Genomic DNA, 56,559 nt, shown 5'->3' with positions numbered 1-56,559 from the left:
TTGCCTAGGTGATGGTTTCGATATGGTTAACGAAGGTTAAGAGCTGCGACAAAAGTCGCCTCATGAAAAAAATCGGCCTCGCTGGGCGAGGCCGATTTTCGTCAAAAGCCGCAGATTTCCGGATTGCCTACTGGCGATATTGCTGGATGCGGGTGGTGCGAAGCCCCGCCAGACCGTGCTGGTCGATCGAAAACTGCCAGGAGAGGAATTCGTCAACCGTCAGGGTATAACGGCTACAGGCCTCCTCGAGGGAGAGAAGGCCGCCACGGACGGCGGCGACGACTTCGGCCTTGCGGCGAATGACCCAGCGTTTGGTGCCGGGTGCAGGCAGATCCGCAATCGTCAACGGACTGCCGTCCGGCCCGATGACGTATTTTACCCTCGGGCGATGGGGTTCTGTCATGGCGTACTCACAAACTCTCAACCACTGAACTCACTCAGTAACCCTACGCATGCCGACTTAAAAATCCGCTAAGCCTAAGGCTTCAATACAATTCTCGTTGAAAATGGCTGGAACACAGCCGTCTCGACCGGCGGGACGGTGCGTCCAGGCCGGCCAAGGGGGTCTTTGTAAATACTTTACTAACGAACGAGGCCTGCGGGCGGTGTCGCAGGGCCTCTCAACCCACGCTAATTGCTGGCCGTGGCGATGATGCTCTTGACCTGGCTCAGGGTGTAGCTGGCGCCGTCGATGGTCAGCAGCGGCGGCGACTGGGTCAGGTCGACGGACGACACCGTGCCCTGCACCTGCGCGGCGATGCCGACATTGTTGTTTGCGACATCCTTGCCCGTGGCCGAGATCGTGTACTTGCCGTCGGGCCATTGCGTGCCGTCATTGCCCATTCCGTTCCAGGTGAACGGAACGTCGGTGCCGGCGCCAGCGGTATATTTGCCGGTGAACACGGTCTGGCCGCTGGCATTGGCGACGGTGATGTCGACCGTCGCGTCGCTGGGCACATTGAGATGCCAGGTTGCCGACGACTTCGTCATGGTTGCGGTCGTGCCGTCGACCAGGGCGGTCTTGCCGACGAAGCCGAGCGCCTGGGTCGCCTGCGTGGTCTGTTGCAGGGTGACGAGCTGGGACAGCGAGTCGTTGGTCTTGAGCTGCTGCTCGACGCCGGCGAACTGCACCAGCTGCTGGGTGAACTGGTTGGTGTCGAGCGGATCGAGCGGGTTCTGGTTCTGCAGCTGCGTCGTCAGCAGCGTCAGGAAGGTCTGGAAGTTGCCGGCCAGCGTCGCGCCGGTGGTCGAGCCCAGGCTCGAGCTCGACGTGGAGGATTTCGGCAGGTCGGTCGTGCCGGAGACGACCGAGGGAGCGGTGGCGCCAGTCGTGGTGGTCATGTCTCGATACTCCTCACACTCTGATGTCGACGCCGCTGCTCGATCCGAGCATGCGGCCGTAGCTGCGCCCGACCGGGGCCGCGGCAACTGCGTCCTCGTCGCTGATGATCAGCCGGCGGGCATTGCCGCCATTGTCGTTGTTCTGGCCGGAGTTCTGGCCCGACGAATTCTGGTCGCGCAGGCTGAAGGACAGCCCGTTGCTGCCGGTCTTGAGGCCGGCATCGTCGAGCGCGCGCTGCAATTGCGGTGCGTCCTGCCGCAGCATCTGCAGCGTCTCCGGCTTCTCGACGGTGAGATGCGAGGTGACCTGGCCGTTGCGGTCGACATTGATGCGGACGTCGATGCGGCCGAGGTCGAGCGGATCGAGGCTGATGTCGAACCGGGTCTTGCCGGCGCGCGCGGCGGCCGCGATCTCGATCGGGACGCCGCTGATCGGAATCGCCGTATTGGTGGCCGCGGTCGCGGTCAGCGTCGCGGTCGATGCGGTCGCAGCCGAAGTCGTATTGGTCAGCGGCGCCTGCACGGCCGAGGCCGCCTGCGCGCTGGTGTCGGTTTGCGTTGCGACGGTCTGCGCGCCCGCATGAGCGTGCGTGGCCGGCGCGCCTGGTGCCGCATCCGCCGTGCGGTCGGAGGTAGCGGCCTTGGCGTCGGCGGCGTTCGCGTCGATCGGCGGCTTGTCGGCTTGCGGATGCGCCGCGTTGGCGGACGCTGCCGTCGCCGGAGCCTGCGTGGCGTTGGCCTTGCCGGTGTCCTGGCCGATATTGGAGACGTCGCTCGCGCCTTGCGCGGTGACTGCGGCCTTGAACGAGGTTTTTGGCGTGCCCTGGTCGACGGCGGCGATCAGGCCGCCATTGGTCTTGGCATCGGTTGCGGTCGAATCGGTCGTCCCGGTCGCGGCATCGGCCAGCGTCGCCGAGGTCTCGGCATCGACCTTGGCGCTTGCGGTCCTGGCGCTCTTGTCGCCCGGCGTCGCGGTATCGGTCTTGGTGCCGGCGATCTGCGCCGCGGTGGACGCACTGGCGGCGATGCCGGCGGCGGCGATCGTCAGCGGCGAGGAGGCGGAGCCGGCGGCCTGGTTCGCGGCCGCGTTCGGATCGAGCGGCACGACCGGCGCGGCCACCACGACGCTGGGATCGGGCACGGCGGCAGGCGTCGCGTCGATCTGCGCGGCTGCGGCGGCATCGACGGCGGCGGCCAGGCCGTCGGCCTTGTCCCCCTTGGTCTCGTCGGACTTGTCCGCCGATTTGTCGGCCGATTTGGCGTCGGAGGTCTCGGACTTGTCCTTGATCTTGCTATCGGCCTTGCTATCAGCCTTGGCCGGATCGGCCGTCGCGTCGCTGTTGGTGTCGTTGCTGGTGTCGTTTTTGGCCGGTGCGGAATTGTCGGTGTCGTCGCTGGCCCTGCTCTGCGAGGACGGGTCGGTCGAGGAGGTATCGCGCGAGCTCTTGTCCGAGGCGGAGGAGGAATCGGTCCGGCGTGGGGTGTCCTGCGACGACGCGCTGTTGCTGATGGCCTGGGTGTTGCTGTCGACCAGCGAGCCGAAGGAGTCGTTGGGCGTGTCTTTCGGCGCTTGCGACCGGGCAGGCTTTTGCTGCGCGCCCTGGACTTGCACGCTTGCCGCGACATCTGACGTACGACCGACCACAGGCAACCCCTTGGAAACATCTTCGGCTTAAGGGGTAGCAAGGAGCGGGCCAGCCCCGCGCGGTGGTATTTTATCAAGTAAAATCAATGGCCTGATGATTTTGGCGCCCCACCCCGAGGCCTTTCAAGGCCCCGCCATTTCTGCCTCCCCGGCAAGAATTGCCCTAACCTGGCGGCGTGCGTGATTGCTTCACCGCAAGGCCGCCTATATTAAAGAGACAGCTCTCAGCCGCTTTCGACCGGGCCAGCCGCGCCCTTCGGGAACTCGCAAGTTCCCGGGGATCGCCGGTGTCCCGCCGGAAGCACCCAGCGGATCGCCGCAACGCCGCCGTCACAACGCTTTAAGGCCCATGCTCAACAGTCTGGATCTCGAAGGCCGTCCTGAGGATACCAGGGTCGTCGTTGCCATGTCGGGCGGCGTCGATTCATCGACGACGGCTGCGCTCTTGAAGGCGGAAGGCTACGACGTCGTCGGCATCACGCTGCAGCTCTACGACCATGGTGCTGCGACCCACCGCAAGGGCGCCTGCTGCGCCGGCCAGGACATCCACGACGCCCGCGACGTCGCGGCCAAGCTCGGCATTCCCCATTACGTGCTCGACTACGAGGACCGCTTTCGCGAGTCCGTCATCGACAATTTCGCCGACAGCTACGCGCTCGGCGAGACGCCGGTGCCGTGCATCGAGTGCAACCGCTCGGTCAAGTTCCGCGACCTCTTGAAGACCGCGCGCGAGCTCGGCGCCACCGCGCTCGCCACCGGCCATTACGTCGCCTCGCGCCGCCGCGACGACGGCTCGCGCGCGCTGGTGTGTGCCGCCGATGCCGATCGCGACCAGAGCTACTTTCTGTTCGCGACCACGCAGGAGCAGCTCGATTACTTGCGCTTTCCGCTCGGCGACATGACCAAGCCGGAGACGCGCGAGCTGGCCCGCCGCTTCGGTCTCGCGGTCGCGGACAAGCACGACAGCCAGGACATCTGCTTCGTGCCCACCGGGCGCTACACCGACATCATCACCCGCCTGCGGCCGAACGCGATGGATCCCGGCGAGATCGTCGATCTCGACGGCCGCGTGCTCGGCCGGCACAACGGCATCGCCAATTTCACCATCGGCCAGCGCCGCGGCCTCGGCATCGCAGCCGCCGCGCCGCTGTTCGTGGTGCGGCTGGAGGCGGCCAACCGCCGCGTCATCGTCGGCCCGCGCGAGGCGCTGAAGATGCACCGCATCAGCTTGCGCGACGTCAACTGGATCGGCGATGGCGACATCGACCGCGCCATCGGCAGTGGCCTCGAAATGTTCGTGCGCGTGCGCTCGACCCGCAGCCCGCAGCCGGCGTGGCTGCGCGGCGCCAACGGCCATTACGAGGTCGAGCTCGTCGCCGGCGAAGAGGGCGTCTCGCCGGGCCAGGCCTGCGTGTTCTACGACGCGCCTGGCGGCCAGGCCCGCGTGCTCGGCGGCGGCTTCATCCAAAGCGCCGCCGCCAAGGTCGCGACCAGCACGGCGAGGCCGCTGGTGGAAGCGGTGCGCGGCTAACGCTGAATGAATTTGGGCCTCATCACTCACCGAGAGGAAGGTGCGCGCCCTCTCCCGCATCCGCCTTCGCCAAGGCTTCGGCGGACAAGGGCGGGAGAGGCTCAGACCGCGCGGGGCTGGATTTGATCTCACCGATGTTCATTACACTCCAAGCATTCGCGTAAGGGCAGGGGGCATGGCAGCAGACATCTCGCGGGCCGGGGTCGAGAAGGCCTATGGCCGCTGGGCGCCGGTCTATGATCTCGTGTTCGGCAAGGTGTTTGACGCAGGCCGGCAGTCGACCATCATCGAGGCCGACCGCATCGGCGGCCGCATCCTCGACGTCGGCGTCGGCACCGGGCTCTCGCTCTCGGATTACGCGCGCACCACCAGGATCTGCGGCGTCGACATCTCCGAGCCGATGCTGCGCAAGGCGCAATCGCGCGTGCGCGCGCTGCGCTTGAGCAATGTCGAGGTGCTCTCGGTGATGGATGCGAAGAATCTCGCCTTCCCCGAAAACTTCTTCGACGCGGTGGTCGCGCAATACGTCATCACCGCCGTGCCCGATCCCGAAGGCACGCTCGACGAGTTCGTGCGCGTGCTCAAGCCCGGCGGCGAGTTGATCCTCGTCAACCACATCGGCGCGGAAACGGGTTTTCGCAAACTCTCCGAGCTCGCCTTTGCCCCGCTCGCCCGCCGTCTCGGCTGGCGCCCGGAATTCCCATGGCAGCGCCTCGTCGACTGGGCCGCAAAGCACGGCGGCGTCACGCTGGCCGAGCGCCGCCCGATGCCGCCGATGGGGCATTTTTCGCTGATCCGCTACCTCAAATCGTGATGTGAATTCCTGGCGCGCAGCCAAGCCGGCGGTGCGCCCCCTCTCCCGCTGCTTGCGGGAGAGTGTTGGGGTGAGGGCTTTCTCCACCCGCGATATCTCGCGAGCGGAGAAAGCCCCCACCCGGATCGCATCTCTCGATGCGATCCGACCTCCCCCGCAAGCGGGAGAGGTGCACCGAGTTTGTGGCGGCGATCGAGCCTAAATTCGTGACGATCCCAAACCCCGATCACATCGCGTTTCGGCCGGGAACACCAAGCCTGACCCGCGCGTTTCCCTCCCATGCGCACGACATCGAACATCATTCTGGCCAGCCTCCTGATCGCCGCCTCCGGCAGCGCGATCGCGCAGGCTCCGCCCGCCCCGGCGACGCCGCCGCAGCAAACCGCGCCGCCATCCCCGCAGCACGCCACCAGTTGCACGCCGCAGGATCGCCCGAACCGCTCACCCGACGGCACCACCACCGGCCAGTCCCGGGAACCGCTCGGCGACAAACTGGCAAAGTCCGACGGCGTGCTCTGCCCGCCCTCCGGCGTCGATCCCGAGATGCACGCCCCGGCCCCCGACACCGGCGCCAATACCCCGGTGATCCCGCCCCCCGGCAGCCCCGGCGGCGACCCGACGGTAAGGCCGAAATAGGCCGGTTCCGCCTCCCCAATCTCGTCGTCATGCCCGGGCTCGTCCCGCCTGCGGGGCCGAAGCCCCTTCGGCGCGGCGAAGGCCCGGGCATCGACGTTCTCAGGGCTGCGAATGAAGGCGTGGATGGCCGGGACCCGGCTCCGCCAAGGCTTCCAAGGCTTCGCCGGGCTTTCACTGCCGGGGGGCGGCGGAGCTTTAGCGAAGACGGCAAGCCCGGCCATGACGGATTCGGCGCAAAAAGGGCCAAATTCGACCCCGCCGACTTGTCCGCCGACCCGTCCGCCGAAGCTTTTTAGCGAAGGCGGAAGCCTTGGCGAAGGCGGAAGCTTTAGCAAACTCGGATTGACAGCCCGCCGCCCCCTTCCTTATATGCCGCGCGTTCGCGAGATCGGCCTTGTCAGGCCCTCGCGACCCTGTGGCGGGGTAGCTCAGCTGGTTAGAGCACGGGAATCATAATCCTGGGGTCGGGGGTTCGAGTCCCTCTCCCGCTACCAAAGTGTCTTCCGCTCCGTCCCCGAAGTCATGGCGGATCGATCGATTTCAGTCCGTAAGGCTGGGCGAGGCATTGTCCGGCGAAATTCGCTGCGATAGTTCATTGTGTCAGATCAGGTCGTCGACCGTGAGCTTCAGGACCGCGGCAAGCTTTTTGAGCGTCGCTGCGGTGCCCGGCTTGTTCCCAGCCTCGATCTCGGAAATGAAGCCCTGTGCGACGCCGCTCGCCTTGGACAAGGTGCCCTGCGTCAGGCCGCGCTTCTTCCTCCAGAAAGCAAGCGGGCTCTTGGCGGCCAACAGTTCCTTCGCCTCGGCGGAGGTCAAGGTCTCGATCTCGCCTCGCTCGATGGCCTTCCGGGAGCGATCGGCAATTTCGCTGTCCCTTTGATCCTCGGCTGCCTCCACCAAGCGCTCATAATCGGCGGCCGATAGCACAACCATGTCCTCGCCGCTGGGACTCTTGATGCGCTGTACCTTGTTCATGGTGCTTTCCTTCAGTCGTAAATCCCGCCGCGTGGTCCGACATCGTGAATGGTGATGGTACGTTTCGTTTCCGAGAAGATCACCCGGAAGTCGCCGACCCGCAATCGGTAGTCCGAACGGCCCTTCAGCTTCTTAACGTTGTTCGCCTGCGCCGCCGGATTCCTCGCATAGGCGTCGATCTTCGCCATGATGGCGGCCTTGCGGTTCGAATGCTGCCGCAACGCCCTGACCGCTTCGACGCTGTAAATGACGTCTTTCATGAATGCATCAATCCCATGCCGCAGCAATGCGGTCAATCCCAATGGAGATAATTATCTAATCCCAATAGAGATTGGGTGAGATCCGGGGATAGAAGGCAAGTACGAACTGTGTGATGACGTTCACGTCCGTTTGTCCAAGGCCCGTCTCTTAAGAACAGATGGAGAGGTCCAAATTTGCCGAAGCACTCACGATGATCTTCGGCGGAACAAATTTGCTACAGAAAAGAGCGCGTAGGATGGGTAGAGCACTTGCGAAACCCATCGTGCTCATTGTCGAGCAAGCCTTTGATGGGTTTCGCTTCGCTCTACCCATGCTACGGGCTCCCCTTGAAATCAAGCTGCGCCAACGCAGCGCGAACGCTGCCGCGTACGTCGTTCCAGCGCGCGACGCGGCCGGCTGCATCGAGCGCCAGCGAACCGTCACCCTCCAGCCACAGCAGCAGCCCGGGAAGCGGCGGAGCGCCTGCGTTCGCTGCGGGCGTGGCTCCGAGCGGGAAAGTGACGAGGTGCGGAAGCGTGCATCCCGCAATCGCGATCAGCGCCGCCGCGGTGACGAGCCATGGCGCCACTGTGCTTCGACCGCAACGATGATCGCCAGCGCCCATCGTCAACCCCTGGGCTGACATGCAATGTTAGCGCGTGCTGCGGCGTTCGGGGAGTCTTGAAATGGGGTAGCCGGGATAGGCTCCAGCGATGAATCGATTGGACAGACGCGGAAGGATTGGCACCTACATTTCAGGGTGCTGATCAATCCGCAATACTCTAACGTTGAACCTAGCGAAAAGGTCTTGTCCAGACTCCGTGAATAGAACCTCAACAATCTTATCCGTTATAAAGTCGTAGCGTATTTTCTCGAATTTATCACCCAGTACGTCGTCAGGATTAAGACCGCCGTCGTTCTCGACTATTCTCCCTCCGAGCCATAGGAAATCATTGTTGAAGACCGCAAGTTCGACGCTCGCGTTGATCGGATGAAACTCAGTTCCGTTAGCAATCACGAGTTCTGCATCCTCTCTTCGGTGCCACAGTCGTTGCTCGAACCCTACTACAGGATCGCCATGCTCATTGAGGAACACTCCGCGGGCAAAAAGATCGCCGTAGATCTCCAGAGTGTCTCCTTCACCGGCTGTCCTCGTGCATTTTAAGGCCTCGAGGGTAACGTTAAGTACTTTTGCTTCGCGCGCCATGTTCTTTCCTTTCGGTCCTGTCGGAGAGAAGTTGCACAACTGGTGCCTCGGAAAATCACGTGTCCGTTGAACACAAAAAATTCCATCGCTCGGACCCGTTTCTGTACGAGCAACGTTCGCCGTTCCACCTTTCCCTAAGCGCAACCCAAAATAGCATAAGCTAATGGTGCTGCTTATGTGGCGATCGGTCGCAACGGTCGACTAAGATGACAAATGAAGGTCGCAACCCAAGCTGACACTGCTTGAAGACTTCGTGCGCCGGGAGCCGCGCACTACCAAGCCCGACTAGCGCGCAGATAGACTGCCGTCCCCTGATGGCTCGTTCGATGTCGCGTATTGCCAGCTCGGCCTCCAATTCTTCGCAAACCGACCGGCTGCTTTGCGCGAAATGCGCAGGGTCCTATCTGCAAAGGGCGACTCGCGAAGACGATTCGTCAGCTCGGCGGCGTTGAATAGCAACGTAGAGGCAAGCTTGGCGACCGTTGGGACGGCGATCATCAAATCTGTGAAATAGCAACGGATAGCGGGACAATGGCTGACAAGTCGACAAAGGAGAAAATACCGCGGGCGTTCTGGTTCGGGGTTTTTCTAATGCTGTTGGGGGTAGGTGCTCTAGTCTTTGAGTGGTTCAACAGAGACGCGGTCGCGATCGTCGGAGCGGTGCTGCTAGGCCTCGTTATCGGGATGTTTGTCAGCTTCTTTGCGCAGGAGGCAAAGGAGTGGACGCGGCAGGCGATGACGGCATCCATTGCCGTGATAGCGAGTGCGGGTGTGTTGGCGCTATTGCGTTACCGTGCCCCCGATCCGCGTGACGTCTGGTTCTATCCGGCCGGACTTATTATCGGTTTCGGGTTCGGCACGATTTGGGATGCAATCGATCCGGCTTAGGCGGACGTGGTGGCCGAAAGGAGTGGTGTTCTGAACGCTGATCTGCAGGCGGAATTCACACCGCTCGATATCGAATATGCCCCGAATTTGGCCGCCGCGAAATACTGACTCGGTTTGTAGCAAAATTTGTGCTTGGCAATTCTCTTTCCGAAAAGCGGTTGCCCGTCGGGCAAAACACCCGCCACCCCCGTCAACCCCTCCCCGCAAAAATATTCCTCTTTACCGAAATTCGGTTTTGTCGTATGTGTCGCCCATCCCGGCTCATCCAAGAGGGGCGATCATGTGGTCGTCATTTTCGCGAGCCGGGCTTGCTGTGGACGCGGCAGCGTTCGGGTACGAGAGGCCAAGGGCAGGGCGGATTGCTCTCCGTGAGCCCAAAACTTCGTGCCGACGAGCGGCGCTGTCAGGTTCGTCTCGTCTGTAAGTTTCCGGCTCGGTCGACAGGGCTGGAAAAACTGCGGCGAAATGGCGAGCCGTGCGTACGGCAAAACCGTGTGGTCCTGGCCGTCGTTGCTACGGTCAAGCCTTTGCGGATTCGGCATTCGCGTCAACCGGCGCGATGTCGGTGACTTCTGCGAAGGCGAGGGAGGCCAGAACGAACTCGGCTCCCGGGAGAGCTCGGCATAAGCCGTCCAACCACTGCGCAGGGAAGGCCGAGTGATTGGCTACACCTGTATGCTGCTGTGCGGTTCTCTTGCGCTACATTTTCGCGCAGCGGACCGCGGGTGCCAGCCGGCACCCGGCCTTCCCTGTGCCCTTGTGGCTATGAGGGTGGAGCGACGAAGCAAAGCTCGGGCGAAATACGCCGCGAGAACGCGAAACTGCGTGTTTCGCCGTAACGCATCCCGACAGTCACGCTATGAAACTGCGCAGTCCGATCGGCCGGGACCGTGACGTTGCGCGGTCCCGACCGATGGATGTTATGCGCGCGCGGCTAGCTGCAGCTCAGCGGCAACGGCTGGGCCGGATGCAACTCGTACCAGTCATAACAATCCGGATAGGCGCCGTAGAATCCATCTCCGTGCCGGTAGCGACCGTAGCTGTGAAACGCGTGTTGGCGGAGGCCGCCGGCATGACCGCCGAAGCCGAGATGCTCGCCGCCGAACCGGGCGCCGCCGCCAAAACCTCCCTCATGGCCCATGCCGCCGAAATGCGCGCCGCTGCCAAATCCCGCATGTCCGCCGCCGAAGCCGCCGCCGCCAAAGCCGCCATGGCCGCCGCCACCACCGCCACCGTGCGCGTTGGCCGCGCCGATTGCGAGCGTCGAGGCGAGTGCTGCTGTCGCCAGAATCATGATTGTTCGTGTCATGGAGAACTCCTCTCGTGTTGAGCTGCCCGGCCGTCCCTGAAGCCCGCTTCCGCATCGTGCGCGCGAGGCTGCTGATGGCCGGGCCTGTGATGCTGGAGAGGTAGGAGCGCTGCGCGGCAATCCAACTGAATTCGTAGTCAGACATGAAGCACGCCGTTCGCGAAGATGATCTCGCCGCGCATGGTGGCAACGCGCGAAAGGAGCGGACTCAATGAAACAGCCCGCTCCCCGTCATTCCATGTGCAACGGCCGGCTGGGTCACACGGCCGGCCGCGTTGATGCGATCAGAAGCTGCCGGTGCCCGGCTCGCACGGCACGTTGTTGCCGGTCCACGGCGCGGTCGCGAAGGCGCCGACGCGCGGCGCGGGAATGCAGGCGCGTTCGCCCTGATAGAAGGGGCCGCTCGTTGCGACCGTATCGGCCTCCACCGCAGGCTGCTGCACGACGCGGTGATGCTCGCGGGCCATCACGGGGCCGCCGAGCATCGCGGCTGCAATCAGTCCCATCGACAGCAGTTTGGACGTGGTCATTCGCTCTCTCCTTTGATGACATCAGGCCGAACCAAGCCGGCTCGCCATCGAGGTGTGAACGATCGGGCGCGATTCAAACGCACGATTTGCTCACCGCAATTCAACCGCCTGTGAGTCGATGCGGCGTCGCAACCACGATCGTGCGAATGCATAACATCCGTGGCCCCTGAAACTACAGCGCGTGCGTTGAGAGCATATGTTCGATCCAGCGCAGTTCACAGCGGAGCCCGCAAGATGATCACGACATTGGCAGCACGCATCGTCCTTGCATTGGCGCTGCTCGTGAGGCGAGCCGTCCGCAACATGAACTGGAATTCAATGGCAGCGCCGGCGCCCAAAGCCTATCTCGTACCACAGCGAGTGGCCGGCATCAGGCGGCGTCAAGGCCGCGGGTTCGACGCGCGCGGACGCCGAACATGACACCGCGCGCCGCCGAACCCACGCTTCCCTTCCGCGCGCCAAAACGCCGCGCGGAACGTGGAGCGAAGATCATGAACCGGATTCTCCTGATCGAGGATGACGCCGAGACCGCCGAGGCGATTGTCGCCGAGCTTGCCGATCGCGGCTTCGAGGTGCAATGGGCCGGCGACGGCGTCGACGGTCTCGACCGGGCGCGCGCGTCGAGCCCGGATGCCATGATCATCGATCGCATGCTGCCGGGAATGGACGGGCTCACCGTCATCGAGGCGCTGCGCAAGGACGAGGTCAGGACACCCGTCCTGGTCCTGAGTGCGCTCGGCGCGGTGGACGACCGGGTGCGCGGACTGCGCATGGGCGGAGACGATTATCTCACAAAGCCGTTCGCGCTCGTCGAATTGGTCGCGCGGATCGAGGCGTTGCTGCGCCGTCCGATCGACAGCCGCGAAACGACCTTGCATGTCGGGCCGCTCGAGATCGATCTGATCGAGCGCACCGCGCGACGCGGCGAACGCGAGCTCGAGCTGCTGCCGCGCGAATTCCGTCTGCTCGAATACATGATGCGCCGGAACGATCAGCTGCTGACGCGCGCGATGCTGCTCGAAGAGGTCTGGAACTACAAGTTCGTTCCGGCGACGACGAACCTGATCGACGTGCATATGGGCCGGCTTCGCCACAAGGTCGACGGTCCCGGAGAGCCACAGCTCATCCACAACGTCCGAGGCTCCGGCTTCGTCCTGCGCTCGCGGCAATAGGGGCGGGCGATGCACCAGATCCGGTTGATCCGCTCCAGCACGTTCCTCTGGGCTCTGGCCGTGGCGGCCGCCTTCGCGCTGTTCGTGGTCGGACTGTTCGCGTTCATCTACTGGAAGCTCGACGACTATCTGGTCGCGCGATCCGATCGCATGATCACCATGCAAATCCACTTCATCGCGGACCTGCCGCCGGCCCGCCGCATCAGCGCCATCGCCGATCATCTCGCGCAGGATTCCAGAGGCGTGCAATACGCGGGACTGTTCGATGCCGCCGGCACCAGGCTTGCCGGCAACATCGACCATTTGCCGCGCGAGCTCAGGCTGGCCGGCGCGGTGCAGGGCGTGCGGCTCGATCTGTTCGAAAAGCCGGCAGTCCACGTTCCGGTCGTCAGGGCGGTCGGCACGCGTCTCGACGGCGGCGATGTCCTGGTGATGGGGCGGAACGTCGACGAGACGCGCGAGATATCGAGCGTCGTGGGTCAGGCTTTGGCCCTTGGCCTGCTGCCGGCCTTCAGCCTCTGCCTGCTGGCTGGCGCCTGGCTGAGCGTCCGTGCCGAGAGGCGCGTGGAGCAGGTCAATCAGCGGGTCCAGCGCATCGTGGCCGGCGAACTGCGCGAGCGGCTCCCGGAGGGCAACACGGACGATTCGTTTGCGCGACTGGCGGGAATCGTCAACGGCATGCTCGACGAGATGGAGACGATGATCAATGCGCTTGCCGGCGTCGGCAACGACATCGCTCATGATCTCAGGACCCCGCTCACGCGCGTCCGGCTGGCGCTGGAGCGCGGACGAACCCATGCGGCAACGCTGGAGGAGCTCCAGGAGACCGCGGACAAGGCCATCGCCGGCATCGACCAGTCGCTTGCGATCGTCACCGCCTTGCTGCGCCTGACCGAGCTCGAGAACAACCGCCGCATGGCCGGCTTCGGCGACGTCGCGCTCGACGAGATCGTGCGGGAGGTGTGCGACGTCTACGAACCCATTGCCGAAGACAAGCGCATCGCGCTCGGCGTCGTCATCGATCGCAATGTGCAGGTGTGGGGTGACCGCGACCTGCTGTTCGAGGCCGTCGCCAATCTCGTGGACAATGCCATCAAGTTCACGCCATCAGGCGGACGGGTCGAGCTCGCCTTGGAAGCGGAGGACGACACGGCGCTGGTGCGCGTGAGCGACACTGGGCCCGGCATCGGCGAACAGGAGCGCGAGGCGGTGCTGCGGCGGTTCTATCGCTCCGACAAGATGCGCAATACGCCTGGCGTCGGACTCGGACTGAGCGTGGTGGCCGCCATCGTCAAGCTGCACGGCTTTCGGCTGATCATTGGCCCCGCTCCCGGAGGGCGGATCGAGATCCTTGCCTGGACCGGAAGGGCAGGCAGTCCCATCACGCGCCGGTCGCGGAGATTGATGCACGCAGACGCGAGCCAGATGGGATGAGCCAAATCATGCGCGATGCTTTCGAGATCAACCAGCCGGCCCGGACTATAGGAGTGACAAATGCAGACTAGCCACGAAATTGCGAGGCGCGATCCCGTTGCCGTGCCGGCCGCATCGGTGTCGCCGCCGTTCCTCAGCGCTTATTCGGCGACCATCAGGCGGTTCGACCTGCTTGAGGCGGGGCAGGAGCAGCAGCTGGCACGCCGCTGGCAGGAAACGCGGGACCGGAGCGCGGCGGACGCGCTCGTCACCAGCCATCTCCGGCTCGCCGCCAAGCTGGCGCGAGGTTACAAGGGATACGGACTTCCGCTGGTCGATCTGATCGCGGAGGCGAATCTCGGCCTCGTGATCGCGGCGTCACGCTTCGAACCCGGCCGCGGCGCGCGATTCTCCAGCTATGCGGTCTGGTGGATCAAGGCGGCCATTCACGAGTACATCCTGCGGTCCTGGTCCCTGGTCAAGATCGGGACGACGGCGGCGCAGAAGAAGCTGTTTTTCAAGCTCCGCAGCGAGATCAGGAAAGCCACCGGCAGCGTGATGGCCGGGCTCACGCCTGACGTCGTCGAATTGATCGCCGGCAAGCTCGAGGTCACCGCGCGTGACGTGATCGAGATGGACGCGCGTCTGAACGGCGATTTGTCGCTGAATGCGCGCGTCGGCGACGAGGACGGCGGAACCGAGCTGGAAGCCTTGCTGGTCGACGGCGCGGTCGACGCAGAGACGGTGCTCGCCGATCACGAGCAGACAGAACAGCGCAGCAGGGCCTTGCGTGCTGCGCTGGGCGGGCTCGCGGCGCGGGAACGTCATGTCTTCGAGGCGCGGCGGCTGGCGGAATGCCCGGTCACGCTCGATCAGCTGGCCCGCGAACTGTCCATATCGAGCGAACGTGTCAGGCAGATCGAGATTCGCGCCTTTGCCAAGGTCAAGCGGGCCGTGATGCACGCCGCGCAGGATGCACCACGCGCCGTCGCATGCGGCGTCTGAATTCGATTTCATTTGAACGGGGAACCGACCGTCCTCACCTGTCCGACGATCCTGCGTAACTCGCTCCAGGCAGACCACCATGGGAATTGTTCGCTTCGCGCTACGGCTTCCGCACACATTCTATGTGCTCGCGGCGCTGATCCTGTTCCTCGGCGGCATCGCGATCCGCTCGATGCCGACGGATATTTTCCCGGAGATCCGGATCCCCGTCGTCACGGTGATCTGGAGCTACACCGGCCTGTCGACGCCTGAGATGGAGCAGCGTGTCAGCACCTACAGCCAGTATTCGATCAGCGCCAATGTCAGCGGCATCAAGAATATCGAAGCGCAGACGCTCAACGGCCTGTCGATTCAGAAGATTTACTTCCAGCCGGACGTCAATCTCGATCTCGCGATCTCGCAGATCGTCTCGGCGACCAACGCGATCCGCGCCCTGATGCCGCCGGGAATCCAGCCGCCGATCATCGTGCAGTTCAATGCATCGAGCGTGCCGGTGCTCCAGCTCAGCCTTGAGTCGAACAGCCTGAACGAGCAGCAGCTCTACGATTTCGGCATCTACCGGGTCCGCCAGCAGCTGGCTCCGGTGGCGGGCGTGACCCTGCCCACGCCCGCCGGCGGCAAGTACCGCCAGATCATGGTCGACATCGATCCGAACAAGCTGCTGTCGCGCGGATTGACACCGCTCGACATCGTCAACGCGGTGAACACCCAGAACCTGACGCTGCCGACCGGCACGACCAAGATCGGCGACACCCAGTACACCGTTCGCACCAACGCGACGCCGGCCACGATCCAGGATCTCAACATGATCCCGGTCAAGTTCGCGAACGGGGCCACGATCTTCCTGAAGGATGTCGCCCAGGTCCGCGACGGCGCCCAGGTCCAGCAGAACATCGTGCGCGAGGACGGCCATCGTGCCGTCCTGCTCAGCATCATCAAGAACGGGAATGCCTCCACGCTCGCCGTCGTCAACGGCGTCAAGGCGGCGTTGACGTCGATCCGCGCGGCGGCCCCGGCGGGGCTGAAGATCAATGAGTTGTTCGACCAGTCGATATTCGTCACCCATTCGGTCGATGGCGTGCTGCGCGAAGGCGCGATCGCGGCCGGCCTGACCGCGCTGATGATCCTGGTGTTTTTGGGATCGTGGCGATCGACGCTGGTCGTCCTGATCTCGATCCCGCTGGCGATGCTGTCCTCGCTGATCGTGCTGTATTTCCTCGGCGAGACCCTCAACACGATGACGCTCGGTGGGCTTGCCCTCGCGGTCGGTATCCTCGTCGACGATTCGACGGTGACGATCGAGAACACGCACCGGCTCTGGACCGAGGAAGGCATGCCGTTGCCGGAGGCGACCCTACACGGAGCCGCCGAAATCGCCATCCCGACGCTGGTCTCGACGCTCGCGATCAGTTGCGTGTTCACCTCGGTCGTGTTCCTGGAGGGGCCCGCCAAGTACCTGTTCACGCCGCTTGGCCTCGCCGTGGTGTTCGCGATGCTGGCATCATATGGGCTGTCGCGGACGCTCACGCCGATCACCATCGGTCTGCTGCTGAAGGGCGAGCGGCGTCATGGCGAGGGCGAGCGCCCGTCGAACATCTTCGCGCGCGCCTCCGCCGCGTTCGAGCGCGGGTTCGAGCACCTGCGCGACGGCTATTCCGATCTCCTGCTGAAACTGCTGCGGCGTCGTGCCGTCGTGCCCGTCGTCGCCGTGCTGGTGCTGGCGCTCGGAGCCACCATGTTCGCCTATGTCGGCAGGGACTTCTATCCCCTGATCGACGGCGGCCAGATCCAGCTCCATGTTCGCGCGCCGGCGGGCACGCGCATCGAGCGTACCGAGGCGGTCTTCCAGGCGGTCGAGGACAAGATCCGCGAGGTCATTCCGGAGCGTGACCGGGCGTTGATCGTCGACAATATCGGCCTCCCGGCTCGGGCCTACAATCTCGCCTTCACCGACGGCTCCACGATCGGGGTGAATGACGGCACCATTCTGGTGTCGCTGAAGGATGGGCACGAGCCGACGGCGGATTACGTCAGGAAGCTGCGGCAGGTGCTGCCAGCGGCTTTCCCGGAGGACACCTTCTATTTCCAGGCGGCCGACATCGTCACGCAGATCCTGAACTTCGGCCTTCCAGCGCAGATCGATGTCCGCACGGTCGGTTACGGCAGCAACAATCTGGCCGTGGCCAAGGAGCTGCAGAAGAGCCTCGCGGCGATCCCCGGCGTGGTCGATGCGCATCTGCAGCAGGAGGTCGATGCTCCCGCCTTCTACGCCGACATCGACCGCACCCGAGCAGCGCAGCTGGGCCTCAATGCGAGCACGGTGGCGACCAATATCAACGTCAGCCTCAGCTCGTCCGCGCAGGTCTCGCCGAATTTCTGGACGGACCCGACGTCAGGCATCCCCTATTACCTGGCGGTGCAGACACCCGAATACAGGGCCAACTCGCTGAACGCCCTGGGCAACACGCCGGTGTCGGCCTCGGCTGCCGCAAGCGGGCAGACGGTGCCCGGCCTGCTCGGCAATGTTGCGACGTTCAAGCGGGGCACCGTTCCCACCAACTCGAACCAGGCCAATGTCCAGCCCGTGTATGACGTCTATGCGAGCGTGCAGGGGCGCGATCTCGGGGGCGTCGCCGCCGACATCGAAAAGGTGACGTCAAACCTGCAAAAGCAGTTGCAGCCGGGCAATTCGATCCGGATTCTGGGACAGATCCAGAGCATGCATCAGTCGTTCCGCGATCTTGGAATCGGGCTGCTGTTCGCCGCCATCCTGGTCTACCTGCTGATGGTCGTGAACTATCAGAATTTTGGCGATCCCTTCGTCGTCATCCTGGCGCTGCCGGCGACATTCTGCGGCATCGTGACGATGCTGTTCATCACCGGGACGACGCTGAACGTGCCGTCGCTCATGGGAGCCATCATGGCGATCGGCGTTGCCTCGGCGAATTCCATCCTGCTCGTGACCTTCGCGCGTGACGAGCAATTGAAGGGACATTCCGCGTTCCAGGCGGCGCTGAGCGCGGGCAGAACGAGGATCCGGCCGGTGCTGATGACCGCGGCAGCGATGATCGTGGGCATGATCCCGATGGCGATCGGCGGCCCGGGCGAGGAGCAGAATGCGGCGCTCGCGCGGGCGGTCATCGGCGGCCTGCTGTTCGCAACCCCGACCACCTTGCTGATCGTGCCTTATCTCTTCGCCATGCTGCGCAAGGGCAACGACGGCAAGCCTCGCCATGGCGTATTCGAGGAGCAACCGGAATGAGTGACGTTCACGCAAGGACCGATGACGACGGGGCGAGAGACCGCCCGGGGGCGGAGAGCCTCCGGGTCGTGGAACTGCCGGGCAAGGGCGCACGATCCGGACGCCGTTACGGCAGTGCGTTGCTTGGGGGAGGCGTGCTCCTGCTCCTTGCGGGCGGTCTCGGCATCGGCGGATGGCGACACTATGAGGCCGCCCGTGACGTGGCCGCAGTGGCAGAGCAGGTTCGGACCAACGTTCCGGAAGTTCGGGTGGCGACAGTCAAGCCCAGCGGCGACATCATGAAGGTGAGCCTGCCGGCGACGACGACCGCATTCGAGGCGGCCAACATCTTCGCGCGGACCAGCGGCTATATCGAGAAGCGCTACGTCGATATCGGCGATCGGGTCAAGAAGGGCGATCTCCTCGCGGAAATCACCGCTCCCGAGCTGGATCAGCAGATCGCGCAGGCGCAGGCGACGCTCGCCCAGAACCAGGCTGCGCTTCAACAGGCGCAGGCGAGCCGGGATCTGGCCGACGTCACCAACTCGCGGGACAGCAATCTCGTCAAGCAGGGCTGGTTGACGGCACAGCAGGGCGACAATGACCGCCTCACCCTCCGCGCGCAGCAGGGGGCGGTGGGCGTCGCCCAGTCGAACATCACGGCGCAGGAGGCGCAGATTCGCGTCCTCCAGCAGGAGAAGTCCTACCAGCGTGTGGTGGCGCCGTTCGACGGTGTCGTCACGCAGCGGAACGTGGACAATGGCAGCCTGGTGCAAGCCGGCTCCACTTTCATGTTCACGATGATGCATTCCAACGTGATTCGAACCCAGGTCTTCGTGCCGCAGGACGAGGCGTTCGGAGTTGCCCCGGGCGTCGATGCGGACATCCGCGTCCCCGAGATTCCGGGGCGGACGTTTGCCGGCAAGGTCACGCGGATCGCGACTGCGCTGCAGCCGGGGAGCCGGACGCTGCTGACCGAGATCGACGTGCCGAATCCCGATGGCCTGCTCAGTCCGGGCATCTATTGCACGGTCGAACTATCGATTCCGCGCCGGACGCCGTCGATGACGATCCCGTCGGACGCGCTCGTCTTCGATCAGAACGGCCTCCACGTCGCGGTCGTGCGGAACGGCATGGTTCATTTGCAGCAGGTCTCGATCTCCAGGGATTTCGGCACCACGGTGGAAGTGCGCGACGGCGTGCAGCCCGGCGATCAGGTCGTGCTCAATCCTGCGGTTACGCTGGCAGAAGGCAGCAAGGTCACCATTCGCAAGCGTGAGACGAGCTAGGGACACGAAAGATGATGCGGGTCGCGTTCGCAATGATGGTCGCTTTCCTGCTCGGCTTGGCCCCGGGCAAGGCACAAATCGCAACGACCGGCAGTACGGCAATGGGTCTGCCGACGGTGCCGGGCGCGATCGTGATCTCGCCGCTCAACAGTCCGGGACCGTTTTCCGCAACGACCGTGTCGGGTGCGCCGGATACGACGCTGGCGCCCGTTCCGCTCGCGTCGGATCCGACCACGCCAGGGACGGTGGTCGTCTGCGCGCCACCGGTGTCATCGCCAACGCCGGTGCCGGCGACTCCGACCGTATCGCCCACGGGCCTTTCCCCATCGGGCATCGCAGCTCCGATCCTGCCGGTTACAGGGCAGAACGGCAGCTCCATCGGGACAATCTCCGCGGCTGCGCCGGCGGGAACGGGGGCGGCGGTCGCATGCAGCTCAACGCCGGGAGGGCAGGTGACGAGCGCTGCGTCTCTGCCGCTTTCGATTTCGCAAGTGCCCGCAAGCCCCGCGCCCGGCACGATCCTGGCGGACACCAACGGCGCCGGCGGCACGGGCATCGACCCGAATGCCGCCGTCGTGCCCAGCCCTAACAGCTCGGCTTGCGCGGAAGGAGTCTCGATGAATCTGGCGGAGCCCGCGACGATGTTGCCGGCCAACGCCTCAGGCGCAGCGCCGACGCCGGGCGTGTCGCCGATCCTGCCGCCGGGATGCTGAGCTGGACGTGCCCCGGTTGCAAGAACGGCGGCCCTATCGTGAGCCGCCGTCCCTCCTCAGCCGGACTTGCTCCGGTCCGCGAACTCAATAGCCCGACGTGGGCTCGCACGGCGGCCGGCGCCAGGGAGCGGTCGCGTATGCGCCGACGTCGGGAGCACGGGCGCAGCCACGCTTGGCGATGACCGGAACGCGCTGAGCCGACGCATAGGCGTCGACATTGGTACGCTTCGCGTTGCCTTCGCGAGCCATCACAGGGGAGGCAATCATGGCTGCGACCACGAATCCGGCGGACAAGATCTTCAGTGTAGTCATCGAACATCTCCTTGAGAAAGCGACGCCGGGAACGCCTCGGCCCGCATCTGAGACATGTACATGCGTGCGCCGGATCCGCAGTGCTGATCGAACGAACATTGTCGTCTTCGCACGACGCCGCTGCAGTCCATGGCTCGACCCAAATCGAGCACGTGATCAACGACGGAATTCCGATCGAGGCCGCTGTTTTTGCAGATACCAATCCTGGCCCGCGGGAAATACGGGCGCGGCACCACCGGGCCGCTCGAGCCCCATTCGTCCGGCGGGCGTCAGCGCGCCACCATTCAGAACGTCGCGATCGGGGTACATCGATGCGAAGGCTGCCGGCTCCTGGTCGGCGAAAGACCAGGCTGCGGATGCGGACGATATCGTTGTCGTTGAGATCAGCGCTGTCGCGATCAGAACCTTGAATATACTCATGGCGATTCTCCATTGCTTGCTCCGTGCGGAGAGTCGCTTGGCGATGATCGCTGCTCGGCTGGTGGCGTTTCCGAAAATTGTTTTGATGAGACTTTATGTAGGTAGTCCGGTCGAAGCGTCCCGGCGTATGTGCATCACTCTTGCGAGAAGATTCTGTCATCGTTGTCAGACCCATCGCGCGAATGTGCGTGATCAAACGCGCCCGGTGTCCGTTTCTGGGGAGCAGATCTTGCGAACATCTGGAGTATGAGGAATGAGATCATCTGCTTTCATTTGCGTCGTCGCCTGTGTTGCGCTTTCGGGGGCTGTGTCCGCGCGCGGCAGTACGGGGTCGCACATGTCGATGGAAAGCGGCGGTACGCTCGGCACGAGCGCCGCCGCGCCGGGAACGAATTCACTGGGGACCGCACTTCCGTCGTCCGGCAGCGCCGGTCATGTCATGAAGGGACCGTTGCTTGGCACGGACCCGACCATCGACAAGGACGATGCGCGGCTCGAGAAGATGCTGGAAGGATCGATCTGCCGCGGCTGCTGAAGAGCGCGCATGCGCTGGCCTTGCGCGGAGAGCATCTGAAATGGGCTTAGACGCAGGACGGGTCTTTCGAGCCCCACGGGTGATTCTCGGATCGCACGAATTGTTTCGATAAGGCGCGAAAGCAGATCAGGACGCGCCTTCTTCGCGGCGCGGACAAGCCCGAACGTGCCTTCGCGAAATTGGCGGTGGGTTTCAGAAGATCGCGGCCGTGGTCGGCGGCTACAAGGAACCCGAACCGCTTGACAGAACGAGCCGCCTGGCCGGTCTGCGGGGCTGTTTGCGCATGGCAAGGAGAAGCAGTGAATCAGTCAGGAAATCTGCCGCGTTCGGGGCTCGGCTGGCTCGTGTTGATTGCGGCCGTCCTCGGAGGTGGCGCTGCAGCGTTCGCCTACACGGCGGGGTGGCTCTCGCCCGGGCGCCTGACGCCGGAGCGGATGATTTTGGCGCTGACGCCTCCGAGTGGCGCGCCGCCCGGGCACCGGCGAAATCATGCCAAGGGAATCTGCTTCACCGGCATCTTCGAGTCGAACGGAAACGGCGTCGAGCTCTCGAAGGCCAGAGTTTTCGAGCGAGGCGCGTATCCGGCCCTGGGCCGCTTCAATCTTGGCACAGCCGACCCGAACGCCGTGGATGCGACTGTGCGCGTGCGCGGTTTGGGATTGCGGATCGCAGCGGCGGACGGCGAAGAGTGGCGGATGGCGCTGATCGACCCGCCGGTCTTTGCAGTGTCGACGCCGCAAGCGTTCCACGATCTGCTGATTGCATCCGGCAAGAAGGATCCGGAGGCCATGAAGATTTTCATCCAGGCAAATCCGGAATTTGCTGCCTTCGCGACCTGGGCCAAGACCGCACCTTGGACCGCGAGCTATGCGGAGGATGCCTACAACGGCCTCAACAGCTTCATCTTCACGGATGCGAACGGCGGCGAGCACGCGGTGCGATGGTCGCTGCGGCCGGCCGCGACGGTCGTTCCGGTGTCGCAAGCCGAACTGGAAAAACGCGGTCCGGATTTTCTCGAGCAGGAGATAGCGGAGCGGGTGCGGACCGCTGGCCCGCAACGCTGGACCATGGTCACGACTGTCGCCGATCCCGGTGATCCGACCGCGGACCCGAGCAAGGCCTGGCCCGACGGGCGTCGTACGGTGCAGGTCGGAACGCTTGTCGTGCAGCGGATCGAACCCGAGCGGGATGGACCCTGCCGCGACATCAACTTTGATCCCACCGTGCTGCCGCGGGGAATCCGGGTGTCGGACGATCCTTTCCCGGCCGCGCGCTCGTCGGTCTACCGCAAATCCTACGATTTGCGCGCGGCCGAAGCCGGCGACTATCCGCGAATCGGGGCGGCCAGGCCATGAGCAACATGCCTCGTCGTTTCGCGCCGATCCAGCGCCTTCTGCATTGGCTGATGGCGGCCTGTATCATCGCGATGCTCTTCATCGGCGTCGGCATGGTGTCCACCGTGGCGCCAAAATACCTGCCGCTCATCCTGATCCACAAGACGCTCGGCTTCGCGCTTCTGGTCCTCGTTGTGATCAGGCTGGCTCTGCGGCTCCATTACGGCGCGCCACCGTTGCCGGCCGACCTTCCGCCGGCGATGAAGCTCGGAGCGAAATTGTCGCATCTGGCCCTCTATGGCTTCATGATCGTCATGCCGCTGCTGGGTCTCGGCATGCTCTGGGCCGCGGCCTATCCGGTTGTCCTGTATGGCGGGATTGAAATTCCGGCGCTGCTGCCGCAGAGCGACCGCGTGCACACACTGCTGTGGAATGCTCATTTTTATCTGGGTTTCGCGTTCTTTGCCCTCGTGCTGCTGCATCTGGCGGCAGCGCTGTTCCACGCATTGGTCCGCCGCGACGGCGTGCTCGGCACGATCGCACCCTTTCCACTGCGGAATAGGACGACGCCGGCAGAATGAGCGCTCGTGCGCCGACGACACGCGCGGCTCAAATTTTTCAACCTCCAGCAAGGATGACGACAATGACCAAAGCAGATATCCAAACCCCAACGGATCTCGGGGCCAATGCGAACCGGGACATTCCAGCTGCCCTGAGGGCGCTGCTGGCCGACGTTTTTGCGCTGTACCTGAAGACCAAGAATTTCCACTGGCACGTGTCGGGCCGGCACTTTCGCGACTACCACCTCTTGCTCGACGAGCAGGCCGAGCAGATCTTTGCCATGACCGACGACATTGCCGAGCGGGCACGCAAGATCGGCGGAACGACGCTGCGCTCGATCGGCCAGATCGCGCGCGAGCAGCGCATTCTCGACAACGACGCCGATTATGTCGAGCCGCAGGACATGCTGGCCGAGCTGCGCAGCGACAATCAGCAACTGACGCGGGAAATGCGCCGGGTCCACGAGCTCTGCGACGAATACGGCGATGTCGCCACCGCAAGCCTGCTCGAAAACTGGATCGACGAGACGGAACGGCGGATCTGGTTTCTGTACGAGACCGGCCGAGGCGGCCCGACCTCGTAAGTACCTGGCATGGAATGCGGCCGGGAAAGCGAAGCCGGCCGCTCGCTGCCGCGTATTGCTGGCTGATCGTCTTCGAATTGATCGACCAAGCCGCGCGCCGCGTCCCGATCGGTCGTGAATCTCAAGGCAGCATTCCGCATCGTGCGGATGAAACAATGTCGCTGCATCCTCGAAAGATGACCGGAGGCGGATCTCTATAGGCTTGACCGCATCCATGACCGGCAGGCCGGTCAGACGTACAAAGGTCAAGCCATGACGGATATTTCGAACTCGAAGGCGTCGCTCGGAAGGGCCATTCACGCGATCAGCGGAAAATGGGGCTGGTTCGTTGCGCTGGGGGTCGGTGAACTGATCCTTGGCGGCATTGCATCGGCCAATCTGATGGCGGCGAGCCTCGCCTCCGTGCTCGTCATTGGCGCCACCATGGCAGTCGCCGGGATCTTCCAGATCGCGCATGCCTTTTCGGTGCACGGCCTGCGCGGCTTCCTGTTCTGGCTGCTCGCCGGGATCGTCTATGCCGCGGCCGGAGCCGTCATCCTCTACGATCCGCTCCGGGCTTCGTTCACGCTGTCGCTCGTGGTGTGCGCTTTCCTGGTCGTTGCCGGTGCGACGCGGATCTGGGCAGGTTTCCATATGCGGCCGGCGGCGGGCTGGCGCTGGATCGTGGCAGCCGGCGTTGTGACGTTCTGCGTCGGCGCCATGCTGATCGCGATCTTGCCTGCCGTCGGTCTGTGGCTGCTCGGTGCGATGCTGGTCGTCGATCTGGTTTTCCAGGGTTGGGGCTTTATTGCATTCGGGCTCGCGCTCAGAAGCCGAGCCTCGCGGCATTCGGCCAAGCCAGCGGCGGTGTGAGCCATGATGACAGGGTCGACATTCACGCGGCACCGGGAGATCGCCTGGCGCAGCGGCCGCACGAAATCGACGTCGCGGTTGGTTGCCGAGGAGAGCGCCATCGCGCTCACCTACAATGGATCGACCCATGCCGTGATGATGGGAACGCCGGCCGATCTGGAGGATTTCGGTGTCGGCTTCAGCCTCACCGAGGCAATCATCGACCGCGCAAGCGAGATCAGCAGCATCGAGCTGATCTCGAACGAGCTCGGCATGGAAGTGCGGATGTGGCTTGATGGCGACCGCGCGACGACCCTGGCCGCACGCCGCCGCGCCATCAGCGGCCCGGTCGGGTGCGGGTTATGCGGCATCGAAAGCCTCGAACAGGCGCGTCGCACGCCGTCACGCGTCGAAGGGCGTGGCATTGCCTTTCATGCGCAGGACCTGCTGATTGCCATGCAGGCGCTGTTTCCGCTGCAGATCTTGAATCAGCAGACACGGTCCGTTCACGCGGCAGCCTTGTGGCGCCCTCGCAGCGGCATTGCCGTGATCAGGGAGGATGTCGGCCGGCACAATGCGCTCGACAAGCTTGCCGGCGCAATCGTCCGCGACGGCAGATCAGCCTGCGACGGCGCCGTGCTGCTGACGAGCCGCGTTTCGGTGGAGATGGTGCAGAAGGCCGCGATGATCGGCGCGCCGGTCGTCGTCGCCGTTTCCGCGCCGACCGCGCTCGCGATCCAGACCGCGAACGAGGCGGGAATCACGCTACTCGCCGTCGCCCGCGATGACGGATACGGCGTATTCACGCATCCGCGCCGCGTCCTGCTGCCTGACGAGGCCGCGCCGCGCGCCGGCTGCTGACTTCCGCGGACCCGCGAATATGGCGATGCAAACTGCATCACTGGAGCCCTTGGCCGGGACAAGCGTCGAAGTCTGCGCTCCAGAACGATCGCTGCTGGTTGCCTCTGTGCTGAGCATGTCGGGCGGTTTTCTCGACGCCTTTACCTGGCTGTCACTCGGCGTCTTCGCGAACTCGCAGACCGGCAATGTCGTCTTCCTCGGGATCTATGCGCAGTCTGGGCAGTGGCAGCGCGCGCTTCACCATCTTCTTCCGCTCGCGGCCTTCGTCCTGGGAGCGCTGGTGGCGGTTCGCACCCGGGCGGCGCTACGCTGCCTCATCGGAGAGATCGTCTGCCTCGCCGCGACGATGCTGTTGCTTCATCGCGTTTCGGATGAGATCGCGATCCTCGTCATCTCCTTTGGCGTCGCGTTGCAGTCGGCGAGCTTCAGACAGGTCGGTCGCTGGAAATATCTCTCGGTCACGGTCACCGGGAACATGCTCCGCGCCATGGATCAGTTCGTTGCGGCGTCCGATCGCGACGCGGTGCGTGGCACCGGAACCATGCTCACGCTCTGCTTGATGTTCCTGCTTGGGGCTGCCGTCGGCGGTTGCGTGACGAAATTGCTGGGAACATGGAGCCTCGCGATGCCGATCGCATCGTCGGTGTACGTTCTCTGGCTCTGCCGCCGGCGAAGCCATTCGCACTGATATCGTGCTCGCTCGTTGCAGGTCGAGGCGCGCATCATGCCATTCGGCAAAAGGACGTTCGTTCGCGGAAGCGCGCGCCGTTTTCGCGGATAAGCTGCGGGGTGCGGCCGCGGTCCTCAAGGTCGACAACATTCCGCAGCCGGCCGCTCGCGTGCCTGCGGCCGCGAAGCGGGCGTGAGCGAACGGGAGACTATCCGATGGATCCGACGGCACTCCTCCTGTCGCGGCTGCAATTCGCCTTCACCATCTCGTTCCACATCATCTTTCCGGCATTCACGATCGGGCTTGCGGCCTGGCTCACCGTGCTGGAAGCGATGCACCAGTCCACCGGCAAGCCCGTCTACCGGACCCTGTTCGCGTTCTGGCTCAAGATCTTCGGCGTGGCATTCGGCATGGGCGTCGTATCGGGCGTCGTGATGGCGTTTCAGTTCGGAACGAACTGGAGCGTGCTCTCGAAGATGTCGGGTCCGATCCAGGGCCCGCTTCTGTCCTACGAAACATTCACCGCCTTCATGCTGGAGGCGGGCTTCTTCGGCATCCTCATCTTCGGCCGGTCCCGGGTGCCGCCGTGGTTGTACCTGTTCTCGACCGCGATGGTCGCGCTCGGAACCACGCTGTCGGCATTCTGGATCATGGTCAACAACAGCTGGATGCAGGTGCCGACCGGCTACGTCCTGCAGAACGGCCAGTTCGTGCCTGATGACTGGGCGCAGATCATCTTCAATCGGGTGGTCTGGGTCCGGTTTCCGCACATGCTGCTCGCGTCCTATCTGACCGGCGCGTTCTGCGTGGCGGCGACCGGCGCGTGGTATCTGCTGCGGCGGACCTATCGCGCCGAGGCCCATGTGATGCTGCGGATGGGCCTTGCGCTCGCGGCGGTGCTGCTGCCGGTCCAGCTCTTCATCGGGCATCTCGTCGGCGATTACGTCCACGACTACCAGCCGGCCAAGTTCGCGGCGATCGAGGCACGCTGGCATGACGAGCAGCCGGCCTCGGAGGTGCTGATCGCGATCCCGGATTCGAGCACTGAATCGAACAAATACGCGATATCGATTCCGGTGCTCGCGAGCATCATCGGCAGCATGAGCCTGACCTCGAAGGAGGTCGGCCTGACCAGCTTCGCGCCGCAGGACCGGCCGCCGGTGGCGATCCCGTTCTTCGCTTTCCGCATCATGGTCGGCTGCGGTTTCGTGATGCTGGGGCTGGCCTGGCTCGGATCCTGGCTCGGCCTCACCCATCGGCTCGATCGGAGCCGCCTGCTGCTGTGGGGCATCTTCCTCAGCTTCCCGCTGCCGTGGATCGCGATCCTCACCGGCTGGTATACCGCGGAAGTGGGGCGCCAGCCATGGACCATCTACGGCGTGCTCCGCACTGCGGACGCCGTGACGCCGTTCCTGACCGCGTCGGCTGCGATGGCTTCCCTGATCCTGTTCGTCGCGGTCTACGCCTTCATCTTCTCGTTCGGGACGTATTACATCTATCGGCTGCTGCGTGCCGGCCCGGCGGGACTCGGCGGCAGGCCACGCCACGTTCCCGTGCCCAATCGGCCGATGTCGCTGGCCGATCAGGTGCCGGCCGCACGCAGCTATCTCGAGGCGGGAGAATAGCCATGGTGATGTACTGGGTTGCGCTTCTTGCCATCAGCATTCTGATCTATCTCCTGCTCGACGGGTTCGATCTCGGCGTCGGCATGCTGTTCGGCGTGGCCGGCAGCGAGGCGAAACGGGATGCCATGCTGAGCACGGTCGCTCCGGTCTGGGACGGCAATGAGACCTGGCTGATCGTCACGGGCGTGATCATGTGGGGCTCGTTCCCCGTGGTCTACGCCATGGTGATGTCGGCCCTCTATATCCCTGTCGTCGTGATGCTGCTCGGATTGATCCTGCGCGGCGTGGCGTTCGAGTTTCGCGGCAAGGCGCGCCGTTCGCGCTGGGTCTGGGACGTCAGTTTCGTCGCGGGCTCGTTTGCCGCCAGCTTCATGCAGGGCGCGATGGTCGGCGCTCTCGTCGAAGGACTTCAGTTCTCCAACGGCGATTATACCGGCGGAACGCTCGGCTGGCTGACCGCCTTTTCCGCCCTGTGCGGGATCGGGCTCTGCTTCGGCTATTCGCTGCTCGGCGCGTGCTGGCTGGTCAGGAAGAGCGATGGTCCCGTTCGGGATGCCGCACGGCGCCAGATCCCGCCGCTGGCCATCGGCGTCCTGGTGTTCCTGGTCGTCGTCTTTGCGTATGCGCTTGCCGAACATCTTCCGATTCTGAAGCGCTGGACTGACCGGCCCTATCTGCTCGTGTTTCCCGCGATCGGCGCCGGCGCGGCCGCGATGCTGGCCAAGAGCATCCTGGTCCATGACGATTATTGGCCGTTCCACATGGTCGCGCTGATCTTCGTGGCGGCTTTCGCCACGCTCGCTCTGTCGTTCTGGCCCTACATGATTCCGTTCGTCGTCACGATCGACGAGGCCGCGGCGCCTCATGCAAGTCTCGCCTTCATGTTCTGGGGCGCCGGCCTGTTCGCATTCCCGCTGATGCTGCTCTATGTCGCCGTCGGTTATCGCGTCTTCCGCGGCAAGACGGCGCCTGTTGCCGATCACCACTGACGGCTGCACGCCCGACCGCCGATAAAAGAAAGGCGCCGGTTTCGGCGCCTTTCTCGTTCAGGACCCTTTGCCGGAGCTCTCGGTCAGGACTTGGGCATGACGCCGGGGCTGTTGTCCGGCCATCGGGCGATCGCCTTCTCGTCGATGTTGAAATGCTGGGCGACCAGGCTGGGCGGTGTGTGCGTCAGCCAGTTGGAGAGCGACACCTCCTCGTAGCGGGGCGCTCGGAACACGCCGACGAACTGCAATTCGGTATCGCCGACATTCTCGACATAATGGCCGAGATTGCGCCGGACATAGCCGATATCTCCGGCCGAGAAATCCGTCGTCAGCGCGTTGGGGCCGGTGTCGAACACCGTCATCCGCGCCTTGCCCTTGATGTAGTACTGCCACTCGTCGGCGTTAGGATGCCAGTGCATCTCCCGGACCGCTCCCGGCGGCATCGTGACCAGCGCCGCGGCGACGGTGGTGGCCACCTTGAAGTTGCTGCTGTCGGCGACGCGGATGCTGCCGGCGGAACTCTCCTTCACCGGGGCCGAACTGCCGAGCGAATGGATGAACGGATAGGGCGGTGCCTCCGCATGCTTGGCGATTGCGGCGCGATCGGCAGCCAGATCGCCGGGCACCGTCCCCTGGAAGATCCAGAGATTGTGCAGCGGAATCTTCGCGAATGCATCGACCGGAACACCGAAATTCTTCGCCAGCACTTCGGGGAGCGTATGGGCGAGCCAATCCGTCACCAGCAGTGTGTTGAACTCATTGGCGTGGCCGTCGTCGAAGCAGATCACGAATTCGCAGCCGTCGGGACCCAATCCTTGCAGCGAATGCGGCGCGCCCGGCGGAAAATACCAGAGGTCGCCGGCCTTGAGGTCGCCGACATAGGGGCGCCCCTGCGTGTCGAGCACGGTGATGCGGCAGCTGCCGTAGGTCATGATCGCCCATTCGGCCGCCTGATGCCAATGCAGCTCGCGGATGCCGCCGGCGGACAGCCGCATGTTGACGCCGGAGATCTCCTTCGAGATGGCGAAGTCCTCGACGGTGACTTGCCGCGCCCAGCCGCCATTCTGGATGCGCCTCGGCGCATTGTTGAACGAGGCCCAATCCATCGGCAGGCCGCCGACGTCGGTCGCCGGCGGGGTTTGCGCGGAGGGGAATTGTTTGGCCAATTCAGGATTTTGGGGACCGGGATCGGTCAGGCTTCCGGGGCTCTTGGCGTTCACGGCGCCTTGCGGCGGCTCGTCCGGATTGCCGAAGGTTGCGGCCTGCGCGCTGGAACCGACCATGGCGGCGCCTGCCGCGGACATGGCGAGCAAATCACGTCGTGAAAACATGTTGGGTCGCTCCTGAAAAATGTCGAAAGCCCTCCCGTAACGACGGGGCTCCGGCCGACAAACCTAGTTTCCGGTTGCCGATTCTGCTTCCGCGAACGGTGCTGTTTTTGCCGGAATGCATGGCTGCTTCAGTCCGCCGCCCGGGACCGAACGTGTGCAATTGCGAAATTCGGCTTCGTTCTGAAAAGACGGCTCTGCCCGCGCGATCCTTAACTGGCCGCGGAATTGCCATATCGAGAGATATCGAGATGACCACGAAATCGGTTCGTCCCTATCGTGAACCCGCCGGCGGCTGGGGCGCACTCAAGGCGCTCAGCGAGGCGCTGCTGGTGCAGCGGGCGCCGCTGAAGGGCGCGGCGACGCTCAGCCGGATGAATCAGCCGGAGGGCTTTGATTGCCCCGGCTGTGCCTGGCCCGATCCGAAGCATACCTCGTCATTCGAATTCTGCGAGAACGGCGGCAAGGCGATCGCCTGGGAGACAACATCGAAGCGCTGCACGCCAGAATTCTTCGCCGAGCATACCGTCACCGAGCTCGCGAGCTGGAACGATTACGATCTCGAAATGGTCGGCCGGCTCACCCATCCGATGGCCTACGACGCCGCATCCGACCGCTATCTCCCGGTGGAGTGGAGCGATGCATTCGACATGATCGGTCGCGAGCTTCGGGCCTTGCCGGATCCGAACATGGCGGAGTTCTACACGTCCGGGCGGACCTCGAACGAAGCCGCCTTCCTCTATCAGCTCTTCGTGCGCGAATACGGCACCAACAACTTCCCCGACTGCTCGAACATGTGCCACGAGGCGACCAGCGTCGGCCTGCCGTACTCGCTGGGCGTCGGCAAAGGCACCGTGCTGCTGGAGGATTTCGACAAGGCCGATTGCATCTTCATCTTCGGCCAGAATCCGGGCACCAACAGCCCGCGGATGATGACCAGCCTGCGCAACGCGGCACGCCGCGGCGCCTCCATCATCTCGTTCAACCCGTTCCGTGAGCGGGCGCTGGAACGTTTCCAGTCGCCGCAGAGCCCGGTCGAGATGATCACGCTGTCGTCGACGACGATCAGCTCAAAGCTCTTCCAGGTGCGGGTCGGCGGCGACGTCGCCGTCCTCAAGGGGATCATGAAGATCCTGGTGGAAGCCGACGAGGCCGCCCGTGCCGCCGAGCAGCCGGAGATCCTGGACTGGGATTTCATTCGCGGCCACACCGCCGGCATCGAAGCATTGATCGAGGATCTCAAGCGCACGCAATGGCCGGACATCGAACGTCAGTCCGGCCTGACGCGCGAGGACATGGAATATGCGGCCGGCGCCTATATGAAGTCCGAGCGCGCCATCCTCGTCTACGGAATGGGCATCACCCAGCACTGGCGCGGCGCGAATAACGTCCAGCAGATCGCGAACCTCGCGCTGTTGCGCGGCAATGTGGGGCGCGATGGCGCCGGCGTCTGCCCGGTTCGCGGTCATTCCAACGTGCAGGGCGATCGGACCGTGGGGATCACGGAGGTCCCCAAGGCAGACTTCCTCGAGCGCCTGGAGCAGCGCTTTGGCTTCAAGCCTCCGGCTGCGCCGGGACACAATGTGGTCACCGCGCTGGAGGCCATGATCCGCGGCGAGGTGAAGGCCTTCTTCGCCATGGGCGGCAATTTCGTCGCAGCCATTCCGGATTGGCGGGCGACCCAGGCTGCGATTCGCAAGCTCGATCTGACCGTCCACGTCTCGACCAAGCTCAACCGCAGCCACCTGATCCACGGCCGTGCCGCCCTGATCTTGCCGTGCCTCGGGCGCACCGAGATCGATGTGCAGGAATCGGGGCCGCAGTCGGTCACGGTGGAGGATTCGATGTCGATGGTGCACGCGTCCGGCGGCCGCAACAGGCCGGCATCGGAGCATCTCCTCAGCGAGATCGCGATTGTCGCCGGCGTTGCCAAGGCGACGCTGGGCGAGCGCACGGTGGTCGATTGGGACGGCTTCGTGACTGATTACGACCGCATCCGCGATGCGATCGAGGCGGTGTTTCCGATCTTCCAGGGCTACAATGCCCGCATCCGCGTTCCCGGCGGCTTTCATCTCACCTCGACGGCACGCGAGCGCATCTGGGCGACGCCGTCGGGCAGGGCGAACTTTTTGGTCTTCCCGGGTTGCGGCGAGGACCCGCCGCAGAGCGATCCCGATTTCCTGTGGCTCACCACCATACGCAGCCACGACCAGTACAACACCACGCTCTACTCGACGTCCGACCGCTATCGCGGCGTGTTCGGCCAGCGCGATGTGGTCTTCCTCAACGAATGCGAGCTGAGGAAGCGCGGGCTTGCCGATGGCGATCGCGTCGACCTGATCACCGTCTCGACCGATGGCGCCGAGCGGATCGTGCGCAACTTCCGCGTCGTTGCCTATTCCTTTCCGGCCGGCTGCTGCGCGGCGTACTATCCGGAGACCAATCCGCTGGTGCCGCTCTATGCCCGTGATCCCCAGAGCTTCACGCCGTCATTCAAGGGCGTCCCGATCCGCCTGGTGCGTTCGGTCGCGACCGGAGAATAGCGGCTGCGCTGGAAACGTCCGGTCACGTCTCGGCGTGGAGCTCGCAGCGCGGCGAATCCGCCGGCGAAGCGGATATCGGCAGCGTGAACCAGAAGCGGGCGCCGCCGTTCGCGCCATGGCCTTCGGCGCCGATCCGGCCTCCATGCGCTTCGACGATCGACCGGCAGATCGGCAGTCCCATGCCCATGCCGCTGTCCTTGGTCGTGAAAAAGCTTTCAAACAGCCGATCGACATGTTCGGCGGCGATGCCGGGACCGTTGTCCTCCACGGAGCAGCACAAATTGGCCGCGTCCTGCGTGACCGTGTTGATGAAGATCCTGCGATCGTCATATCCTTCTTGCGTCATCGCCTGCGCCGCGTTGATCGCCAGATTGACGATCACCTGCTGCAACTGGGTGCGGTCACCGAGCACCTGCGACGCGCTCGGATCGGGCCGGTGCAGGATCGTCACGCTGCGGGATTCCATCTCGTGTCGAAGGAAGAGAAGCGCTTCGCGAATGATCTCGTCGAACGACAGGGATGCCTGCTCGGGGGCCTTCCGGGAGGCCATCCCGTGAACGCGCGCCACGATGTTCGCGGCGCGCTGGGTGTCCACGATGATGTTCTCGATGGTCTTGCGGATCTCGACGATATCGGGCGTGGGCCTGTTCAGCCACCGCAGGCCGGCGGCGCCGTTGGTGGCGATGGCGGCCAGCGGCTGATTGACCTCGTGGGCGATCGACGCGGTGAGCTCGCCGAGCATCGAGACGCGCGCGGCATGCGCGAACTCGGCCTGCACCTGCTGGAGCTTTTGCTGGGCACGAACACGCTGTGAAATGTCGATGGTGCCGACCAGGCTGACTTCGAGATCGTTGATGGGGCCGACCCGGGCCGTCGTGAAGAGAACTTCGACGACGCGGCCGTCCCACGTGACCATCCTGGTCTCTTCCTCGAAGTTCGTCTCGCCGCGATAGCGGGACTCCATGGCCCGCCGGAACGTATCGGGACGCTCCTTCCAGGTCTCGGCCATGGAACGTCCGACATAGTCATCGATGCCGCCTCCGAACATCTGGATGGCCCGTTCGTTGGCCTCCTGAAACGAGAGCGCGTCCATGCAGGTGCGGAGGAATTCGGGATGGCTGTCGAAATACGGGCCGAGGTCCTTGACCCCTTCGCCGCGCAATTTCCGGAACAGCACGACCAGCCTGCTGGCATCGAGCTGCCGGAATGCGATCGGCATGCGGCTGAACAAATGGCGGTAACGCTGCTCGCTCCGCTCCAGCTCGGTATGGGCTTTCTTCTGGGCGGTGATGTCCATGACCGCGCCGACGAATTCGAACTGGCCCCGGCCGTTCGTCATGCCGCGGGCGACCAGGCGGATGGTCCGGATCGAGCTGTCCTCCAGCATCAGCCGGTTTTCGTGGGAGAAGTCGCCCCTCTCGTTCACCGCCCGGTCGATGGCCTGGCGTACGGCCTTGACGTCGTCGGGATGCGTGCGCTTCAGGACGACGTCGAGCGATGGGCGCGATGTCGGTGCGAGATCGAAGATCCTGAACGTTTCATCCGACCAGAACAGCTCTCCGGTCACGACGTTCCAGCCGAAGCTGCCGGTGTGGCTAAGCTGCTGGGCCTCGGCGAGATAGGCGGCCTGATTTTTCCGCAATGCGTCTTCGCGGCGCACTTGACTATCGAGGTTCACAATCACGAGCGACGTGACGAGAAAGGCGGCCAGAGCGACGACGTCCCGAAGGTCCCTCGCTCCAAATGAATGGACGGGATCAACGAACAGGAACGCCAGCCAGCCAACCGCCACCGCCGAAAGGATCGCCGACGTCACGAAGCCGCCTCGCCGCGACCACACGACGATGACGATCAGATGTGCGAAAGCGCTGGTGGTGAAGCTGAGCCCGAGCATGAAGTAGGCGAACGACAAGAAGCTCAGCCCGACGCTTCCCAGCAGCAAAAGAGCAGCTTGGGCGAGGAAGCGATCCTTGCGGCGGTCCATCTGGACAGGCAACCAGCGAAGCCACCATCGCTTGGATCGTGCCGCGCCATCCAGGCGTTCGGCCGTCGCAGCCCGCCGCTGACTCTCGATCGTCATGAAGCATACCGCAACTGGTCCGGCCACGACGCCCAGCAGATCATCGCTGTGCGGTGGGCTGTTGCAGACGTCTTGCCTTCGTGGGTGAGTTCGGGCTGGGCCAGCAGCTTGAAGGTGTTCAAGAGGTACTCGCTGAGCATGAAACCAATTCCAGAGCCGGATGCCCGGACATGAGACGCACGCGGTGTACCGCATCGCGGAAAATCGGTCTTTTGCTTTTCCGTCGGATTTTTGTCAGAACGCACGACGTCGCCTTGCGGGCCCGAGATCAGACTGTCGCGGCTTCGCCTCCGCGGTCTCGGTGCGAGGTGTTTGCGACCGCCATCTCTGACACGGCTTTCGTCACGCCAAATCGCCGCTCGAACTCGGCGACATCGACAACACCGCGCCGGTGGGTGCCGTCGCCGATCTTGCGGCCGCCGTCCCAGACCTCGACCTCGAACAACACGCTCCTGGCTTCGACCGTGACCACCCGCGCGATCGCGCGCACGATGCGGCCGACCGGGGTAGCCGCCAGATGGCGGATATTGACCATCATCCCGACGCTGACGTGGCCGGCGGGCAGGAACGGCTGAACCGCCGATCCGGTGGCCATCTCCATGTGCAGGATCATCGTCGGCGTGCCGTAAACTTCAGGCATTCCCGGCACCACATGGCCGACCGTCATCTCGGGCGTGACGGTCACCAGCTTTTCTGCCGTTATGCCGGCGATCACCTTCTCAAGCGGATTCATGGTGCAATCCCGTATCGGCCTCGGTCGTGGATGGGGTGGGCGTCGCGGCCGCGCGCGGCTTGCGGCCGGTGAGCCAATTGCCGAGCCGGTCAAGATAGAGATAGACGACGGGCGTGGTGTAGAGGGTCAGGACCTGCGACAGCATCAGGCCGCCGACGATCGTATAGCCAAGCGGCTGGCGCAGCTCCGCGCCGGTACCGCTGCCGATCATCAGCGGCACGCCACCCAGCAGCGCGGCCATCGTTGTCATCAGGATCGGGCGGAAGCGCAGCGTGCAGGCCTGGTAGATCGCCTCTTCCGGGCTGAGCCCGTGCTCGCGTTCCACCTCGAGGGCGAAATCGACCAGCATGATGCCGTTTTTCTTGACGATGCCGATCAGCAGGATGATGCCGATGATGGCGATGACGCTGAGATCCATGTGGACCGCCAGCAGCAGCAGCAGCGCGCCGATGCCGGCCGATGGCAGCGTCGACAGGATCGTGATCGGGTGGATCAGGCTCTCGTAGAGTACGCCGAGGATGATGTAGATCACGATCAGCGCCGCGCCGATCAATAACGGCGTGCCCGACAGGGAGGACTGGAACGCCTGCGCATTGCCCTGGAACGAGGTCGAGAGCGAGGCGGGCTTGCCGGTGCTCTTCTCGATGGTCTGGATCGCCGTCACCGCATCGCCCAATGCGACGCCGGGCTTCAGATTGAACGAGATCGTCACCGAGGGAAACAGGCTCTGGTGATTGATCAGGATCGGCGCGGGCTTGATCACGCTGTGAACCAGCGTGCTCAGGGGGACCTGCTGTCCGGTGGCCGAGTTCAGGTAGATGTCCTTGAGTGCTTCGGGGCCGTACTGGAAACGCGGATCGACCTCCATCACGACATGGTATTGGTTCAGCGAGGTGAACATCGTGGAGACGATGCGCTGGCCGAATGCGTCGTCGAGCGTGTTGTCGATCGTCGTGGGCAGGATGCCGAAGCTGGATGCGACCTCGCGATTGACGGTGACTTCGAGCCGGGGGCCGGCATTGGCCTGATCGCTCGCGACGTCGGTGATGAGATCGAGCGCGCGGAGTTTTGCCAGGAAGATCGCCGACCAATTGGTGAGCTCGTTGGAATCGGCATCCGTCAGCGTGTACTGATATTGCGTCTTCGACAGCCGGGCGCCGATGGTGATGTCCTGCGCGGCCTGCATGTAAAGTCTGATGCCCTGAATATGGGAGAGCGCGGGCCCCAGCCGCTCGATGATCTGATCGGCACTGGCCTTGCGCTCGGGCTTCGGCTTCAGGACGATGAAGATGCGTCCCTGGTTGAGCGTCGCAGTCGGACCGCCCGGGCCGATATAGCTCGCCACCGATTGCACCGCCGGATCCTTCGAGAGGATGTCGACCACCGCCTGCTGGCGTTCGGACATCGCGGGGAAGGAGATATCCTGTGCGGCTTCGGTGATGCCGACGATCTGCCCGGTGTCCTGCTGCGGAAAGAAGCCTTTCGGAATGATCACGTAGAGATAGCCGGTCAGCGCGATGGTCGAGAGCATCACGAGCAGCGTCACGAAGCGATGGCGCAGTACGATGCGCAGGCCTCGCGCGTAGAGCGCGAGCAGGGCATCGAAACCACGTTCGAAGACGAGGTAAACCCGGCCATGCTTCTTCCGCGATTGGTCCTTCAAAAGTCGCGCGCACATCATCGGCGTCAGCGTCAGCGAGATGATCAGCGACAACAGCAGCGAGGCGGTGATCGTGACGGCGAATTCCTGGAACAGCTTGCCGACATAACCGCCCATCAGGAACAGCGGGATGAACACCGCGATCAGCGACAGGGTGATGGAGACGATCGTGAAGCCGATTTCGCTGGAACCCTTGAGCGCGGCCTCCATCGGCGTCATACCCTGCTCGAGATGCCGCACGATGTTCTCGATGACGACGACGGCATCGTCGACCACGAAGCCCACCGCGATCGACAGCGCCATCAGCGAGAGGTTGTCCAGGCTGTAGCCGAGCACGTAAAGCACCGCGAACGTGCCGACCAGCGACAGGGGAACTGTGATCGCCGGGATGATGGTTGCCCAGAAATTCCGCAGGAACAGGAATATGACCATCACGACCAATGCGACCGTCAGCATCAGCGTGAATTGAACGTCGGAGACAGCGGCGCGGATGGTGGCGGTGCGGTCGGCGGCGATCGTCACTTTGATCGCCGGCGGAACGGAGGCCTGCAGTTGCGGCAGCAGCTTCTTGATGCGATCGACGGTCTCGATCACGTTGGCGCCGGGAACGCGCTGGACGGCGAGGATGATGGCGGGATCCTTGCCGTACCAGCCGGCCAAGAGGTCGTTCTCGGGCCCGTCGACCGCCGTGCCGATGTCGCGTATCCGCACCGGCGAGCCGTTGCGATAGGCGATGATGAGGCCTTCATAGGCGGAGGGCTTGAGCAGCTGATCGTTGGTGTTCAGCGTATAGGTGACGCGCGGGCTGTTGAGCGTGCCCTTGGGCAGATCGACATTGGCGCCGGCGATCACGTTGCGGACGTCTTCGAGGCCGATGCCGCGGGCGGCGAGCGCCTGCGGATTGACGCGAACGCGGATCGCGGGCTTCTGCTGTCCGCCGATGCCGACGAGACCCACGCCCGGCACCTGCGAGATCTTCGGCAGCAGGATGTTTTCCGCATAGGCGTCGACCGTGGTCAGCGGCAGCGAGTCCGACGTCAGCGCGATCAGCATGATCGGCGTCTCCGCCGGATTCACCTTCCTGATCGTCGGGGGGTAGGGGATGTTCGGCGGCAGGAAGGGGCTCGCGGCGTTGATCGCGGCCAGCACGTCGACCGCGGCGCTGTCGACCGTGCGCGATAGCTCGAACTGCACCGTGAGTTGGGCCACGCCGAGCGCGCTGGACGAGGTGAGCTGGGTGACGCCGGGGATCTGGCTGAGCTGCTGCTCGAGCGGCGTGGCGAGCGATGACGCGATGGTTCCCGGATCGGCACCGGGCAATTGCGCCGAGATCTGGATGGTCGGGTAGTTGACGTTCGGCAGCGCGCCGACCGGCAGCAGCGGATAGGCCGCAAGGCCGCACAGCAGCAAGCCCGCCATCAGCAGAGCGGTTGCGATCGGCCGCAGGATGAAGGGCGCGGAGATGTTCATGGGATCGCGTCCTGCACGGCGCTTTGCAGGTCGGCTTCGCGCGCGGCCTTGCCGTGCAGCTCGCGAACGCGACTGCCTTCCGAGAGCCGGTACTGGCCGTCGATCACGACGACGTCGCCCGATTTCAGTCCCTGGTCGATCAGGGCCTGGCCATCGCTGATCTGTGCGACGTGAACGGGACGCAAGGCGGCCGTCTCGCCGCCGGTCACGACATAGACATAGCTGCCGTTCGGCCCCTGCTGCACGGCCGAACCGGCCACAGTGAGCGCGCCCTTCTGGATCTCGAGCAGCAGGCGCGCGTTCACCAACTGGCCCGGCCACAGCCGGTGCTCATGGTTCGGGAATACCGCCTTGAGCTGCACGGTGCCGGTCGTTCCCGCGATCTCGTTGTTGACCAGCAGCAGCGTGCCTTCGTCGAGCTTCATCCTGTTGTCCTGGCTGTAGGCGATGACTTTCAGCTCGCCCTTTGCGGCGTGCTCCTGGATCACGGGCAGGTCCGTCTGGGGCAGGGTGAACAGCAGCGAGATCGGCTCGATCTGGGTGACGACGACGAGACCGTTGGGGTCGGTCGGATGGATCACGTTGCCGACATCGATCTGGCGAACGCCGGTGATGCCGGGAATGGCCGACGTCAGGCGCGTGTAGCTGAGCTGGACGTTGGCCTCGTCGATCTGGGCCTGGTCCGCTTTCACGGCGGCCTTGAGCTGGGCCACCTGCGCGGTCTGCGTCTCGATCAGTTGCGGCGTCGCGTAGCCCTTGTCGCCGAGCTGATTGTAGCGGGAGAGATTGGCCTCGGCGTTCGTGAGCTGCGCCTGGTCCCTGTCGCGATTGGCCGTCAGCTGCTCGATCTGCGCTTCGTAAGGACGCGGATCGATCTGGGCCAGAAGGTCGCCGGCTTTGACCGTCTGGCCTTCCGTGAAGGCGATCTTGACGATCTGCCCCTGGATCTGGCTGCGCACGACGTCGGTGTTGTAGGCGATCACCGTGCCGATGCCGCGCAGATAGATCGGCACGTCCTTGCCCGTGATGGTCGCGGCGACCACCGGCACGGCGGTGGGAGCGGGCGCAGCCGCCACCGCCGGCTTCCGATCGGTGCCAAAGAACCAGAAGCCTGCACCGGCCAGGATCACGGCGAGAGTAACGAGCACAATGGTGAGGGTCCGTTTCACGGCGATGGTCCTTCTTGATCTCAGGGGTTGCCGGAGCCGTCGATCGACGTCGTGCCGCCCATGGATGTGGGGCCGGGCACCGGCACGGACGGACTGATTCCGGCGCCGCCGATCTCGGTAGAGCCCAGCGGAATTCCAACGCGCCCGACCGTCGACGTCGAGGGCAGGGATGAGGCCGCAGCGGTGCTGCCGGCGCAATTGGTCGATGAGGTGCCGGACAGCCCGCCGCCGTCGAACAACGCCCCGGACGACGCGGCATTGCCGGATCCGGCGCAGCCCGACATGCTTTGCGCGGGATTAATCGGCGAGATGCCCGGCGTTGCGATCTCGGTCGATCCCAGCGGAATGCCCACCGGCCGCGTGGACTGCGGATTGAGAGGCGACGTCGCAAGCATGCCGGTAGGCGGCTGCATGCCCGGTACCGTTGTTTGAGCGTTGGCCGCAGCCGGGACCAGCCACAGCATGGCGGTCGCAAGCATCACACTGTTGTATGTTGAATGCTGTTGTCGCATGGATGAAAGCTCCGGCTGCTGCGATCGAACAATAGGAAGCCGCGCGAGCGCGGGTATTTCCAGAACGCACGTCCTGCTGCCCGGCCGCACGACGGAGAGGCGCATTAGGCGCTTCGCGCGCCACATTCTGTTTCGCGCGACCATTTTGGCGCGTCGCCGCGTCGTCGGCCCTGAAACGGCTTTCGCTATCTCAGGATGGCCCGCGCGTGTGCGATCTCCCGGCTGCACGCGGCAACATCGCCGGTGCGATTGGCAATGCGCGCGCGCTCGAGCGAATCGAGCGCGTCGGTGAAATCGACGCCGCTGCCGCCTTCTGCTTCCGCGAGCGAGCGGGGCGTCGGTTGATGGCTGCGCAGTGCGTTGAGGCTCTCCGGCTTCCAGCCGTGGGAGCCCGCGTCCTTCTCGATGGCTAGGTCCAGCTCGGCCTGGGTTTGCGCGATGTCGTCCGTGCAGGTGCCGGCATGAGCCGGCATTGTTGCGCACAGCAGGACGAGGACGGCGGCCCGGCACGTTGCGATGGATGTCATTGTTCGATCCTATGCTTGGATTTGGAGTGACGTCAGGAACGTTGTCGTGAATGACAGAGCGCGCATCGATCGTCTTTCATGTCCGAACGCCGGCCGTTCACGCTTGCGAGAGATCATGTCATGAATGTCAGTGTGCATGACGTGGGCCCTCGGTTAGAGATGCATCTCGGGATGATGTTTGGGCGCTGATCGTCGTAGCTTGCGTGCTGCGGCGTGCGAAGTGGCAAGGACAGTTGTTTGCCGAAATACGCAGGCAAGCCTCGAAACTAGTGTCGCGTCATTCCAACCCGGAGTGATCCCGACATGAAACACCTCAACGCTGGTCTCGCCTTTGCCGCCGCTCTCTCCTTGATGGCGACCGTTGCCCCCGCGCGCGCCGAACCCCTGAAGAACATCGTCCTGGTGCACGGCGCCTGGGTGGATGGGTCCGGCTGGAAGCCGGTCTACGAGATCCTCGCCAAGGAAGGCTTCCGCGTCACCATGGTGCAGGAACCCGAGACTTCGTTCGCCGACGACGTCACGGCGGCGAAGCGCATCCTCGATCTCCAGGACGGCCCGACGCTCCTCGTCGGCCACAGCTATGGCGGTTCGATCATCACCGAAGCCGGCGTTCATCCCAACGTCGCCGGTCTCGTCTACGTCGCCGCGCACGCGCCCGATGTCGGCGAGGACGAATCGGCGCTCGGCAAGAAGACACCGAGCGTGCTCGGCAAGACCGAAGGCGTCATCAAGGTCACGCCCGATAAGTTCACCTATCTCGATCCCGTGCAATTCCCGAAACTGTTTGCGCCCGATCTACCGCGTGAGCGCGCCGAGTTCGTTGCGCGCTCCCAGGTCCCGGCGGCGACGCAGGTGTTCAGCACGCCGCTGACGGCAGCGGCGTGGAAGACCAAGCCGAGCTGGGGCATCGTCGCCGGCAGCGATCAGATCATCAATCCGGATCTCGAGCGTTGGTACTACGAACGCGCCAAGAGCCAGACCACCGTGATCCCCGGCGCCAGCCACTCGGTCTACGAGTCCCATCCGAAGGATGTGGCGGCCGTGATCGCACGCGCCGCGCGCAGCATCCCGCAGCCGGCTACCCGCTGACGCTGTTTTTGCCGGTCTGGACGCACGACTGGCAGAAGGAAGGACGGCGGGGGTTGACAGCACTCCCGCCGGCCCGACTGCCCCTGAAATTTCACGAACGCGATCGAGGAAGCGCTGACGCATCGGTGCGGCGCCAGTCTTGCGAAGGAATGACAGTCATGACGAGCTGGCAGAACAATCGCGCGGTGCGTGATGCGCGCATTGCGGCGGGAGCCGGCCTTGCCCGCGGCAAGGTCGTTGAAGCACACGACGTCACGCGCCTGCTGGAGGCCGTGATCCGGCCGGGCGACCGGGTTTGCCTGGAGGGCGATAACCAGAAGCAGGCGGATCTGCTGAGCCGCGCGCTGCTGGCTGTCGATCTCTCCAAGGTCAACGATCTGCACATGGTGCAGTCGGGAGTCGTTCTGCCCGAACATCTGGACCTGTTCGACCGCGGCGTCGCGAAGCGGCTCGATTATGCCTATTCCGGGCCGCAATCGGCGCGCATCGCGCGTATGCTGTTCGGCGGCAAGATCGAGCTGGGCGCGGTCCATACCTATCTTGAGCTGTTCGCCCGCTACTTCATCGACCTCACGCCGCATGTCGCGCTGATCGCCGCTGTCAGCGCCGATCGCGAGGGAAATCTCTACACCGGCCCAAACACCGAGGACACTCCGACCGTGGTCGAGGCGACGGCGTTCAAGGACGGCGTCGTGATCGCCCAGGTCAACGAGATCGTTGAGACCGTTCCGCGGGTGGACATCCCGGCGGACCGTGTCCACTTCATCGTCAAGGCTGACAAGCCGTTCTTCGTCGAGCCGCTGTTCACACGCGATCCGGCCGCGATCACGGAAGGCCAGATCCTGACAGCGATGCTGGCGATCAAGGGTGTCTATGCACCCTATGGCGTGCAACGGCTCAATCACGGCATCGGCTTCAGCACGGCCGCGATCGAGCTCCTGCTGCCGACATTCGGCGAGAGGCTGGGCCTGAAGGGCAGGATCGCGACCCACTTCGCGCTGAACCCGCATCCCGCGCTCATTCCCGCCATCGAGTCCGGCTGGGTGCGGCAGATCCACTCGTTCGGTTCGGAGGTCGGCATGGATGACTACATCCGGGCCAGATCCGATGTCTACTTCACCGGTCCCGACGGCTCGTTGCGCTCCAACCGCGCCCTCTGCCAGACCGCCGGGCTCTATGCCTGCGACATGTTCATCGGCTCTACGCTGCAGATCGATCTGCAGGGAAATTCGTCAACCGTCACCACCTCGCGCATCGCGGGTTTCGGTGGTGCCCCGAATATGGGAGCGGACGCCCGCGGGCGGCGTCATCCGAGCGAGTCCTGGCTGAAGGCCGGAGCGGAGGCCGATCCCGACAGTCCGGCGCCGCTACGCCGCGGCCGCAAGCTGGTGGTGCAGATCGGCGAGACTTTCGGCGACAGGAACGTGCCGCTGTTCGTCGAGAAGCTCGATGCGATCGAGCTCGCCGAGAAGCTGAATCTCGAGCTCGCGCCGGTCATGATCTATGGCGACGACGTCACGCACATCGTCACCGAGGAAGGCGTGGCCAACCTCTTGCTGTGCCGCACAGCGCAGGAGCGCGAGCAGGCGATCCGCGGCGTCGCCGGCTACACCGATGTCGGTCGCAGGCGCGATCGCAACATGGTCGCGCATCTGCGGGAACGCGGCGTGATCCGCCGGGCGGAGGATCTCGGCATCAACCCGCTTGACGCGGATCGCAGCCTGCTGGCGGCGCGCTCGATCAAGGATCTCGTGCGCTGGTCGGGCGGGCTCTATGCGCCGCCATCGAAATTCAGGAACTGGTGAGGACGGGCCATGGAAGATCTCAGCTTTCAACATCGGGTTCGCGGGCGTGCAGGCGGCACCAGGCAGAACGCAATTGTCGGCGTGGTGGCCTCGGGCAATCTGGAAGTGCTGGTGGAGCGCGTTTTGCCGGATGCGGAATGCGTCGTCGATATCAGGACCGCGGCGATGGGCTTCGGCGAGATATGGAGCGCCGTGATCGGCGATTTTGTCGAGCGCTATTCGCCTGGCGGACTGAAGTTCTCGATCAATGATGGTGGTGCGCGTCCCGACACGGTCTCGCTCCGGCTGGCGCAGGCGGTGCGATCGATCGCGGAGAACGGCCAATGATCGCCCCGATCAAGGATATCGTTCAGGCCGAGCGGGCCCGCAACACCAGCTTCAACGAGGCTTCGGCGCGCACGCGGCTGGCGCTATTGCTTGATGGCGGCAGTCTTGTCGAGTTCATCGGCCCGGAAGCGCGCGAGGTCAGTCCGCATCTGAAGACTTTCGATCTTCCCGAGCAATATGATGACGGCATCATCGTCGGCCATGGCCGCCTCGAGGGGGCACCGGTGTTCGTCGCCGCGCAGGAGGGCCGCTTCATGGGCGGTGCCTTTGGCGAGGTGCACGGCGCCAAGCTGACCGGACTGCTCCACGCCGCGCGCCGGATCGGCTCGATCCCCGTCCTGATCCTGTTCGACACCGGCGGCGTCCGGTTGCAGGAGGCAAATGCCGGCGAGCTCGCCATCGCCGAGATCATGCGCGCAATGATCGAGGCACGCGCCGCAGGCGTGAAGGTCATCGGCCTGATCGGCGGTCGCTCCGGCTGCTATGGCGGCGGCGGCCTGATCGCGGGCTGTTGCTCCGCGCTCGCCGTCTCGGAACCCGGGCGCATCGCGGTCTCCGGCCCCGAAGTCATCGAGACCAATCGCGGCGTCGAGGAATTCGATTCCCGAGACCGCGCTTTGGTCTGGCGCACCATGGGCGGCAAGCACCGGAGGCTGCTCGGCGCCGCCGACGTTTTCGCCGACGACACCGTTCAGGATTTCCGCGAGGCTGCGCTCGAGTTGCTCGAACTGCTGGGTCCGGTCGGAACTTTCGGCCTCGACAAGTTGAAGGCGGAGCATGAGCGGCTTGCCGACAGATTGCGCCGTTTCGGCGCCTGCGAGGATGCGGTCGACATCTGGACAGCGGAAGGCGTCGCGCATGCGGCAACGTTGCCGGAATTGCCGGCCGACCAATTCATTGCGCTTGCCAACAGGATCGGGAGGACCAGCCGTGACGCTCGATGACATTCTCGCCTCGCTGTTTCCTGGCGGCCATGAGATCAGGCACGACGATGGCATCATTGCCGGTCCGGCGATGCTGCGCTCTGGTGGCAAGGTACTTGTCATCGGCATCGCGAATCGGACTGCGCTGGGGGTCGACGAAGCGATCAGGCTTTCCGGGCATTTGCTGGATTCGATCGACAAGGGAAGCGGACCGATTCTGGTCCTCGTCGACAGCGACAGCCAGCGCATGAGCAAGCGTGACGAACTGCTCGGGCTGAACGAGTTCCTCGCGCATCTGGCGAAGGTGCTGATCCACGCGGACATGCACGGCCGCCCGACGATCGGTCTTCTCTACGGCCACTCGGCTGCGGGGGCCCTGCTTGCAACGGGCCTTGCAACCCGTGTGCTGGTCGGATTGCCCGGCGCCGAACCCGCGGTGATGGACCTGCCGTCGATGGCGAAGGTCACCAAATTGTCGATGGCAGCTCTGGAGGAGAAGGCGAAGTCGACGCCCGTCTTCGCCCCGGGTCTGTCCAATCTCGAGCAGATGGGCGCCGTTCACATGACATGGAGCGATGCTTTCTCGCTCGCCGAGCAACTGGAGGCGCTGCTCGGCGACATGCCGGCTGTGCAGGATCGACGGGGTGCGCTTGGCAAGGAGCGCGGTGGCCGGCTGAAGGCCGCCGATATCGCGGAGCGCGTTCGTGACCTCGCCCTGCAAATCCGCTGAACGGCCACCCCGTCGTCACGACCTCGTCTTCGTCAGCCCCGCAGGCTGGCGCGCGATGCTGGATGCGCGCGGCGATCTTGCGACCGATTCCCTTGTCGCGCGCTGGCCTCAAATGAGATGGCCGACGATCAGGCGGCGCGCTTTGCCATACGAGGCGACCGGCCTCGCGTTGGGCCTGCCCTTGCCGCCTTCGGCCGGCAAGAAGCGGATCTCCTTTCTGGTTGATATCGACCACGTCGCCTCGGTTATAAGGCCGCCGTCGCTGCAACAGGCGCGGGCTTACGCGCCGCACAACTGGTGGCCAGCGCTCGACCGGCTCGACGCGTTGGCGCTTCGCCATGCGGTGGACGTGCGTGTCTTCGGCAGCCTGGCCTGGCAGTCGCTGACCGGGCTCGACTATGTGACCGACCATTCCGATCTCGATGTCCTGTTCGAGTTTCGCCGCGAAACCGACGTCGATCGTTTCGTCGCCGGCGTCGCCGCAATCGAGACCGGCGCGCCGATGCGGCTCGACGGCGAGCTGATGGGGGCCGACGGCGCCGCGGTCAACTGGCGCGAATTCCACGGTGGCGCAAGCGAGCTTCTGGTCAAGAGCATCGAGCGTGTCGTCCTGCTCGGCAGGCATCAATTCATTTTGGGAGCGATGGGATCATGATCACCACGGCCGCAAGAGGCGTGGAACGGCCATCCCTGCGCCGGGCGCAGACGGCGCCCGATGTCTCTGCCATCGGCGCCGTCGCCGCCGATTGCCTCGTCAAGGAGCTCGAAACCTGGCCGAAGCCGGGCCTGGTGAGCCATGTCGACAATGGCAGTCACGACGACATGGATGCGCGCACGTTTCGTCGCAGTGCTGCGGCCATCAGGCCCTATCTGCAACGGCTGGCCGACGCAGGCGCGCTTGGCTGCGGCATGGGACGGCTGCGGATCATCGGCCTCGAGGCGGAGCGCGCCATGTTCGCTGCGACGTCGGGGACCAACACGCATCGTGGCGCGATCTTCGGGCTCGGCCTGCTGTGCGCAGCGGCCGGCGCAAAAGCCGGCGGGTTGGTCGATCCCGTGCTTCCGCTCGGCGATGTCGTGGCGCGCCTGTGGGGCGACAGCATCCTCGACGGTCCGGTGTTGCTGCATAGCCATGGCAGCGTGGCCCGCCGCCGTTTTCGCGCGGGCGGTGCGCGTATCGAGGCCGCGAGGGGATTTCCCAGCGTCTACGGAATCGGCTTGCCGGCCTTGCGCAGGGCCGTGCCTGGCCTGCCGGAGAATATGGAAGCCGCCCGGGTCGAGGCGTGCTTTGCCCTGATCGCATCCGTCGAAGACACCAACCTGCTGCATCGCGGCGGGCTCGACGGCCTGTGCTTTGCGCATGTCGCGGCGCGGAGCTTCATCGATGCCGGCGGCGTCCGCGCGCCCGGCTGGCGTCCGCGCGCGCAATCGATCCACGAAAGCTTCGTCGTCCGTCGTCTCAGCCCGGGTGGATCGGCTGACCTGCTCGCCATGACGCTGTTCGTCGACGCCCATGAGAGGCTGAGCCCATGACGTCGAACGTCATCCTGATGGCGCTGGTGCCGGTCTTCTTCGTTCTGCTGTTGGGATACGCAGCCGGCAGGTTTCATGTCGTCGACAATCTCCATGTCGATGCTCTCAATGCGCTCGTGATGGATTTTGCGTTGCCGGCCTCGCTGTTTGCCGCGACCGCCTCGGCGTCGCGCCGCGAGATGATCGAGCAGGTCCCGCTGTTCCTGGTGCTCGGTGTGACGATGCTGCTGCTCTATCTCGCCTGGTATCTTGCTGCACGCAGGTTCTCTAAGGTCTCCCGGTCGGAGGCGTCGTTACAGGCATTGACGATCGGCTTTCCGAATCTGGCCGGCGTGGGCCTTCCGATCATGACGTCAGTGGTGGGGCCAACCGGCACCGTCCCGGTTGCTGTCGCGTTGGCGGCGGGCTCGATCCTCATCAGTCCGCTGACCCTGATCATGGCGGAAATGGGCGCTGCCAAGGCGCGTGGCGAGGAAATGGCGGCACGGCAGGTCCTGACGGCGATCCGGCGTGCGATCACCAAGCCGGTGGTGCTCGCGCCCGCGCTTGGCATCCTGTTCTCGTTGTCGGATGTGAGCCTCGACGCGCTGGCCCATGCGAGCCTCGCGCTGATTGGAAGTTCGGCTGCCGGCGTCGCCCTGTTCCTCACCGGCGCCATTCTGTCGGCGCAGTCGTTTCGGCTGGACTGGAAGATCGTCGCTGCAACCGTGGCCTCGGACATCGTCCGCCCGCTGCTGGCTGTTGCGGTCATTCGCGTCATTCCGGTCGCGCCCGATGCGGCGAAGACGGCCATTCTGCTCGCCGCTATACCCTCCGGCTTCTTCGGAATTTTGTTCGCGGTCAACTACCGGCTGGATTCCGCAAGGGCGGGATCCATGGTCATTGCGAGTACGGCATTCAGTGTCGTGACCCTGGCGATTGCGATCGCAATGCTCTTTCCCCATTAGGCCGCGACCATGACGCTTGCGATCCTGTGCTCGGGACAAGGCGGCCAGCATCGGGACATGTTCGCTCTCACGGGCGACGCGCCGGAAGCCGCGCAGCTGTTTGCGCATGCGACGACATTGTTCGGTGGCAGGGATCCGCGCGATTTCGTCCGCGTCGAACCTGATGAGGCCCTGCACCGCAACCGTGCCGGCCAGATTCTCTGTACCTTGCAGCCGCTCGCTGCGGCGTGTGCGCTCGCAGATGTCATTCCGCGCAGCGTCATCATCGCCGGCTACAGTGTCGGCGAGGTCGCGGCCTGGGGTGTCGGCGGCTTGTTCGATGCGACCGCCACGCTCGATCTCGTGGCGCGCCGCGCGGAGGCCATGGATGCGGCCACGCGCGCCGGCGACGGGCTGATTTTTGTCCGCGGTCCTTCCCGGGACGAGGTCGGTCGCCTTTGCGAACGTCACGGCGCGGCGATCGCCATCGTCAACCCCGGCGATGCCTTTGTCATCGGCGGCGGCCGTGAGGCGCTCAGCGGGATTGCCGAAGACGCGCGGGCGATGCACGCCGCAAGGATCGTCACGCTGCCGATTGAGGTTGCTTCCCACACCAAACGGCTTGCCGCGGCGTCTGCCGTGTTTCGTGAGACCTTGCGCCAGGCATCGGCGATATTCCCGCCGAAAGCCGGTGTGCGTATTCTAAGCGGGATAGATGCCGCTCCGGTCGTCTCGGCCGAGACCGGCCTCGACAAGCTTGCCGCGCAGATCTCGCACGCCGTGCAATGGGCAGATTGTCTGCAGGCCTGTGTCGAAGCGGGCGCAACGGGGTTTCTCGAACTCGGGCCGGGGCACGCGCTGAGCGGAATGGCTGCGGAAATCGCCCCCCGACTCCCGGCGCGCTCGCTGGATGATTTCAGGAGTCTTCAGGGTGTCCGCGCCTGGATTGCGCGTCACCTCGGCGCCTAGCGCCGGCTGGTCCGAACAGAGGCTGCCGTCGATCACGCCGCACTGTCAGAAAAAAGGGGGCCGTCCGCGGGGGAGGACGGCCCCTAGATGCTCGTATGCCCAGGGAGGAGAGAGGCTCGAGCGGTGACTTGGGGGGTCTCGGTCACCTAACACGCACAGCATCGCCGATCGCGTAACCAAAGTATTTCACGAACCCCTTCTGTTTCTCATTTCGCATGGTTCGCGAGAAATCCGCGGGCAGCACGTGAGCCACGGTCTTCGATGTCGAAGCCGGATCAACTGCGCGCCGGCCGCTTGCATATCGGTGAGCATTGCTCGTCCCGTCTCTTGGATTCTGCTGCCGTCGTGACGGCGGCAGAATGCAAATGGTCCATGCTCGAACGATAGGTGCGATCTCACCCCAAGGCTCGTTAAGGATGCTTAACCGGTACTAGATTCTGCAGATGCGAGGGGTTCCGGTCGCACGTCCGGTTGGGATGAGGGCCGTCTTGCGGACTACGGCGCGTGGCCTGAAAGCGCCCTTTCGAGCCAGCGAATGATCTCGTCACCGCTGGAGGGCTTTCCGAGATAGCACTGCGCGCCTGCGGCCATCACGCGCTGGCGCACGGTTTCGCTTGGAAACGCCGTCATGAAGATGATCGGGAAATGGCGGCCGGAGGCAATCAGCCGGGCCTGCAGCTCGTCACCGGTGATGACGGGCATCTGGACGTCGGCGATCATGCATGCCGGATCGTCTCCCGGCGCCCGCAGCAGAAAATCCAGGCCGGATTCGTAGGCCTGGGCCTCGTAGCCGACCGAACGCACGAGGCTCGCAAGCGAGGTGCGAACGCCTTCGTCGTCGTCCACGATCGCAATCACCGGGGTTTTGGCCATGAGCGCACAATCCTGACCGCGGTGTTCCGCAAGGAGGATATCTCCCTTTGCACGGCCGATGACGCCTTATATGCACCCGGTGCCGTCCCGCCGGAATTATACTCAGGTGTGGTCCGTAGTCCTTCGGGGCTGGGAAACCCCGAGCGCCTCGGCCTTGCGGACAAGGTCGGCCAGCGACCGGACCTCCATCTTGCGCATGACGTTGCCGCGGTGGATCTTGACCGTGATCTCGCTGAGGCCGATCAGGGCCGCGACCTGCTTGTTCATCAGGCCGGCGGTGACATGGCCCATCACCTCGCGCTCGCGCGCCGTCAGAGTCTCGTATTGGGCGCGGATATCCTCCTTGGTCGCGGCTTCGGCACGGTCCTGCGCGTCGCGCTCGAGTGCCGCCGTGACCGCATCGAGCATGTCCTGGTCGCGAAACGGCTTGGCGAGGAAATCGACCGCGCCGGCCTTCATGGCACGCACCGACATCGGAATGTCGCCATGGCCGGTCATGAAGATGATGGGATGTCTGATGCCCTGCCGGATGAGCTGGCCCTGCAAATCGAGCCCGCTCACTCCGGGAAGGCGGACGTCCAGCACGATGCAGCCTGGGCGGTCCGGCAGTGCGCCGCCGAGCAGTTCGGCGGGCGAGGCGAACAGACGCGTCTCGAGGCCGACGGATCGGAACAGGCTGTCGAGCGAGGCGCGGATCCCGGCGTCGTCATCAACGATGATGACAACCGAGTTGAGGGATTGGGCAGGCGGCTGCATTTGGTCTGGTCGTGTCATGGTCTGGGATGTTCTTCGGCGTATGGCAGTGTCAGGCGGAATGTCGCCCCCGCGCCGGGCGTGCTCTCGACCGACAACTGGCCGCCGTGAGCTTCCACCGTCGTCCGGCAGATCGCAAGTCCCATGCCCATTCCCCCGGGTTTCGTCGTGAAGAACGGATCAAACAGGCGCGGTATGTCGTCAGGCCGGATGCCGGGGCCGCTGTCCTTTACCGTGATGGCGAGACGCTCGCCGTCGACGGCGCTGGCGCGCAGCTTGACGGTGCGGGAACCGGGCTGATCCGACATGGCCTGGCCGGCATTGACCAGCAGATTGACGAGCACTTGCTGAAGCTGGATCCGGTCGCCGCGAATTGGCCGCAGGCCATGCTCGGTCTCGAAGGTGAGGACGACGTCGTCCTTGGCGAGCTCCCGCGCGACCAGAAGGGCCGCTTCCTCGATGATCTCGGCGATATCGATACTGTCCTGCTGGGCGGGCGCCTTCTTCAGGAAGGTCCGGATGCGAGCCACGGTCTCGCTGGCGCGGCGGCCCGCCGCGACGACCTGGACAATCGCGGCCGCGACCTCGTCCAGATTGGGCACCTCGCGCCGCAGCCAGCGCAGGCCGGCCTCGCCGCTGGTGACGATCGCCGCCAGCGGCTGGTTGACCTCGTGGGCAATGGAGGCGGTGAGCTCGCCGAGGGTGGCGACGCGCGCGGCATGGGCCAGCTCCGCCTGCGCCGCGAGCAGTGCATCCTGCGCCTGCTTGCGCTCGGTGATGTCGACGACAAAAGCGAGCACGTTGCGATCGCCGTCGGGTCCGGAGGGGAAAGTGATCGTGAACAGCACGGGAACCTTGCGTCCGTCGAGCCTGACGAGCTCGGTCTCACCCTCGTAGAACGGCTCGCTTTCAGCAAAGGCGATCAATGCGCCGAGGAAACTCCGGTCGTTCTCGCCGAGAAGCAGGTCGACATTCTCGATAAAGGCCGAGGCGCCGTTTGCACCTGCCATCTTTTGCAGGGCCGGATTGACGTCGGTGATTTTGGCGAGCCGGCGGGCATTCCGGACGAAATCGGGATGTTGCGCCAGATGGTCGCGCAGGCCGACTCCCGCGGTGTCCAGCGATTGCAGCGCGATTCGGACTTCTCTCCAGTCCTCTTCGACCACGCCGATCCGGCTGGCGTCGAACATCCGGCGGTATCGCCGCTCGCTCTGCACCAATGCGCTGTGCGCAGCCACGCGGTCGGTGACGTCGGTATGCGTCTCGAGAACCCCGACGGGCTTGCCGAGACGGTCGTGCTGCAAGGCCCATCGGGCATCGACGGTGAGCACGGCGCCGTCTTTGGTCCGCTGCAGCACGCAGCCTTCCCATCGGCCGGTGTCGAACAGGCCGGCTTCGATGATTTCGCGCCGGTCGGGATAGGTGGTTTGCAGAAGCTTGTCGGCGAGCTGTCCGACCGCCTCGTCGGTCGACCAGCCATAGGCCTGCTCGGCGGTCTTGTTCCAGAAGGTGATCACGCCGCCGCGATCCCTGACGAAGATCATGTCATGCGAGAGGTTGAGCAGGCGCGCCTGGGCCGCGAGGCGCTTCGTCGCCGCGTGATTCTGCAGCGCCAGCAGGGTCGTGATCCCGATCGCCGCGAGGCTCATCAGCATGCGCACGGCGGGCGAGGCGATGCTCTCCAGATCGTGCGACAGCACATAGGCGATAATCGTCAGGACGACGCAGCCGGCCGCGGCGACGATGGTGTCGTCGCGCCGGTTGGTCTTCGCCGCGAGCAGGATCGCCACGACATAGAGAACGGCGACCGCGCCCTCGAGCGGCGTCAGCACGTCAACCAGGAAGACCGCGACGGCGAGGATGGCGGAGCAGAACCGCAAGCCGACGCGGCTCATGGATGAACCCGTGGGTCGATCATGAGTCGTCATCGTCACTGGCAGTCGCTCTTCTCATACCAGCGGCGTTGATGCCGCGATTTGATCGCGTTCACAACATCCCGCGGCGTGATTTTCGTGCTCTCGTGGAAGACCTGCGCGCCACGCAATCCGGCGAAAGTGCCGGCAGACGGCATTCCCGGGAGAAACCGGCCGGCTCGTGTGGTTCCATCGGCGAATCTGTGCAAAGCGCGTCAACTTACCGCAGGCACCGCACGCCGCGATTCGCGTCCGCGATGCCGGTGAGCGCAGCACCGTCGCGCTTACCCGGCGAACATGCCGCGATCATACCTAGGTATGACACGGTTAACCCGAGAACCTATCGATGCACCCGCGCGTAGAATGGATCGCGCGGACCGCCGAACTACTCTGCTCCGATGACATTCGGACAAGCCGGTCAGGCGATGCCGGATCGAAAACGGGACAAGGAGATTCGACGATGTCGCTGCAGATGTCACGCTCACAGACAATCAAGGATCATGACGTTCGCGCGATCGATATCTCGGAAATCGATCGCGATCGGCTCGGGCTGTCGAAACTTCCTGACCGCTTCGGCGAAGACGGAACGATGTTATCCTTCGTCCATCTGGACGTCGCCCTGGCAGTCGAGACGCGTGCGGCAGACGTCGAGCGATCTGCCGCTCGCGGACCAGGCTTCAGGGTCTCCGCAAAACTCCTTGCGGGATCGCCTGCCGACAGCGAGCGGGCGTTTACAGCAGGAGAATTCACCGATCCGGTCATGCGGCGCCTGTCGGATGCGCTCGCGGCGACAGAAGCCGCGCACGATGTCCATTCGGGGATCATGGCCGACGCCCTGCGGCTTGCGATCCTCACCCGGACGTTCAGTCGGCAAGCGTCCGGCGCACCCGCCGCACTCGACCCGGCCGATGGCGTTCACGAGGAAGGGGCCTGCCGGACCGTGCGGTCGCTGCAGACCTGGCGCCTCAAGCGCGTTCTGGAATATGTCGACAAGAATCTGGCCGCCAAGATCACGCTTCAGGACATGGCCGCGGTCGCCGGCCTGAGCCGGATGCATTTCGCCGCACAGTTCCGCGCAGCCGTCGGTGACCGGCCTCACGAATATCTGCTGAGGCGCCGCATCGAGCGCGCCCAGGAGCTGCTCAAGCAGGCCGAAGTCACTCTGGTCGATATCGCCTTGACCGTGGGCTTCCAGACCCAGGCGCATTTCACCACGGTGTTCAAGCGCTTTGTCGGCGATACGCCGTATCAATGGCGGAGCGCCTATCTCGCGCAATTCATGCCGCTGCCGCGCGCAAAGGCAGGCCCGTCATGAGCAATTTCGGCATTCACACCCTGTTGCTGTTGCTACTCGGCATTCACCCGGCGCTGACGCACCATGAATTCATGGGAATGATCGAGATTGTCCGCGCTCTCGGCAATTCGTATCGCCTGGCCGCACTGGAGCCAGGGAGCGGTTTTCTCTACGGACGTTTCGCCTTCAATTTCTGCCGGGTCGTTGTGTCGTGTGTCGCGCGGTAGGCGGCACTTCGGTGGCACCCGGGCGTCGAGTATCCACGGCAGCGATTGTCTGAATTCAGCTGCGGCGAGTGAACCTCGCCCATCTCCCACTGCGCATCCAAACATCCGCTGGGCCTCGTATGACAGCCATCGTCGTTGCATCGCTCTGCCTTTCCGCGCTGCCCTGTCTAGGGCAAAAAAGCGGTCTGGCGGAGGATCAAGGCGCCGCCGCTAACACGCCGTGCAATGAGCGCAATGGTCGTGCGTAGTGGGTCTAGCCATGTAGCGGTCTCCCGCTACCATTTCCCCGAGCTTCGCATGTCCGTCCTTCACCAAATGGTGCGTGTCCTGATCTTGGCGGATTGGGGATGCGCGGTCGTGCTCGTAGCGATGGCAGTTCGCTTGGCATTTCTGAGAGCAGGCGAATTGCCGGAATGGCGCGGCCTTCAGTGCGCTTGAGCTGCAGCCGCCAGGTGCTCCCAAAACTCCGCCTCTGCGAGCAGCTTCCAACTTCTGTCAGGATTGCGCTCGGCAGTCTGCCGACAAAGCGATGCCATCGCGCGAAAGCGACGTGCTGTTTCCATGTCCGACCTCCCTGTTTTCCCCAAGCTTATTTTTTATTATTGCGATAGAGTCATCATGATTATGGGCCAGAATTAATTTTTGTCATTTTTGGAAAGTCACAGGTCATCTGTGGGAACCGCTTTCGTTTGCCTTCGCATCGGCTTCGAACGCTATTTGGATTTACAGACGGCTTGCTGCACCTCGCGCAGTTCCGGGGAGCAAGGAAGAATCCACCACTGGGTCTAGGCGTATCTAAGAAGCGTCGCCCATCAGCAACACAGTACCTGCCGAACCGCGCGAGCAAGCATCCAGCGTTCCGAACCGACTGACCACCGCGAATAGATTCAAATCGGTCCGTTGCCGAGCACCTGAAACGAACTTGCGATCGGCCCGGCGGAAATGCCGGGCTAATGCGTTCAATGGAACAACGAACAAACCGAAACGTGGATTGTGGCCAGCCTCAGGTTGGTCTCATCGGGAGTAACGCACATGGCAGGTCCTCCAACCCCAAAGGACATTGAGCGCCGGGCATATCACCTGTGGGAGCAGGCAGGCATGCCTAACGGGCGTGATCGAGAGTTCTATCTGGAAGCGGAACGACAGCTTGGGGAAGAGTTGATTCGCCACGAACTCAAAATGCCGGATACGCTGTAGAATACAGCAAGAAAAGCCCGGCGCGCCATTCATGGAGTTGCGATCAATCCGCTATCCGTCGCCACTATCCAACGGTTGCCCCAACGCACGATAGAGTCGATGCGCCCAATGCCGGGGACTGTGTCGCCGCGCATTGCCATCCGAACCCCATCCGGCCCACCGAGAACCGCCGTCCCGCCTCGAACATCAAGCACGGTCCAACCCTCAATCGTTGTCGGTCTTGTGTCTGGCGCGGGCGCAAGAGGTGCTCTGGGCTCTATCGAGCCGGTCACAGTCACATCTGCTTGGAGAGCCGGAGAGGTCGTGCTTGAAGAGTCCGTTGAGTGAGCCCCATCCGACCATCTGGCCAGAGGCTTGGCGGAAGTGCTCGTTCGACCTGCGGAGACCTGATTTACAGTGGACGGTGTTTGCAAAAGTGACGTGGATTCCGTCCTTCGGGCGCCTTCGGTCTTGACCGACTTTGTTTGGGCAACTTGGCGCAAAGGCATTTCTGGTTGAGTGATAGCATTGAGGACCGAGCTAGTTGCAGCACCGTGCCAACTTAGCCCGCCAGCCCCTCCTAATCCAAAGCCCGCAACCAGTGCGCCTGCGACCAGCCAGGTAGTCCGCTTTCGATAACCGTCCGGCTTCAATAACGCCAGAACCTCATCTCGACTGGGATTTGAGAAATCCCAGGGGTCCAACATCGCAGGCTGCGTTCGGCCTTCGCTGGCGCCTTCAGCAATCGTCGCCCCGAGCTTTTCCAAGGTACTCGCCTGGTGCAATCGCATGATCGGATTCCTGGTGGCTCCGCAATGATCCTGCTCGGAACTAAACCAACCCTTAACGGCTGATCGGCCGCAGCAGGAATAATGACTACAGGAATCGTGGAGAGGATGATCGTACCGGTGGTCATCCGGGCAGAGGTTGAATTGCTGGTCGGCATCCTGAGGTCCTCCCCGGGCGGCGCCGGAGGGGTTTGTGCCCGTTAAAACCGCAGCGGCGCCGGCCGGCGTGTCGCGCGCTTGGGTTCCTGAGATGATCCGAGCGGCGTGTCCTCTCGCGCATTTCAGCTTACATGGGGACGTCAATTGCCGCGCATCTGTGTCGACGAGCCTGGATTTGTACGGGGTACGCCAGTATGGGCCGGGCCGGTGCTCACGAAGCTGGGGCATGAAAGCAACAGTCCGCAACACGTTGCACTAGGGTCTGTTGAGATTCACTTGGAATGGATGACAGCGGTGGCGAGGTAGATCATCGCTGCGAAGCTGCCGTCTGTCTTGTCACATCGCATCGCTATGCGTTTGAATTCCTTCAGCTTGCCGAAGA

55 protein-coding genes and 1 tRNA gene are annotated in these 56,559 nt (G+C 64.1%); 34 read left to right on the top strand and 22 right to left on the bottom strand.

Annotated elements, in window-relative coordinates; all coding sequences use genetic code 11:
• Positions 1-127: 127 nt before the first annotated feature.
• The 3 genes from sciP to QCM77_RS26695 all read right to left on the bottom strand — a co-directional run bounded on the left by sciP (position 128) and on the right by QCM77_RS26695 (position 2,986).
• The gene (gene sciP / locus QCM77_RS26705) at positions 128-403 is read right to left on the bottom strand and encodes a CtrA inhibitor SciP (protein ID WP_002714638.1); all 276 of its coding nucleotides are present in this window, start codon (positions 401-403) and stop codon (positions 128-130) included.
• A gap of 227 nt (positions 404-630) precedes the next feature.
• Positions 631-1,341, bottom strand: a complete 711-nt coding sequence (locus tag QCM77_RS26700; RefSeq protein ID WP_279659284.1) for a flagellar hook assembly protein FlgD — start codon at positions 1,339-1,341, stop codon at positions 631-633.
• Positions 1,342-1,354: 13 nt separating this feature from the next.
• Positions 1,355-2,986, bottom strand: coding sequence for a flagellar hook-length control protein FliK (locus QCM77_RS26695; RefSeq protein WP_279685581.1), 1,632 nt, complete (start codon positions 2,984-2,986; stop codon positions 1,355-1,357).
• A 349-nt stretch (positions 2,987-3,335) separates the two neighbouring features.
• On the opposite strand from QCM77_RS26695, the gene mnmA reads away from it, so the two are divergent.
• From mnmA to QCM77_RS26675, 4 genes are all read left to right on the top strand, one after another.
• On the top strand, positions 3,336-4,517 hold the full coding sequence (gene mnmA / locus QCM77_RS26690) for a tRNA 2-thiouridine(34) synthase MnmA (RefSeq protein ID WP_279659286.1): 1,182 nt from the start codon (positions 3,336-3,338) through the stop codon (positions 4,515-4,517).
• Positions 4,518-4,692: 175 nt separating this feature from the next.
• Positions 4,693-5,331 (top strand): class I SAM-dependent methyltransferase, encoded by a 639-nt coding sequence (locus QCM77_RS26685; protein WP_279685580.1) that lies wholly within the window; start codon positions 4,693-4,695, stop codon positions 5,329-5,331.
• A gap of 279 nt (positions 5,332-5,610) precedes the next feature.
• A complete protein-coding gene (locus QCM77_RS26680) occupies positions 5,611-5,967 on the top strand; it encodes a hypothetical protein (protein WP_279659287.1) in 357 nt (118 codons plus the stop codon).
• A gap of 417 nt (positions 5,968-6,384) precedes the next feature.
• Positions 6,385-6,461, top strand: a tRNA-Met gene (locus QCM77_RS26675).
• A gap of 106 nt (positions 6,462-6,567) precedes the next feature.
• Here QCM77_RS26675 and QCM77_RS26670 read toward each other — a convergent pair.
• The 4 genes from QCM77_RS26670 to QCM77_RS26655 form a co-directional block, all read right to left on the bottom strand.
• Positions 6,568-6,942 (bottom strand): helix-turn-helix domain-containing protein, encoded by a 375-nt coding sequence (locus QCM77_RS26670; RefSeq protein ID WP_279659288.1) that lies wholly within the window; start codon positions 6,940-6,942, stop codon positions 6,568-6,570.
• A gap of 11 nt (positions 6,943-6,953) precedes the next feature.
• A complete protein-coding gene (locus QCM77_RS26665; protein ID WP_279685579.1) occupies positions 6,954-7,238 on the bottom strand; it encodes a type II toxin-antitoxin system RelE family toxin in 285 nt (94 codons plus the stop codon).
• A gap of 278 nt (positions 7,239-7,516) precedes the next feature.
• Entirely contained in the window at positions 7,517-7,771 is a 255-nt protein-coding gene (locus tag QCM77_RS26660) for a hypothetical protein (RefSeq protein ID WP_279685578.1), read from the bottom strand.
• A gap of 159 nt (positions 7,772-7,930) precedes the next feature.
• Complete coding sequence (locus tag QCM77_RS26655) at positions 7,931-8,389, bottom strand: hypothetical protein (RefSeq protein WP_279685577.1); 459 nt, start codon at positions 8,387-8,389, stop codon at positions 7,931-7,933.
• Positions 8,390-8,690: 301 nt separating this feature from the next.
• Here QCM77_RS26655 and QCM77_RS26650 point away from each other — a divergent pair, with 301 nt between their 5' ends.
• Both QCM77_RS26650 and QCM77_RS26645 read left to right on the top strand, forming a co-directional pair.
• Entirely contained in the window at positions 8,691-8,903 is a 213-nt protein-coding gene (locus QCM77_RS26650) for a class I SAM-dependent methyltransferase (protein ID WP_279685608.1), read from the top strand.
• 17 nt (positions 8,904-8,920) lie between these two features.
• Positions 8,921-9,277: a hypothetical protein gene (locus QCM77_RS26645; protein WP_279685576.1), complete on the top strand. Its 357-nt coding sequence runs from the start codon at positions 8,921-8,923 to the stop codon at positions 9,275-9,277.
• A 934-nt stretch (positions 9,278-10,211) separates the two neighbouring features.
• Here QCM77_RS26645 and QCM77_RS26640 read toward each other — a convergent pair.
• Entirely contained in the window at positions 10,212-10,586 is a 375-nt protein-coding gene (locus tag QCM77_RS26640; RefSeq protein ID WP_279685575.1) for a hypothetical protein, read from the bottom strand.
• A gap of 284 nt (positions 10,587-10,870) precedes the next feature.
• Positions 10,871-11,116, bottom strand: a complete 246-nt coding sequence (locus tag QCM77_RS26635; protein WP_279659291.1) for a hypothetical protein — start codon at positions 11,114-11,116, stop codon at positions 10,871-10,873.
• A gap of 491 nt (positions 11,117-11,607) precedes the next feature.
• On the opposite strand from QCM77_RS26635, the gene QCM77_RS26630 reads away from it, so the two are divergent.
• From QCM77_RS26630 to QCM77_RS26605, 6 genes are all read left to right on the top strand, one after another.
• On the top strand, positions 11,608-12,288 hold the full coding sequence (locus tag QCM77_RS26630) for a response regulator transcription factor (RefSeq protein WP_279659292.1): 681 nt from the start codon (positions 11,608-11,610) through the stop codon (positions 12,286-12,288).
• Between the two features lie 9 nt (positions 12,289-12,297).
• The gene (locus QCM77_RS26625; RefSeq protein ID WP_279685574.1) at positions 12,298-13,722 is read left to right on the top strand and encodes a sensor histidine kinase; all 1,425 of its coding nucleotides are present in this window, start codon (positions 12,298-12,300) and stop codon (positions 13,720-13,722) included.
• A 60-nt stretch (positions 13,723-13,782) separates the two neighbouring features.
• On the top strand, positions 13,783-14,706 hold the full coding sequence (gene rpoH, locus QCM77_RS26620) for an RNA polymerase sigma factor RpoH (protein ID WP_279659294.1): 924 nt from the start codon (positions 13,783-13,785) through the stop codon (positions 14,704-14,706).
• 79 nt (positions 14,707-14,785) lie between these two features.
• Positions 14,786-17,968 carry an efflux RND transporter permease subunit gene (locus QCM77_RS26615; protein WP_279685572.1) on the top strand — a complete coding sequence of 1,061 codons (3,183 nt, stop codon included), beginning with the start codon at positions 14,786-14,788 and terminating at the stop codon, positions 17,966-17,968.
• A complete protein-coding gene (locus tag QCM77_RS26610) occupies positions 17,965-19,236 on the top strand; it encodes an efflux RND transporter periplasmic adaptor subunit (protein WP_279659296.1) in 1,272 nt (423 codons plus the stop codon). The genes QCM77_RS26615 and QCM77_RS26610 overlap by 4 nt, the downstream gene beginning before the upstream one ends.
• A gap of 11 nt (positions 19,237-19,247) precedes the next feature.
• Positions 19,248-19,949 (top strand): hypothetical protein, encoded by a 702-nt coding sequence (locus QCM77_RS26605; RefSeq protein WP_279685571.1) that lies wholly within the window; start codon positions 19,248-19,250, stop codon positions 19,947-19,949.
• An 84-nt stretch (positions 19,950-20,033) separates the two neighbouring features.
• On the opposite strand, the gene QCM77_RS26600 is transcribed toward QCM77_RS26605, so the two are convergent.
• Together QCM77_RS26600 and QCM77_RS26595 are read right to left on the bottom strand one after the other, a co-directional pair.
• Positions 20,034-20,261 carry a hypothetical protein gene (locus QCM77_RS26600; protein WP_279685570.1) on the bottom strand — a complete coding sequence of 76 codons (228 nt, stop codon included), beginning with the start codon at positions 20,259-20,261 and terminating at the stop codon, positions 20,034-20,036.
• Positions 20,262-20,417: 156 nt separating this feature from the next.
• Positions 20,418-20,681 (bottom strand): hypothetical protein, encoded by a 264-nt coding sequence (locus QCM77_RS26595; protein WP_279659299.1) that lies wholly within the window; start codon positions 20,679-20,681, stop codon positions 20,418-20,420.
• Positions 20,682-21,018: 337 nt separating this feature from the next.
• Between QCM77_RS26595 and QCM77_RS26590 the strand changes: the two genes are divergently transcribed.
• The 9 genes from QCM77_RS26590 (at position 21,019) to cydB (ending at position 28,670) form a co-directional block, all read left to right on the top strand.
• Positions 21,019-21,216, top strand: coding sequence for a hypothetical protein (locus tag QCM77_RS26590; RefSeq protein ID WP_279685568.1), 198 nt, complete (start codon positions 21,019-21,021; stop codon positions 21,214-21,216).
• 299 nt (positions 21,217-21,515) lie between these two features.
• On the top strand, positions 21,516-22,571 hold the full coding sequence (locus QCM77_RS26585; RefSeq protein ID WP_279685567.1) for a catalase family peroxidase: 1,056 nt from the start codon (positions 21,516-21,518) through the stop codon (positions 22,569-22,571).
• Positions 22,568-23,131, top strand: coding sequence for a cytochrome b (locus QCM77_RS26580; RefSeq protein WP_279659302.1), 564 nt, complete (start codon positions 22,568-22,570; stop codon positions 23,129-23,131). The genes QCM77_RS26585 and QCM77_RS26580 overlap by 4 nt, the downstream gene beginning before the upstream one ends.
• Positions 23,132-23,193: 62 nt before the next feature.
• Positions 23,194-23,694 carry a Dps family protein gene (locus QCM77_RS26575; protein WP_279659303.1) on the top strand — a complete coding sequence of 167 codons (501 nt, stop codon included), beginning with the start codon at positions 23,194-23,196 and terminating at the stop codon, positions 23,692-23,694.
• Positions 23,695-23,946: 252 nt separating this feature from the next.
• Positions 23,947-24,546: an HdeD family acid-resistance protein gene (locus QCM77_RS26570; RefSeq protein ID WP_279685565.1), complete on the top strand. Its 600-nt coding sequence runs from the start codon at positions 23,947-23,949 to the stop codon at positions 24,544-24,546.
• A 3-nt stretch (positions 24,547-24,549) separates the two neighbouring features.
• Positions 24,550-25,386, top strand: coding sequence for a formate dehydrogenase accessory sulfurtransferase FdhD (gene fdhD / locus QCM77_RS26565; RefSeq protein ID WP_279685563.1), 837 nt, complete (start codon positions 24,550-24,552; stop codon positions 25,384-25,386).
• 25 nt (positions 25,387-25,411) lie between these two features.
• Positions 25,412-26,074: a YoaK family protein gene (locus QCM77_RS26560; protein WP_279685561.1), complete on the top strand. Its 663-nt coding sequence runs from the start codon at positions 25,412-25,414 to the stop codon at positions 26,072-26,074.
• A 197-nt stretch (positions 26,075-26,271) separates the two neighbouring features.
• Positions 26,272-27,681 carry a cytochrome ubiquinol oxidase subunit I gene (locus QCM77_RS26555; protein WP_279685559.1) on the top strand — a complete coding sequence of 470 codons (1,410 nt, stop codon included), beginning with the start codon at positions 26,272-26,274 and terminating at the stop codon, positions 27,679-27,681.
• Positions 27,682-27,683: 2 nt separating this feature from the next.
• Complete coding sequence (gene cydB, locus QCM77_RS26550) at positions 27,684-28,670, top strand: cytochrome d ubiquinol oxidase subunit II (RefSeq protein ID WP_279685557.1); 987 nt, start codon at positions 27,684-27,686, stop codon at positions 28,668-28,670.
• An 83-nt stretch (positions 28,671-28,753) separates the two neighbouring features.
• Here cydB and QCM77_RS26545 read toward each other — a convergent pair whose 3' ends face one another.
• Positions 28,754-30,001, bottom strand: coding sequence for an oxalate decarboxylase family bicupin (locus tag QCM77_RS26545; protein WP_279685556.1), 1,248 nt, complete (start codon positions 29,999-30,001; stop codon positions 28,754-28,756).
• A 248-nt stretch (positions 30,002-30,249) separates the two neighbouring features.
• Here QCM77_RS26545 and QCM77_RS26540 point away from each other — a divergent pair, with 248 nt between their 5' ends.
• Entirely contained in the window at positions 30,250-32,541 is a 2,292-nt protein-coding gene (locus QCM77_RS26540; protein WP_279685555.1) for an FdhF/YdeP family oxidoreductase, read from the top strand.
• 22 nt (positions 32,542-32,563) lie between these two features.
• Here the strand turns inward: QCM77_RS26540 and QCM77_RS26535 are convergent, their stop codons facing one another.
• The 7 genes from QCM77_RS26535 to QCM77_RS26505 form a co-directional block, all read right to left on the bottom strand.
• Entirely contained in the window at positions 32,564-34,621 is a 2,058-nt protein-coding gene (locus QCM77_RS26535) for an ATP-binding protein (RefSeq protein ID WP_279685554.1), read from the bottom strand.
• On the bottom strand, positions 34,618-34,866 hold the full coding sequence (locus QCM77_RS26530; protein WP_279685553.1) for a hypothetical protein: 249 nt from the start codon (positions 34,864-34,866) through the stop codon (positions 34,618-34,620). The genes QCM77_RS26535 and QCM77_RS26530 overlap by 4 nt, the downstream gene beginning before the upstream one ends.
• Positions 34,867-34,889: 23 nt before the next feature.
• Positions 34,890-35,354 (bottom strand): thioesterase family protein, encoded by a 465-nt coding sequence (locus QCM77_RS26525; RefSeq protein WP_279685552.1) that lies wholly within the window; start codon positions 35,352-35,354, stop codon positions 34,890-34,892.
• Positions 35,341-38,484 (bottom strand): efflux RND transporter permease subunit, encoded by a 3,144-nt coding sequence (locus tag QCM77_RS26520; protein ID WP_279685551.1) that lies wholly within the window; start codon positions 38,482-38,484, stop codon positions 35,341-35,343. The genes QCM77_RS26525 and QCM77_RS26520 overlap by 14 nt, the downstream gene beginning before the upstream one ends.
• On the bottom strand, positions 38,481-39,653 hold the full coding sequence (locus tag QCM77_RS26515) for an efflux RND transporter periplasmic adaptor subunit (protein ID WP_279685549.1): 1,173 nt from the start codon (positions 39,651-39,653) through the stop codon (positions 38,481-38,483). The genes QCM77_RS26520 and QCM77_RS26515 overlap by 4 nt, the downstream gene beginning before the upstream one ends.
• Positions 39,654-39,673: 20 nt before the next feature.
• The gene (locus tag QCM77_RS26510) at positions 39,674-40,270 is read right to left on the bottom strand and encodes a hypothetical protein (RefSeq protein ID WP_279685548.1); all 597 of its coding nucleotides are present in this window, start codon (positions 40,268-40,270) and stop codon (positions 39,674-39,676) included.
• A gap of 80 nt (positions 40,271-40,350) precedes the next feature.
• Complete coding sequence (locus QCM77_RS26505) at positions 40,351-40,692, bottom strand: hypothetical protein (protein WP_279659316.1); 342 nt, start codon at positions 40,690-40,692, stop codon at positions 40,351-40,353.
• Positions 40,693-40,995: 303 nt separating this feature from the next.
• Here QCM77_RS26505 and QCM77_RS26500 point away from each other — a divergent pair, with 303 nt between their 5' ends.
• From QCM77_RS26500 to QCM77_RS26460, 9 genes are all read left to right on the top strand, one after another.
• On the top strand, positions 40,996-41,781 hold the full coding sequence (locus QCM77_RS26500) for an alpha/beta hydrolase (protein ID WP_279685546.1): 786 nt from the start codon (positions 40,996-40,998) through the stop codon (positions 41,779-41,781).
• Between the two features lie 158 nt (positions 41,782-41,939).
• Positions 41,940-43,586 carry a malonate decarboxylase subunit alpha gene (gene mdcA / locus QCM77_RS26495; protein ID WP_279685544.1) on the top strand — a complete coding sequence of 549 codons (1,647 nt, stop codon included), beginning with the start codon at positions 41,940-41,942 and terminating at the stop codon, positions 43,584-43,586.
• A 9-nt stretch (positions 43,587-43,595) separates the two neighbouring features.
• Positions 43,596-43,913, top strand: a complete 318-nt coding sequence (gene mdcC, locus QCM77_RS26490) for a malonate decarboxylase acyl carrier protein (protein WP_279685543.1) — start codon at positions 43,596-43,598, stop codon at positions 43,911-43,913.
• Positions 43,910-44,857 (top strand): biotin-independent malonate decarboxylase subunit beta, encoded by a 948-nt coding sequence (locus tag QCM77_RS26485; protein ID WP_279685541.1) that lies wholly within the window; start codon positions 43,910-43,912, stop codon positions 44,855-44,857. Before mdcC ends, QCM77_RS26485 begins: the two co-directional genes overlap by 4 nt.
• Positions 44,844-45,566 (top strand): biotin-independent malonate decarboxylase subunit gamma, encoded by a 723-nt coding sequence (gene mdcE / locus QCM77_RS26480; protein ID WP_279685540.1) that lies wholly within the window; start codon positions 44,844-44,846, stop codon positions 45,564-45,566. Before QCM77_RS26485 ends, mdcE begins: the two co-directional genes overlap by 14 nt.
• A complete protein-coding gene (gene mdcG / locus QCM77_RS26475) occupies positions 45,541-46,221 on the top strand; it encodes a malonate decarboxylase holo-[acyl-carrier-protein] synthase (RefSeq protein WP_279685539.1) in 681 nt (226 codons plus the stop codon). Before mdcE ends, mdcG begins: the two co-directional genes overlap by 26 nt.
• Complete coding sequence (gene mdcB / locus QCM77_RS26470; protein WP_279685538.1) at positions 46,218-47,099, top strand: triphosphoribosyl-dephospho-CoA synthase MdcB; 882 nt, start codon at positions 46,218-46,220, stop codon at positions 47,097-47,099. Before mdcG ends, mdcB begins: the two co-directional genes overlap by 4 nt.
• Positions 47,096-48,046: an AEC family transporter gene (locus QCM77_RS26465; protein WP_279685536.1), complete on the top strand. Its 951-nt coding sequence runs from the start codon at positions 47,096-47,098 to the stop codon at positions 48,044-48,046. The genes mdcB and QCM77_RS26465 overlap by 4 nt, the downstream gene beginning before the upstream one ends.
• Before the next feature lie 9 nt (positions 48,047-48,055).
• Complete coding sequence (locus QCM77_RS26460) at positions 48,056-48,994, top strand: acyltransferase domain-containing protein (RefSeq protein ID WP_279685535.1); 939 nt, start codon at positions 48,056-48,058, stop codon at positions 48,992-48,994.
• 495 nt (positions 48,995-49,489) lie between these two features.
• On the opposite strand, the gene QCM77_RS26455 is transcribed toward QCM77_RS26460, so the two are convergent.
• From QCM77_RS26455 to QCM77_RS26445, 3 genes are all read right to left on the bottom strand, one after another.
• The gene (locus QCM77_RS26455; RefSeq protein WP_279659326.1) at positions 49,490-49,867 is read right to left on the bottom strand and encodes a response regulator transcription factor; all 378 of its coding nucleotides are present in this window, start codon (positions 49,865-49,867) and stop codon (positions 49,490-49,492) included.
• A 102-nt stretch (positions 49,868-49,969) separates the two neighbouring features.
• On the bottom strand, positions 49,970-50,641 hold the full coding sequence (locus QCM77_RS26450) for a response regulator transcription factor (RefSeq protein WP_279659327.1): 672 nt from the start codon (positions 50,639-50,641) through the stop codon (positions 49,970-49,972).
• Positions 50,638-52,515, bottom strand: a complete 1,878-nt coding sequence (locus tag QCM77_RS26445; protein WP_279685534.1) for a PAS domain-containing sensor histidine kinase — start codon at positions 52,513-52,515, stop codon at positions 50,638-50,640. The genes QCM77_RS26450 and QCM77_RS26445 overlap by 4 nt, the downstream gene beginning before the upstream one ends.
• A 478-nt stretch (positions 52,516-52,993) precedes the next feature.
• Here QCM77_RS26445 and QCM77_RS26440 point away from each other — a divergent pair, with 478 nt between their 5' ends.
• From QCM77_RS26440 to QCM77_RS26430, 3 genes are all read left to right on the top strand, one after another.
• Positions 52,994-53,848: an AraC family transcriptional regulator gene (locus QCM77_RS26440; protein WP_279685533.1), complete on the top strand. Its 855-nt coding sequence runs from the start codon at positions 52,994-52,996 to the stop codon at positions 53,846-53,848.
• Positions 53,845-54,054 carry a hypothetical protein gene (locus QCM77_RS26435; RefSeq protein WP_279685531.1) on the top strand — a complete coding sequence of 70 codons (210 nt, stop codon included), beginning with the start codon at positions 53,845-53,847 and terminating at the stop codon, positions 54,052-54,054. The genes QCM77_RS26440 and QCM77_RS26435 overlap by 4 nt, the downstream gene beginning before the upstream one ends.
• A 1,032-nt stretch (positions 54,055-55,086) precedes the next feature.
• A complete protein-coding gene (locus QCM77_RS26430; protein ID WP_279685529.1) occupies positions 55,087-55,251 on the top strand; it encodes a DUF2934 domain-containing protein in 165 nt (54 codons plus the stop codon).
• The last annotated feature ends 1,308 nt before the right edge of the window (positions 55,252-56,559 follow it).

Source organism: Bradyrhizobium nivariense (assembly GCF_029846695.2).
Lineage (GTDB): Bacteria > Pseudomonadota > Alphaproteobacteria > Rhizobiales > Xanthobacteraceae > Bradyrhizobium.
Note: the sequence above shows the minus strand (reverse complement) of the source record. Positions and strands in the feature narration are given on the sequence as shown.

Coding starts and splice junctions, on each gene's coding strand:
- sciP (WP_002714638.1), bottom strand. CDS start 403: ATGACAGAACCCCATCGCCCGAGGGTAAAATACGTCATCGGGCCGGAC.
- QCM77_RS26700 (WP_279659284.1), bottom strand. CDS start 1,341: ATGACCACCACGACTGGCGCCACCGCTCCCTCGGTCGTCTCCGGCACG.
- mnmA (WP_279659286.1), top strand. CDS start 3,336: ATGCTCAACAGTCTGGATCTCGAAGGCCGTCCTGAGGATACCAGGGTC.
- QCM77_RS26685 (WP_279685580.1), top strand. CDS start 4,693: ATGGCAGCAGACATCTCGCGGGCCGGGGTCGAGAAGGCCTATGGCCGC.
- QCM77_RS26680 (WP_279659287.1), top strand. CDS start 5,611: ATGCGCACGACATCGAACATCATTCTGGCCAGCCTCCTGATCGCCGCC.
- QCM77_RS26670 (WP_279659288.1), bottom strand. CDS start 6,942: ATGAACAAGGTACAGCGCATCAAGAGTCCCAGCGGCGAGGACATGGTT.
- QCM77_RS26655 (WP_279685577.1), bottom strand. CDS start 8,389: ATGGCGCGCGAAGCAAAAGTACTTAACGTTACCCTCGAGGCCTTAAAA.
- QCM77_RS26645 (WP_279685576.1), top strand. CDS start 8,921: ATGGCTGACAAGTCGACAAAGGAGAAAATACCGCGGGCGTTCTGGTTC.
- QCM77_RS26640 (WP_279685575.1), bottom strand. CDS start 10,586: ATGACACGAACAATCATGATTCTGGCGACAGCAGCACTCGCCTCGACG.
- QCM77_RS26635 (WP_279659291.1), bottom strand. CDS start 11,116: ATGACCACGTCCAAACTGCTGTCGATGGGACTGATTGCAGCCGCGATG.
- QCM77_RS26630 (WP_279659292.1), top strand. CDS start 11,608: ATGAACCGGATTCTCCTGATCGAGGATGACGCCGAGACCGCCGAGGCG.
- QCM77_RS26625 (WP_279685574.1), top strand. CDS start 12,298: ATGCACCAGATCCGGTTGATCCGCTCCAGCACGTTCCTCTGGGCTCTG.
- rpoH (WP_279659294.1), top strand. CDS start 13,783: ATGCAGACTAGCCACGAAATTGCGAGGCGCGATCCCGTTGCCGTGCCG.
- QCM77_RS26615 (WP_279685572.1), top strand. CDS start 14,786: ATGGGAATTGTTCGCTTCGCGCTACGGCTTCCGCACACATTCTATGTG.
- QCM77_RS26610 (WP_279659296.1), top strand. CDS start 17,965: ATGAGTGACGTTCACGCAAGGACCGATGACGACGGGGCGAGAGACCGC.
- QCM77_RS26605 (WP_279685571.1), top strand. CDS start 19,248: ATGATGCGGGTCGCGTTCGCAATGATGGTCGCTTTCCTGCTCGGCTTG.
- QCM77_RS26600 (WP_279685570.1), bottom strand. CDS start 20,261: ATGACTACACTGAAGATCTTGTCCGCCGGATTCGTGGTCGCAGCCATG.
- QCM77_RS26595 (WP_279659299.1), bottom strand. CDS start 20,681: ATGAGTATATTCAAGGTTCTGATCGCGACAGCGCTGATCTCAACGACA.
- QCM77_RS26590 (WP_279685568.1), top strand. CDS start 21,019: ATGTCGATGGAAAGCGGCGGTACGCTCGGCACGAGCGCCGCCGCGCCG.
- QCM77_RS26580 (WP_279659302.1), top strand. CDS start 22,568: ATGAGCAACATGCCTCGTCGTTTCGCGCCGATCCAGCGCCTTCTGCAT.
- QCM77_RS26575 (WP_279659303.1), top strand. CDS start 23,194: ATGACCAAAGCAGATATCCAAACCCCAACGGATCTCGGGGCCAATGCG.
- QCM77_RS26570 (WP_279685565.1), top strand. CDS start 23,947: ATGACGGATATTTCGAACTCGAAGGCGTCGCTCGGAAGGGCCATTCAC.
- fdhD (WP_279685563.1), top strand. CDS start 24,550: ATGATGACAGGGTCGACATTCACGCGGCACCGGGAGATCGCCTGGCGC.
- QCM77_RS26560 (WP_279685561.1), top strand. CDS start 25,412: ATGCAAACTGCATCACTGGAGCCCTTGGCCGGGACAAGCGTCGAAGTC.
- QCM77_RS26555 (WP_279685559.1), top strand. CDS start 26,272: ATGGATCCGACGGCACTCCTCCTGTCGCGGCTGCAATTCGCCTTCACC.
- cydB (WP_279685557.1), top strand. CDS start 27,684: ATGGTGATGTACTGGGTTGCGCTTCTTGCCATCAGCATTCTGATCTAT.
- QCM77_RS26545 (WP_279685556.1), bottom strand. CDS start 30,001: ATGTTTTCACGACGTGATTTGCTCGCCATGTCCGCGGCAGGCGCCGCC.
- QCM77_RS26540 (WP_279685555.1), top strand. CDS start 30,250: ATGACCACGAAATCGGTTCGTCCCTATCGTGAACCCGCCGGCGGCTGG.
- QCM77_RS26535 (WP_279685554.1), bottom strand. CDS start 34,621: ATGACGATCGAGAGTCAGCGGCGGGCTGCGACGGCCGAACGCCTGGAT.
- QCM77_RS26525 (WP_279685552.1), bottom strand. CDS start 35,354: ATGAATCCGCTTGAGAAGGTGATCGCCGGCATAACGGCAGAAAAGCTG.
- QCM77_RS26520 (WP_279685551.1), bottom strand. CDS start 38,484: ATGAACATCTCCGCGCCCTTCATCCTGCGGCCGATCGCAACCGCTCTG.
- QCM77_RS26510 (WP_279685548.1), bottom strand. CDS start 40,270: ATGCGCCTCTCCGTCGTGCGGCCGGGCAGCAGGACGTGCGTTCTGGAA.
- QCM77_RS26505 (WP_279659316.1), bottom strand. CDS start 40,692: ATGACATCCATCGCAACGTGCCGGGCCGCCGTCCTCGTCCTGCTGTGC.
- QCM77_RS26500 (WP_279685546.1), top strand. CDS start 40,996: ATGAAACACCTCAACGCTGGTCTCGCCTTTGCCGCCGCTCTCTCCTTG.
- mdcA (WP_279685544.1), top strand. CDS start 41,940: ATGACGAGCTGGCAGAACAATCGCGCGGTGCGTGATGCGCGCATTGCG.
- mdcC (WP_279685543.1), top strand. CDS start 43,596: ATGGAAGATCTCAGCTTTCAACATCGGGTTCGCGGGCGTGCAGGCGGC.
- QCM77_RS26485 (WP_279685541.1), top strand. CDS start 43,910: ATGATCGCCCCGATCAAGGATATCGTTCAGGCCGAGCGGGCCCGCAAC.
- mdcB (WP_279685538.1), top strand. CDS start 46,218: ATGATCACCACGGCCGCAAGAGGCGTGGAACGGCCATCCCTGCGCCGG.
- QCM77_RS26465 (WP_279685536.1), top strand. CDS start 47,096: ATGACGTCGAACGTCATCCTGATGGCGCTGGTGCCGGTCTTCTTCGTT.
- QCM77_RS26460 (WP_279685535.1), top strand. CDS start 48,056: ATGACGCTTGCGATCCTGTGCTCGGGACAAGGCGGCCAGCATCGGGAC.
- QCM77_RS26455 (WP_279659326.1), bottom strand. CDS start 49,867: ATGGCCAAAACCCCGGTGATTGCGATCGTGGACGACGACGAAGGCGTT.
- QCM77_RS26450 (WP_279659327.1), bottom strand. CDS start 50,641: ATGACACGACCAGACCAAATGCAGCCGCCTGCCCAATCCCTCAACTCG.
- QCM77_RS26445 (WP_279685534.1), bottom strand. CDS start 52,515: ATGAGCCGCGTCGGCTTGCGGTTCTGCTCCGCCATCCTCGCCGTCGCG.
- QCM77_RS26440 (WP_279685533.1), top strand. CDS start 52,994: ATGTCGCTGCAGATGTCACGCTCACAGACAATCAAGGATCATGACGTT.
- QCM77_RS26435 (WP_279685531.1), top strand. CDS start 53,845: ATGAGCAATTTCGGCATTCACACCCTGTTGCTGTTGCTACTCGGCATT.
- QCM77_RS26430 (WP_279685529.1), top strand. CDS start 55,087: ATGGCAGGTCCTCCAACCCCAAAGGACATTGAGCGCCGGGCATATCAC.